The organism is Nonomuraea sp. NPDC003727 (assembly GCF_053586935.1).
Window position 1 is genome coordinate 334909 of the sequence record NZ_JBSFNE010000008.1, and the last position, 57671, is coordinate 392579.

The following is a 57671-nucleotide window of genomic DNA, read 5'->3' on the forward strand; positions in this document are numbered from 1 at the left end:
AGCCCCTCGGCGTTCGGCGTGCCGGTGACGATGCCCCGCACGGTGTCGGTGCGGGCCACGTCGAGGGTGTTGGCGTAGTAGAGGATCTGGTCGACGTTCGCCCGGTACAGCATGCGCTGCATCTCCGCGACGATCCCGGCCCTCTCGGCGGGGTCGGCGCTGGTGAGCTGCCGCTCGAACAGGGCGTCGTAGTCCTTGTCGCAGTAGTAGGCCTCGGTGTTGCCGCCGGTGCCGTCGTCCTTCGGCAGGACGGCGCAGGTCTGGATGCCCAGCAGGTAGGTGGGGTCGGGCCCGGTGGTCCAGCCGTCCATCAGGATGTCCCAGTCGCCCTTGGCCAGGTCGCTGTTGAGCGCGCTCATGCTGAGCGGCTGGATGGTCAGCTTGATGCCGATCGCCTGCAGCCAGCCGACGAGGTAGGTGGAGATGGCCGCGTCGGCGGAGTCGTCGGAGTGGGTGCCGAGCCTGAAGGCCAGCGGCTTGCCGCTCTTCGGGTCGACCCGGACGCCGTCGGCGCCCTTGGCGTAGCCGGCGGAGTCGAGCAGCTGGTTGGCCTTGGCGGGGTCGAAGCGCTGCTCCTCCTCGGCGGTGGGCTTCCAGCTCCACTGCGGCCAGGCGGGCGGCAGGTAGCCGTGTCCGAGCTGGCCGAGGCCGTTGATGACCTTGGTGACCAGCGTCGGCTTGTCGATGGCCAGCGCGATCGCGTCACGCACCACCTGCTCGCGCAGCGCGGGGTGGCCCGTCCCGATGGGCTTGCCGCTGCGGGTCTTGGCGCCGGGGTTCAGCTCGATGCCCGTCCAGCCGTTGCCCACCTCCTGGACGGCCAGCAGCGACGGGTCGCCCTTCAGCGCGGTGAACTGGGTCGGGTTGACGCCGTTGATGTAGTCGAGCTGGCCGCTGCGCAGCGCAGCCACGGCCGCGTCCGACTCCTTGAAGCTCTGCTGGACCATGTGGTCGAAGCCGGGCGCGCCGAGCACGAAGTCCTTGTTGGCGTCGAACTTGGCGTACTGCTCGGGCTTGTAGTCGGTGAGCGTCCACGGCCCGTAGCCGACGACGGGGAAGGCGTCGTTCTTGTAGTCCTTCAGCCCCTTCACCTGCGGCTCCCAGACGTGCTTGGGCACGATGGGGATCCCGCTGATCGGGATGCTGACGTACATGACGTTCGCCTGCGGCTTCTTGGTCTTGATCACCAGCGTGGTGGGATCGGGCGCGGTCACCTTCTCGAAGTTGCTGACCAGCGAGCCGTTGGCGGTGCCCGCCACCGTGTCGGTCCTGATCAGCTCGAGGGTCCAGGCGGCGTCCTCGGCGGTGATCGGCCGCCCGTCGCTCCACTTCAGCCCTTCCCGCAGCTTGAAGGTCCAGGTCAGCTGGTCGGGGCCCTGGGTCCACGAGGTCGCCAGGTAGGGTCCGGGCTTGCCGTTCTCGTCGAGGGAGTTGAGCGAGGGGTAGATCGTGCCGAAGATGTCGAGCGCGCCGTTGAAGAAGGCGAGGAAGGGGTTGAGCGTGTCGACGCCCGATCCCGACATCTTCACCCGCAGCGTCGTCTCCCGGGCGGGCGCGGTGGCGGCGGGCGCGGTGGCGGCGGAGGCGGTCGCGGCGGGGACGGCCGCGGTGGTCAGCAGCGCGCAGGCGAGCAGCGCTTTTCCAATCCACATCGGGGTGTGCTCCTCGGGGGGTGGGGATGTAGGAATGCTGGCGACCCGCGAGCATCACCCCAACGATCGTGAACGCTTGTGAGCCTCACCCCTCAACTTTTCGAGGCTGACCGCGGCCGGCAGCCCGCCGGCGGCGCCCCGGTGCCGGCCGGCCGGCAGCGGCGGCTTCACCGGTCGTACAGGTCGTGGTGGGTCACCCGAGGCTCCTGCTCCAGCAGGTAGTCGGCGTCGAAGTCGTAGTACTTGGCGACGGTGACGTCGTCGCCCGCGAACGCGGCGACCGACTCCTCGCTGTCCCAGAAGGTGAGCGTGATGAAGTGGGCGACGTCGCCCTCCTCACGACGCAACACGTAGGCGCCCCGGCAGCCCGGCGTCGACCGGTAGTCGGGGATCGCGACCTCCCGCATCAGTCTCAGGTAGTCGGCTGACTTCTCGATCGGGGTGGCGCCGTGCCAGATCCGGGCGATCATGGGTTCCTCCGTACGGGTGCGGTGTCCCTTCATAGATGCCCGCAGCCCGCCCGGACGCCCGTCCTAGTCGCAGCGGCCCGCCTCGACCGAGGCGACCTTCCACTCCGCCCCGGGGAACGGCGACATGAAGTGGGTGAGCAGGTCGATCGCGTACCCGGGCACCTGGCCGCCCGGGTCGAGCAGCGAGACCATCTGCGGCCCTTCCGCCCCGCGCAGCGTCAGCGTGTCGCCCCGCCGGACGGGCACGACGCCCGGCTTGGTGCCGACCGTCACGCACGCCAGCGGCACGCTGCCCGCCGTGATCGCCTGCCTGGAGCTGATGGGCCGCATCCGCTGGTCGTAGCGGCGCAGCCGCAGCGAGGTGGCCCGGCCCATCCGCACCCGCTCGGCGAACACGTCGGCGCCGACGCTCCGGGTGACCTTGACGTCCAGCCGGACGTCGGGCCGCAGGTCCACCCCGCCTGCCCGCAGGTCGAGCCGGTCGTAGCCGCCCTCGAACCCGGGCGAGACGAACCCGAAGGCCGCCGGCGCCGCCGCCCCGAAAGGCACCTTGCCGGGACGGATGCGCAGCCACGACATCGCGTGCACGGCGATCGTCACCTCGTCGATCCTGCTCGGACCGAGCCCGAACCGGCCGTCGAGCCGGTAGGCGAGGAAGCCGCCCGCGTACGGCACGTCCTTGCGGGCCGAGACCTTCCGCGCCGGCACTGGCTCCAGCTCCAGCCCCGTGCGGGCGCGCAGCAACCGGGTGGGCGAGGGCTTGGAGGCCAGGTCGATGGACAGGTCGGGGTTGATCCTGGCGGTGGTGTCGGCGGCCAGGTCGCCGACCTCCAGGACGGTGTCGAGCACGCGGCCCCGCGACGGCCGGTAGACCTTCTCGATCAGTCCCGCCTGGACGGCGAGCAGCCCGTCGAGGGTGCCGGCGTCGGCCTTGTAGGTGAGCGTGGGCAGCCGCAGGGCCGAGGCGTTGGTGTCGGCGTCGAGGCCGAAGACCGAGGGGACGTCCGTGAACCGCAGCGATCCCGTCGCCGCGCCCGACGTCACGGCCGCCTCCAGGCGCTCCACCGGGGCGGAGTTGCGCACCCGGATCCTGGTGCGGCCGCCGTACGCGCCGGTGACCGAGACCGCGGCGGGCACGGGGTCGACGAGCACCCGGCCGCGCAGCCTGCCCTGGTCGGCCTCGGCGCGGACCTCCAGGCTGCCGAGCGTGGCGGCGGGTTCGACGGCGTAGCCGGCCGTGACGGACTGCCCCTGCAGGGCGAACGGGCCGACGGTCATGCGGGTGACCGCGGACGGCAGCCCGGTGAGGGTGGCGCTGGCCCTGATCGGGACCGGGGCCAGCACGCGGCTGTCGAGGTAGAGGGCCAGTCTGCGGCCCGCCGGGTGGAAGCCGGAGAAGGTGAAGGTCTTCCTGGCCAGGTCGACGTCCACCGTGCCTGGCAGTCCCTCGAGGTCGACGTGGGCCCGCAGGCCGGGCCGCGCGGGGGTGCCGCCGTCGACGAGCGAGATCCCGCCCTTGACGTGCGGCGCGTCGGGGACGGCGGCGGCGTTGCCGAGCCACACCTGGCCGGTCAGGTTGACGGTGGAGGCGTCGTAGGTCAGCCGGCCGTTCGCGCTGGAGATCGCGATACGGCCGGGGGCGGGGCCGAGCGTGGCCGCGGCCCCGAAGCGGTCTCCCGTGGCGGTGCGCAGGTCGGCGTCCACGGCGAGGGGACGGCGGGCGGCCTGCACGTCGGCGGTGAACCCGGTGCCGGTCGCGTTCCCGGCGAGGTCGGCCCTGCGCAGGCCGTCGAGGCGGACGCTGGCGTCGAACCTGCCGGTGCCGGCGTCGTGGTGGGCGGCCAGGTGCGGGCCGATGGGCGCGGTGGCGTCGGCGTGGTTGGCGACGGCGATCGTCGCCGAGCCGATGGGGCCGGACAGTCCCCGGAAGCTCACCTGGGTGGCGGCGGGGGTGCCGGTAGCGGCCGGGGTGCTGGTGGCTGCCGGAGTGACGGAAGGCTGGGTGCCAGGTGAGGGCGCGGTTCCAGGTGAGGGCGCGGATGCAGGTGAGAGCGGGGTGCCGGGGAGGGCCCAGGTGGCCGCCCAGCGGGCGGGTACCCCCGTGACGGTGAAACCGGCGCGCAGCTCCCCCGCCCTCGCCGACGCCACGACCGAGGCGACAGGCGCGTCGGCGGTCCACTCCAGCCGCCTGCCCACCGTGTCGGCCACCGCGGTGAGGTGCCCGCGCACCCCCTTCACGCTCGCCCGCACCACCCCCTGCGGCGCGCCCGCGTGCAGGTCGATCCGGCCGAGCCTGCCGGGGGCGGCCACCTCCACGGTCGTCGTCGGGCCGAGCGCCCACGACGCCTTGACGCGCCCCCTGACTCCGCGCACGCTCGCGTCGACGCTCAGACCCGTCTTCCGGTTGGCGTAGGCGGCGCGTAGCCGTTCGATGGTCCCGCGCGCGGTGTAGCGGGCCGTGCGGGCGCCGGGATCCAGGTCCGCGGTCACCTTCGCGGGCGTGTTGGAGATCTCCAGCCTGGCCAGGTGCGTCCCGTCGATGTCGGCCGCCCCGGTGAACGGCCTGCCGCCCGACCCCAGCTCGAGCCGGACGCGCGGCGCGGCGCCGTACGTGGCATCGAAGCCCGCCACCCCGGCCAGCCTGCCCGAGACCCCCAGCCGGCCACCGTCCTTGATCATGGTGACATGGTCGCCGGGCAGGGCGGCGATCGCGCCCTGCCCGCGCTGGAGCAGCAGTGTCAGCTGACCCATGGGCGAGCTGGCGGTGTGGACGATCCGGTTGGCGGCGGCGTCGTGCTCGACGGTCATGGTCGCCGGGAGTCCGGTCAGGCGCGCGCTGACGACCGTCTGGTCCCTGGCGGCGTCGTAGAAGCTCAGGTCGGCGGCCTTGGCCCGGGGCGCGCCGGAGGTGACCGACAGCCCCTGGGGTGTGGCGGTGGCGCGGAACTCGCGCGGCAGCCGGGTGATCGACAGCCCGGCGGCCCTGGACAGCCTGCCGTCGCTGAACACGTAGTCGTGGAAGCTCGCCCTGGCGATGGGCGCGGTGCCGGCGAAGTGGACGGCACCGGGCCTGGTCAGCTCGGCGGTCAGCCGGGTGCCCATCCGGTCCACCGTCACCTGGGTGAACCGGCGCCGCTCCGCGACCACGAGGGCGTCGAGCTCGGCGGGCGCCGAGGCGGTGGCGGTCAGCGCGCTGCGGCCGCCGTCGAGCCTGGCGTGGGCGCTGAAGCGTTCGGTGGCAGGCGTCTGGCGCAGGCTGACCACGGCCTTGCCCTCCAGTCCCGCGATGGTGGCGGCGGAGGATCCGGGGGCGCTGCGCCGTACGGTCGCCCGCACGTCGACGCGCCCGGCCGCGAGCGCGGGCAGGTCGACGGTGAAGACGCCCCAGTCGCGGCCCGCCAGCGCGGTGCCCCTGCGGTAGCCGTCGAAGCCGACCTTCACCACCGTGCCGGAACCGACCGCGTACTCCGCCCACACCTGCGCCTTGACGGGGCCGCCGAGCTGGACGACGCCGAAGCCGATGCCGGCCCGCTCGCCCTCGGCCTGCTGCGGCACCAGCGTGGCGAGCAGGTCGGGCATGCCGTCGCCGGTGACGTCCGCCTGGACGGGCGTGGCCACCGGCCGCGCGGAGGAGCACGCGGCGGGCAGCGCGGCACTGGACGCGCACAGCTTGAACGTGGCCACCGGCACCCCCTCTCCCACCACGGGGAGGCGGATCTCGGGCGGCAGCGGGAGCCTGTGGCCCTTCGGGACCGGCAGCAGGGTCAGCCCGCCCGGCTCGGCGGCGGGCAGGACGAGCTCGGGTGAGGGGGCCGGCCCCGACATCCGCTTGCCGGCCTCGGCGATCACCTGGTCGACCAGCGTAGGGCCTGCGGGGATCGTCACGGCCGGCTCGCCCGGGCCCTGGGGCCGTTCGGCTCCGGCCCCTGCCGCCAGGGAGGGCCTGCGTGCAGTACCCGCCTGCGCCGCCGCCGGGACCCGCACCCGGGGTACCGGCTCGATCCGCGGCCTGCCGTCCTCGGCGGCGGCGCGCCATCCGGCCTCCGCCGCACCGGCCGGTGCTCGCCCGGTCACGGGTACGGCGTGCGCCGCCGTGGGCACGCCGGCGACCAGCGCGCAGACGAGCAGGACACAGGACAGCCGCGGCATGACTGGCTTTCCCCCGGATATGTGGCCGACTGATCACGAAAGGTAAGAGCCGACCATACCTGCCCACAATCCGTCAAGTCCGGATTTACTGACGGATCGGGTCAAGTCCGCGCCTGTCCACCGTGGCGCTCAGGGACCTTCGCACGCCGGGCGCAGAAGGTTCACCGCGCAGGGGTGTGCCGGGTGACGAGCCGTACCGCTCGCGTCACGGGGCGCCGGCGATGGCGCAGGCCCGGCACGGGGGACGGGCGCAGATGCACTGCATGATGGCGTCCAGCACGTCGTGATCGTGGTAGAGGCACCGATCGTTGCAGGTGTGGCGGGGCACGAAGCCCGCCTGGATCTCGTCGGGCCAGGGCTCCTCGCCCTCGCGGCAGCGGACGAACTGCTGGGGGTCGGCGGAGTGCAGCGCCTGCATGCGCTCCCTGGCCTGGCCCTCCAGCGTGCGCGCCTCGGCCACCATGACCTTGAGCTGGTCGGCGAGGTCGAAGTACCGGCCGTCGCCCGTTCGTACGTGCGCGGCTCGCAGCGCCATCACCGCGTTGCCCAGGAATCGGCTGGCGTCCTGGAGGTCCGTGGTGTGGTGCAACTGGATGCCCGTCACGCTACGGACCCACACGGCGTCATTGTTCATGAATCAACCCTTCGACGTGGCCGGCGCGTACTCGTGGCCGGGAGTTGGCTGGGGTTGCGGACTACACGCGAGAATAACCGGATTTTTGCGCATTCTTCGTACTTGGTCGGCCGGTTTGACTGTCGACAGAATGATCGCGACACACCGCGAAAGCGCCTCCGACCTGGCACGGAAGGCGCTTGACCCCGAATCACCCAGGAAACCCAAGATACCGATAAACAGACCAAAACTTTAATAAACCGGCAGGCCGGTCAATAGCCGGAAATGGCACGATCACGGCCGCCGCGCGCTCCGTGTTGCTCCTCCTCACCGATCAAGGATCGCGCGGCGGCCGTTCCTGTCCGCGAGGGCCGTCCGGCCCTCGGTGGCGGTCAGCTCGTCACCGCGCACTGCCCGCGTTCCTTCCTGACGGGCCCCTCCGGGTTCGGACGGACGTCGAAGTCGAAGATCGCCGTGGGCAGGTAGAGCGAGCAGCAAGCGTTGGGAATGTCGACGATGCCGCTGACACGCCCCTCGATCGGCGCCGAGCCGAGGAGCAGGTAGGCCTGCTCTCCGGAGTAGCCCCACCTCTTGAGGTACTCGACGGCGTTGAGGCATGCTCTGCGGTAGGCCACCGTCGCGTCGAGGTAGTAGTTGGTGTCGGTGTCGTGGTCGACGGAGATCCCGATGAACGACAGGAACTCCGAGTAGCGAGGCTCGACGTTGCCGGGCATGAAGAGCGGGTTGGTGGTGACACCGTACTTCTCCATGCCGCCCTTGATGAGGTCGACGTGGAAGTCGATGTAACCGCCCATCTCGATCGCCCCGCAGAAGGTGATCTCGCCGTCGCCCTGACTGAAGTGCAGGTCACCTCCGGAGAGCTTCGCGTCCTTCACGTGCACGGGGTAGAAGACCCTGGCCCCGCGGGTGAAGTTCTTGATGTCGTGGTTTCCGCCGTTCTCCCGTGCCGGAACGGTGCGGGCGCCCTCGCTGGCGACCCGCTGGGCCACGTCGCCGCCCGCCGTACCGGCGATGACGTTCTCGGCCAGCGGTGGCAGGCCGAGCGGCGGGACCCGATCCGGATCGGTGTCGATGAGTGCCTGCTCCCGGCGGTTCCAGGCGGCGAGCAGCTCGGCCGATGGCGCGGTGCCGAAGAGCCCGGGGTGGGTGATGCCGGTGTAGCGGACACCTGGCAGGTGACGGGATGTGGCGACCTGTCCGTGGAAATCCCAGATCGCCTTGTAGGCGTCAGGGAAGTAGTCGGTCAGGAATCCACCGCCGTTCGCCTTGGCGAAGATGCCGGTGTACCCCCATCCCTGTCCTGGCGCGTCCCCGACCTGCTGTGGCACGGCGCCGAGGTCGAGGATGTCGACGACCAGCAGGTCGCCCGGCTCGGCGCCGTCCACCCCGATGGGTCCGCTCAGCACGTGCGCGACGGTCAGGTCGACGTCGCGTACGTCGTTGGCGGAGTCGTTGTTGCCTATCTGGGCGTCGGTCCATTCCCTGCACTCGACTCGGAACTCGTCCCCTGGACGTACCATGTCGGCCACCGGGATGTCCGGGTGCCAGCGGTTGTGCCCGGGGATCTTCTGGTCGCGCATGGACATCGATTGGTCGACGCCGAAGACGACATTGGGCATGGTGCATGCCTTCCTTGCTGATGGTGTCGGTGGAGACTCGATGGCGGCGCGGGCATCACCTCCTTCCCGGTTGCGGATCTCCTCGTCTCACGTCCAGCGGGGCCGGCGCCTGCCTTCCGCGCCCAGCTGGTCGCTCGGCGTCGGCTCGGCGGGGGCGGGCTCCCGCTTGCGGGTCAGCGGCCACAGCGCGATGAAGACCACCAGGCCGAAAACGGCGAGGACGATCGCGATGACGTTGGTGTTCCGCCAGTAGCCGGTGAGGACCATGAACGCGGGGATCGCCGCCGTGACCCATCCCTCGATCGCCGTGACCCAGCCCGTGTACGTGGTGATCTGCTCGTTCTTCAGGCCCAGCAGCACGAAGAAGAGGAACCACAGGTACGACCAGTAGAGCCAGATGACGCCGAACGCCGGATCACCGAGGAGCTGGAAGTTCGCCCACGAGTACCCGAGCGCCATGATGGCCACGAACAGCGAGAAGTAGCCGACTCCAGTCGAGTCGAACCCGCCGAGCAGGTTGATCCCGACGTAGAGGTAGGTGAAACCGAAGAGATAGATCCCCGACGCGCCGAGGATCGTCAACGCGTCCCCACCGCTGGTGATGATCAGCACCGTGGGCGTTATCACCTGCAGCGTCCCGACGAAGAGGTTGAAGACGCCTGCCGCGCGCGGTTCCACCTTCTTCAGGAGCATCAGTCCGTTGATGAAGAGCACCGCGCCGACGTAGAGCAGTCCGACGGCTCCCATGAGCGACGCACCTCCTGGTGTTGTGGTGTGGCGGCATCACCCACGCCGGACGGCCCGGTGGGTGCCGCCGTGTTCGTACGCGCGCGTGAGCGGTTCACGCACGCGTGTCCGCGTTGATTCCGTTGTCAGGGCCGGGGCAGGCGCGACAGCGCGGGGTGCGGCGGCGACCTGCGCCGCCGCGCCGGTGGCACGCTCGTGACGACCTCGGGCGCCTCCTGGCTGCGTTCCTCGCTGGCGCGCGCGGCGGCCACGGCCGGGGCGACCCGGCTGAGGTACGGCGAGGAGAAGACCCGTTGGGCAGGGCGTTGACAGGTGGGGCAGTCGCACGTCGTCGTGGCGGTGCCTATCGGCAGCCGCACCTCGAATCGCCCGCAATCGGCGCAGCGGTACTCGTAGATTGCCATAGGCATCCTCCGCCAGAGATCAAGCTCGCACTTCTCCGGCCTTCGGCACCGCAGACCCGTCGCCGGTCCACGGCGATCTAGGCATACTTCAGGCAACCTCTTCCTCAACGCCATGTCAATCCGGCGGTAAGGGCGGCTCGGCGCGCTGTTTTGAGGGGGAAAGCGGAGAACTGTAACTCAACCGCCGCGCATGCCGGTGGGATGTAGCCAGGTTTTTAACGCGACGCCGACTGCTCTTCCGATGACGCGTGAGGATTTGCCGGACGTTTGACGGATCCGGCCCGGTCGTCGCGGCAGTCCGGCGCCCCGGAGACCGCGCGGTCGCCGGGCCCGGCCAACGAGAGGCCCTTGACAAAAAAATTTGTCGGTGAGAAGCTCCTCGCATGACGAAGACAGAGACCTTGCAGGTGCCCGGCGCGCAGCTCTACTACGAGGTGCAGGGCTCGGGCCCGATCCTGCTGATGATCCCCGGCGGCCCCACGGACGCGGGCATCTTCTCGGCCATCGCCGCCCCGCTCGCCGACCGCTACACGGTCGTCTCCTACGACCCGCGCGGCAACTCGCGCAGCGTTCCCGACGACCCCACCCTCGACCAGGACGTCGACGTCCACGGCGACGACGCGGCGGCGCTGCTCACCGCGCTCGGCGGCGCGCCCGCGTACGTGCTCGGCAGCAGCGGCGGCGCCCAGATCGCCCTCAACCTGGCCGCCAGGCACCCCTCGCTGGTCCACACTCTGGTCGCGCACGAGCCGCCGTGCGTCGCGCTGCTGCCCGACGCCGACACGGTCACCGCGGGAATGCTCGAGGTCGAGGCGGCCTACCACCGCGAGGGGGTGCCGGCGGGCATGAAGCGGTTCGAGGAGCTCATCGGCATGGGCGAGAACGCCCCCACCCCGCCGCAGGAGCCGCCGACGCCCGAGCAGATGGAGATGTTCGGCAGGATGGGCGGCAACCTCGCCTTCTTCCTGGCGCACGGGGTCAGGCCGCTGAGCCGCTTCCGGCCCGACGTGGAGACGCTGCGGGCCGGCCGGCCCAGGATCGTGGTCGGCATCGGCGAGACCACCGACGGGCAGCTGGCCCGCCGTGCGGCGATCGCGCTGGCCGAGGCCCTGGGCGTCGAGCCGGTGGTCTTCCCCGGCGACCACGCCGGGTTCACCACGGCGGCCGGGCCGTTCGCCGCCAGGCTGGACGAGGTGCTGCGCGGCTGAGATGGACCGAACGCACGATCGGAGGAGGCCAGGCCGGCGCCGTTCCCCGTGCCGCCTGGCCCCGCCGCTCGCAGCCCTCGTCCCCCGCGGGGGCGTCACAGCGGGAGCGAACCGCCGGGTTTGAGCGCCTTCATCGCGATCTGCGAGGTGAGCTTGTCGAGCCCGGGCAGCCGACCGAGTTTCTCCAGGCACAGGCGGCTGTAGGCGTCCATGTCGGCCACCGCGACCCGTAGCACGTAGTCGGGCCGCCCGAACATGCGCAGGCACTCGATGACGTCCTCCACCTCCATCACCGCGGACTCGAACGCCGTGACGGTCTCGGCGTCCTGGCCCTCCAGCTCGACGTAGGCCAGGACCTGGAAACCGCGCCCGACCGACGGCGGGTCCACCACCGCGCGGTAGCCGGAGATCACCCCGCTGTCCTCCAGGTTGCGCACCCGGCGCAGGCAGGGCGACGGCGTCAGCCGTACCCGGTCGGCCAACTCGATGTTGCTGAGCCGACCGTCCTCCTGCAGGAGGCGAAGAATTGCGCGATCCGTAGCATCCATGACCACAGATGCTAACCGGGGCGTAAACCACCGCAAGTATTGACATCACCTGCCGCGATCCTTGAAATAATCTCACGGCATGACGAGCGACGCCTTCATGAGTGGGACGCAGGCGCTGGTGCGGCTGATCGAGGACCAGCTGGCCGCGGACCGCAGGGCGGGCCTGGACACCGGCGCCATGGTCTCCGGCTACCCGGGATCGCCCCTGGGCGGCTTCGACCAGGAGCTGGCCAGGACCAAGCCGGAGGGCGTGGTCCACCGTCCCGGCCAGAACGAGGAGCTGGGCGCCACCGCGGTGTGGGGCAGCCAGCTGGTCCCCTCCCTGCCCGACCCGCGCAAGACGGGCGTCCTGGGCGTCTGGTACGGCAAGGCCCCCGGCGTCGACCGGGCGGCCGACGCCCTCCGGCACGGCAACTTCGTCGGCGCGCACCCCGAGGGCGGGCTGATCGCGCTCTGCGGCGACGACCCGACCTGCAAGTCCTCCACCCTGCCCAGCGCCACCGAGAGCACGCTGGCCGCCCTCGGCATGCCGGTGATCTTCCCCGGCACCGTCCAGGAGCTGCTCGACCTCGGCAGGCACGCGATCGCCGCGTCCCGGGCGAGCGGCCTGTGGGTGGCGATCAAGGCGGTGGCCAACGTGGTGGACGCCACCGCGACCGTCGACCTCGATCCCGACCGGGTCAAGCCCGTCATGCCGGAGGTGATGTGGCAGGGCAGGCCGTACCGGCACACGCCCGACGCCACGCTGCTCACGCCGTACTCGCTGGACATGGAGCGCACCCTGGTCGGGCCGCGCCTGGAGCTGGCTCGCGCCTACGCCCGCGCCAACGGCCTCAACCAGATCACCTGCGCCGCGCCGGGCGCCACGATCGGCGTCGTCGCCGCCGGCACCGCCTACTACGACGTGCGCGAGGCGTGCAGGAAGCTCGGCCTCACCGACGAGATCCGGCTGCTGAAGATCGGCATGCTGTGGCCGCTGGAACCGGAGATCGTGCGGGAGTTCGCCGAGGGCCTGTCGGAGATCATCGTCGTCGAGGAGAAGGCGCCGCTGCTGGAGGGCCTGGTCAAGGACGTGCTGTACGGCACGCCCGACGCGCCCGCCGTCACCGGCAAGGCGGTCGTCCCGCACCACGGCGGCGTCGACGCCGACCTGGTCGCCCGCGTGCTGGCCGACCGGCTGTCCATCGACCTGCCGCGCCCGCGCGAGCCGCTCAAGCTGCTCGGGCCCACCCGCACGCCGTTCTTCTGCTCCGGGTGCCCGCACAACCGCTCCACCGCCGTTCCCGAGGGCTCGGTCGTGGCGGCGGGCATCGGCTGCCACACCATGGTCGTGCTCAACCCCGAGGGCAAGGGCCGGCTCGCCGGGCTCACCCAGATGGGCGGTGAGGGCGCGCAGTGGATCGGGCAGGCCCCGTTCACCGGCACCCGGCACATCTTCCAGAACCTCGGCGACGGCACCTTCCACCACTCCGGCTCGCTGGCCGTCAGGGCGGCGGTCGGCGCCGGCGTCAACATCACCTACAAGATCCTCTACAACAGCGCGGTCGCCATGACCGGCGGACAGACGATCACACCGGCGCTGTCGGTGGCGTCGCTGACCCACTGGCTGGAGCTGGAGGGTGTGCGCAAGGTGATCGTCACGAGCGACGATCCGTCCCGCTACCAGGGCGTACGGCTGTCGCCGATCGCCTCGCTGCGCGACCGTGCCGAGCTCGAACAGGCGCAGCGTGAGCTGGCCGCCGTCGAGGGCGTCACCGTGCTGGTCCACGACCAGCAGTGCGCGGCGGAGAAGCGCCGGCTGCGCAAGAAGGGCGAGCTGCCCGACCCGGTGAAGCGGGTGGCGATCAACCAGCGGGTGTGCGAAGGGTGCGGCGACTGCGGGCAGAAGTCGGAGTGCCTGTCGGTGCTGCCGGTCGAGACGGAGTACGGCCGCAAGACCGAGATCCACCAGTCCTCCTGCAACAAGGACTACTCGTGCGTCGAGGGTGACTGCCCCTCGTTCCTGACGATCATTCCGGGCGCCAAGAAGCGCACGACCGTCCCCACTCCCCCCGACCTGCCCCTGCCGGACATCCACCCCAAGGACACCACGATCCGGCTGGTCGGCATCGGCGGCACCGGCGTGGTGTCGGTCGCCCGGCTGCTCGGCAAGGCCGCCCTGATGGACGGGCGCCAGTCGCGCGGCCTCGACCAGACCGGACTGGCGCAGAAGGGCGGCACCGTCGTCTCCGACCTCCGCCTGTTCGACGGCGAGGAGGACAGGTCGGGCCAGGCCACCGCCGCCTCCGTCGACGCCTACCTGGCGCTCGACGTGATCGGCGCGACCGACCCCAGGCACCTTCGCACCGCCTCCCCCACGCGCACGGTCGCGGTGGTCTCCACGCACCTGTCGCCCACCGGCGGCATGGTCGTCGACCCGTCCACGCACGTCACCGACCTCGGGCCGCAGCTGACCGCGCTGGAGGCGCGCACCCGCTCCGTCGTGGCACTCAACGCCGAACGCCTCGCGCAGACGCTGTTCGGCGACCACATGCAGGCCAACACGATCGTGCTGGGCGCGGCCTGGCAGCTCGGCCTCATCCCGCTGTCGCTGGCGTCGATGGAGAAGGCCCTCGGCAGGTCCGCGACGGCCTTCCACTGGGGCCGCGCGGTCATCGCCGCGCCGTCGGCGGTGGACGCGCTCTTCCCCGCCCCGGTCCCGGCCGCGCCGTCGGCGGAGGTGCTGCGGCGGATCGCCTTCGCCGGCGAGGGCAGCGAGCTGCACCGGCTGCTGGCCGTACGGGTGCCCGACCTGGTCGCCTACCAGAACCCCCGCTACGCGCAGCGCTACCTGGCGGCCGTGCGCCAGGTGCACGGCATGGCGCCCGCCGCGGTCACCGAGGCCTACGCCACGCACCTGTACAAGCTGATGGCCTACAAGGACGAGTACGAGGTCGCCCGCCTCCACCTCGACCCGGCCGAGCGGGCCAGGATCGCCGCAGAGTTCGGCCCCGGCACCCGCGTGGCCTACAACCTGCACCCGCCGGTGCTGCGCGCGCTCGGGCTCAAGCGCAAGCTCACCCTCGGCCCGTGGTTCGACCCCGCCTTCAAGGCCCTGTACGGCATGCGGAAGCTGCGCGGCACCAAGCTCGACCCGTTCGGCCTGGGCGAGGTGCGCAGCACCGAGCGGAGCCTCGCCGAGGAGTACACCGGCGACCTGCTGCGCGCCCTGTCGTCGGGCCTGCCGGAGGAGAAGGTGCTCCAGCTGGCCGAGCTGCCCGACGTGATCCGCGGCTACGAGCACGTCAAGCTGCGCGGGGTGGCCGACTACCGCGCCCGGGCGGCCGCATTGCTGGAATCCGCGAGCTGATCCGGTAGCCGCCCGGCTACTCTGTGTGGCCATGGTGGGCTTTCAGCATGCCGTACGGCACGCCGCCGAGGTCGCCGGGATCCTCGACGAGCCCGCACGGGCCCTGGCGGCCCAGGCCTGGGTCGGCGGCGGCGCGCCCGCGTTCGCCGCCGATCTCGCCAGGCAGCGCGCCGCCCTCGTGGCGGCGCTGGAGTCGGCCCTGCGCAGGATCGCGGCAGAAGGCGACGCCGTCCCCTCCCTCAGCCGGCCCGCCACCGCGGTGAGCGCCGTCCACGGCTCGTTCGCCGGAGTCGAGCCCGCCCAGCTCCGCCGCCTGCTCACCGGCCTGACCATCGCGGCCGACGAGCTGCCGCGCGCCGCGGCCGGCCTCGGCGCCCCCGAGGTCGCCGCCATCGGCGCGTGGGCGGCCGCCCAGGCCGGCGACCTGCGCCGCCGCCTCGCCCTCATCCTGCGCGACGGCGGCGAGCTCGCGCCCGCGCCCCTGGTCGCCTTCGGCCTGTACGGCGGGCACGCCCCCTCCACCGCCACCGGCCTGCTGAACGGTGCCGCCGCGGGCGACACCGCCGCCCTCGCCCGGCTGCTCGACCTGCAGCGGCAGGCGGCCGACCCGACGCTCGCGGCCCGGGTGAGCGCGTGGTGGCGCATGCTCGACAGCACGGCCCGCGACCAGGTGCTCAAGGCGCTGCCCGCCGCCGGGTTCCTCGACGGGCTGCCCGTGACCGTCCGCGACCGGGCCAACAGGGCGCTGCTGGCCACCGAGAAGGCCAGGCTCGCCGCGCTGCTCACCACCGTCCCGCCCGACCCGCACCTCGCGCTCACGTGGCCGGCCGTCCTCGACCAGGTGATGCGCGAACTCGACCACGTGAAGGTCATCGAGCAGGGCCTGGCCCAGGGCGGCAGGAACGGCCGGCCGCCGGCCTACCTGCTGTCCTTCGACGTCCGCTCCCTCGGGGAGGCCGCGATCTCCTTCGGCGACCCCGACACGGCGGACCGCGTGGTGACGTACGTGCCCGGCATGAACACCAGGCTCGCCTCCTTCCACGAGGACCTGAACCGGGCCGCGGTGCTGTGGGACCAGGCGCACTACTTCGCGCCCGGCCGGAAGATCGCCTCCATCGCCTGGCTGGGCTACCGGGCACCACAGATCGACTGGCAGCTGACCGTCCCCGGCCGGAGCGTGGCGACGGACGGCGCCGCCGACACGGGCGCTCGCGCGCTGGCGTCACTCGTGGACGGGCTGCGAGCCAGCCACGACCCTTCGGGAAAGGCGAAACTCACGATGCTGGGGCACAGCTACGGGTCACTGGTGACCGGCAAGGCGGCCCTCCTACGGCACGGGCGGTTCGCCGACGAACTGGTCTTCGTCGGCAGCCCCGGGGTGGGGGTACGGCGAGCGGAGGAACTGGGGGTCGGTCCTGGGAGGGTGTGGGCGGGAGAGGCGGCGGGAGACCCGGTGGCGGACCTGGCGCGCTTCGGAAACGACCCAGGAGACGACAGCTTCGGCGCCCGCCGGTTCTACGTCGAAGACGGCCCCTTCTACCTGACCTTCAAAGCCCACTCCGACTACTGGAATGACCATTCACAGTCGTTGAGAAATCTGGCCCACATCGTCAACGGCGAATACCACAGAGTCACCCAGAACGCCGGAGAGCAGCCTTGACTCGCATGATCCTGCTTCTCTTCCTGATCCTCACCGCGTGCGCGAAGGCAACGACGATGAACGAACAGCAGGCAGTGGACCGCGTCGAACAACTCATCCAAGACACCGTTTCGGTCATGCACCCGAAGCCCGATCTCGATCTCTATCGGCCCAGTCTCAACCGCCGTTACTGCGTGGGGGCCACAGACGGCGGATCCGAGGATCGCATCATCGTTACCCGCACGTATTACCTGAGGGGCATCCCGAAAGACCGCCTTGTGGCTGTCGCGGAGCGCGTCAGAGGCCACTGGCGCGATCAAGGGCATACCATCACCCAAGCGACCGGTCTGGATATCGGACAGCCTGACATTGCGGCCCAGAGCCGTCCCGACGACTTCATCCTTTCCCTGTCGTGGACCCAGGGCGACGTCCTCGGTATCGGCGTCACCTCGACGTGCATCTGGCCCGACGTGGAATGATCTCTGCATGACCCGAGGCACCGTCAAGTTCTGGAAGCCGGAGAAAGGCTGGGGCGCGATCTCCTCGCCCGACCTCCCGCCGGGCAAGGACGCCTTCGCCCACTTCAGCGACATCGTCGGCGCAGGCTACCGCGTGCTCCACGCCGGCGACCCCGTCGAGTTCGACCTGGTCGAACGCAGCCAGGACAGCTTCGACTTCTGCGCCACCAACGTCCGCAAGCTCTGACCTACCGCCCCACGTCCTTCCCGTAGCTCCTGCTGGCCGGCTCGTCGGCGTACTTCCCGTATGCCGGGATCCGCGTGTACCCGGAGCTCTCGTACAGCGCGATCGCCTCCGGCTGCCTGATGCCGGTGGTCAGGCGGATGCGCGCGTACCCGGCGTCCGCGGCCATGGACTCCAGCGCCTTGAGCAGGGCCCTGGCCGCTCCGAGCCCTCGGTGGGAGGGCCGCACGTACCTGCGCTTCACCTCGGCCGTCACCGCGTCGACCGGCTGGAGGGCTCCGCACGCCACCGCCGTCCCGTCGGCGACCGCGATCAGGAAGCGGGCCGCCGGGTCCACGCCTGACCGTCCTTCGGGTCCGTAGCGGGCGACGAGTTCGGCGAAGGCGGCTTCCAGGAGGGACCGGAGTTCACCGTCGCCGGGTGCGCGTTCCTCGATCAGCACCCACGCAGCCTATGACGGTCCGCGAAGGAGAGGTCATCGCGGAAGCCAAGGCGTACCTAGTGCACTGGTCGGACCAGTGGGTAGGGTGACGGTCATGGACTACGAGCGGTTGTTCCGGCTGGACGGGCGGCGGGCGGTTGTCATCGGCGCGGGGAGCGGCATCGGCAGGGAGTCCGCCCTGGCCCTGGCCGCGCACGGGGCCGAGGTGGTGTGCGCCGACCGCGACCTGCCCTCCGCCGAGGAGACCGCGGGCCTGTGCGGCGGCACGGCCGTCCCGCTCGACGTCCTGGACGGCCCGGCGGTGCGCGCCGCCGCCGCGCAGCTCGGCGCGGTGGACGTGCTGGTCTTCACCGCCGCCACGAACGTCCGCAAGCGGTTGCTCGACTACTCCGCCGAGGAGTTCGAGCGGGTGGTCGATCTCAACCTGCGGGCCTCGTTCGAGGTGGTCCGCGCGTTCGGCGCCGGCATGGTGGAGCGCCGCGGGGGCTCGATCGTCGGCTTCGCCTCCATCAGGGCGTCGGTGACCGAGCCGGGCCAGGGCGTCTACTCGGCGACGAAGGCGGGCCTGGTGCAGCTGCTGAGGACGGCCGCCGCCGAGTTCGGCCCGTACGGCGTGCGCGTCAACGCGGTGGCCCCCGGCGTGGTGGAGACGCCGCTCACCCGTCAGATCAAGGACAACCCGTCCTGGTACGACGCCTATGCCGCCAAGTCCGCGCTGGGCCGGTGGGCGCAGGCTCCCGAGATGGCGGGGGCGGTCGTCTACCTGGCCTCCGACGCGGCGAGCTTCGTCACGGGCTCGGTGCTCTACGTCGACGGCGGCTGGACCGCGGTCGACGGCCGGTTCGACCCGCCGAATTGACCGGCCCGAGGCCGCGGCCCCGTGCCCACCGGCCCCCACCTCCGCGAAACGCGCCAAACCCGGTGGAGCGGGCGTGGGCCGCGCCTGGCGGCCCACGCCTGCCCGGTTACCGGGTGGACCAGAGCGGCTTGTTGTCCTTGGTGTAGATCACGACGTTGCCCTCGTTCTGGACCGCGAGGTAGGCGCCGGGGTTGCCCGCAGTCTTGGTGGTCCACACCGCCTGGTTGGCGGCGTTGTAGATCACCAGGTTCCCTTCCTTCTGCATGACGGCGCGAGAGCCCGCCTGGTCCGCCGTCGGCGTGGTCCAGAGCGGCTTGTTCGCCCGGTTGTAGAGGACGAGGTTGCCCTCCTTCTGCATGATCAGCCGGTACTCGCCGTTGCGCGACTGGACACCCTGCCCGGCCTTGAGCGTGTGGCCGGAGGGCAGCGAGCCGAGGTAGCCCTGCCTCGACCACAGAGCCTGGTTGGCGGCGGAGTAGATGACGAGGTTGCCGTCATTCTGCACCGCGAGGTACGCGCCGGGATTGCCGGCCGTGTTGGTGCTCCACAGCGGCTTGTTCGTGTCGCTGTAGATCACCAGGTTGCCCTCGCGCTGCATCGTCGCGTACGCCGGGGCGCCCGCGGTGGGGCTCGACCACAGGGCCTCGTTGCCCGGGCCGTACAGGACGAGGTTGCCCTGGGTCTGCTGGATCAGCTTGTACTCGCCGTTGGCCGACTTCACGGTCTGGTTCGGCTTGAGCGTCTCCCCCGCGGTCAGCTTGTTGTCGGCCGGGTCGGCCCAGGCGGCAGGCGACAGCGAGACCCCCATGACCGCCGTCAGCAGGGCGCCCGCCCCCAGACCACCCAGTACCGCTCGCTTGAGTGAAGCCATCGACAACACCGTCTCCGTATCTTCTCGTTATGGCGTGGCCCCACACCCTAGGAAAAGGTGATCTTCGCGGGTGACGGTCGTTCGACCCGCAATGCGTTACGCGCCCGTCCGATCACAGATCGTCGATGCCGATGAGGCCGTCCTGCAGGGCGCGCGCGACGAGGGTCGCCTTGGTCCTGGCCTCCCTGCCCACGCTCGCGTACTTGATCCGCACGCGGTCCAGGTAGGAGCTGACCGTGCGCGGCGTGATGCCCAGCCGTTCGGCGACGAGTTCTTTCGACTCGCACTGGAACCATTCGATCAGCACCTCCTGCTCGCGCTGGGACAGCTGCGGCCGGTCGGGCCGGGTGTTCACGCCGAACGCCCCGGCCAGCGCCGGCGGCGTGTACGGCCGGCCGTGGGCGGCCGCGACCGTGGCCGCGACCAGGTGCTCCTTGCCCTCGGCCTTGGTCAGGAACGTGAACGCGCCGATGTCCAGGCAGGTGAGCGCGGTGTTCTCGTCCTCGCGCATGGTGTAGACGATGACCTGCCTGCCGTCGTCGACGAGTCGTCTCAGGTCGGCGTAGGCCGGCTGCGGCCCCGACAGTTGCAGGTCGAGCACGACGACCGCGGCGGAGTCGCCCGGCGGTGTCCAGGCGACCTGCGCGCAGGCCCCGGCCGCGACCACGTCGATGGGCGGGCTCGCCGCGGCGAACCAGGCCTCCGCCCCGGCCAGCGCCACCGGATGGTCGTCGACCAGCGTCACCGTGATTGCCAGACCGTCTCCACCCATGCTCGATCCTCCGTCACCATGTGATGAACCTTCACTCGCCCCGGCCGGCGGGCCAGGTGCGTGTGGTCCTGTGCGTCGCCGACCGCGCTGACCCGGACCTGGTCGGACGCGCGGACCAGGGTGACCCGGGCGTCGGAGGCGACCGCGGCCAGCATGGCCGACACCGGCTCGATCAGTTCACGCCTGACCTCCTTCGGCGGCGTGCTGGGCACGCCCCGGGCGGCGAACCGCACCGCCACCCCACGACGCTCGGCCACCTCGATCACCGCCTGCAGCTCGTGCATCAGCGGGTCGGGCACGTCGTCGCTCTCGGCGAACATCCGGCGCATCCTGGCCGCCTCGTGCGCGCTGCGGCGCCGGACGTCCGGATGGGCAGGGTCGAGCGAGCCGTACCCGAGCCCGGCCAGCAGCGGGACCAGCGTGGGAAGCAGCGCCGCGTACCGCCGCCGGTGATCGCGGTGCCGGTGCTCCGCCGTCTCCTCCTCCGTCCGGATCCGTTCCTCCTCCGCCGCGGCCTCCCGCGCCCGGACGGAGATCCGCTGGACGCCGTGGGCCAGCAGCCCGAGCGCCAACTGGAAGCCGTAGACCGACACCGCGGCCACGGCCATCGCCGCCCATGCCCTGAGGTCGGGCATCCCGGGTGCCACCATCTTGACCACGGTCATGACGAGGGTCGCGCCGAGGAAGGCGGCCAGCAAGCGCAGGCGCAGGTCGAACAACAGCAGCACGCCGTGCCAGCCGGCCAGCCCGAAGTACCAGTCGGCCGGTTCCAGGTGGCTGCCCGGCGGTGCCGACCCGGCCGCCGCGGCGACGGCCAGCAGCGCCAGGCACAGCCCGGCCACCCGGGCGCGGCGCGGGATGCGCCCGCCGCGGGCGAGGAAAGCCGCGGAGCCGACGGCCACCACAGCGAACAGCGCGAACGCCACGACCTGCGGCCACAGCGGAGCGTAGCGGGAGCTGTTCCGCAGGAGCTCGGGCAGGGAGAGGCTGAACTGCACGGTCACCGCGACCGCCAGCACGGAGATCCGCACGCCGCGCAGCAGCCGATCTCCGATCTGGGCGGCGAGCCGGTCGGCGTTCTCGTCAGTCATCGCCTTCCACCGGCCACATCCAGCGCAGCGTGGTCCCGTACCCGACCCGCGAGGCCACCGTCGCCCGGCCGCCGACGCCGGCCATCCGCCCCGCGATCGAACCGGACAGGCCACGCCGATGCGGTCCCACGTCGTCGGGTACGAAGCCGCGGCCGCGGTCGCGCACCTCGACGACCACCCTGCCCCGCTCGTCGAGCCCGGCTCGCAACGACGCCTCGGCGACGCCCGCGTGCCTGGCCACGTTGGTCAGGGCCTCCCTGACGCCATGGAAGATCGCGAGGGCGGGCGCCGCGGGCAGCGGCGGCATGGCGTCGATCGCCTCGTGGACCCGTACGCCGTCGTGGCGTGCCGCGGTGGCGAGAAGAGCGGCCAGCTCGACGTGGCCGGCGTCCGTGCCGGGGACGCCGGCGATCGCCTCCAGATCGTGGCGTGCCCGCTCGGCCACCCCCGCCCGGCCGTGCCCTTCGGCGACCATCAGCAGGGTCGTGCTCGCCGTGTCGTGCAGTGTCGCCACGTACTCGCGCTCGGCCGCCCGCCTGGCCGCCGCGACGGCGGCCCGCCTGCGGCGGGCGGCGATCCGCTCGCCGAGCCGGTCCGCCGCCCGCGCCTGTGACCGGACCAGCAGGTACGACAGCCGGGACAGGGCGATCTCGACCAGCACCCGCAGGCCCGGCAACACCGCCGGCGCCCATGCGCCGGACTGCGCGGCATAGCCGGCGACGTTGGCGCCCAGCCCGAGCAGGGCCAGCCCGATGCCGACGAGCGGCCTGTCCGGCCACTCGTACGACGAGGTCACAGCGGTGATGGAGATCAGCGCCAACGCCCACCCGCCCGCGTACCCCGGGCCGGCCACCACCTGACCTGCGCCGATCACGACGAGCGCCACCGCGTCCATCGCGACGAGGCCCCCGATCCTCCCCCTGGTGCGGCGCCCGAGGGTGACCAGGCGGACGGCGGACCAGCCGAGCACGACCGCCATCACCGCGAGCGCGGCCGGCCGGCGTTCGACCGGCACCTCGAGGACCCCGAACACCGCGCAGGCCGCGCTCACCGCCGAGCGCAGCCACACCGCGTACCGGACCGCCGTCCGGTTGAGCTCCCGCTCGGCCGGACCCGCCTTGCCGGTCGGTGACTGATCGACGCGCCCCGGCTTCCCGCCCAGGCGCGGCGCCTGCCGGACCCCGATGCGACGGCACCCCCACTTCTCACGACATGTCCGAGCTATCACCCATACCGGGGGCACCCTACCGACACCTCAGCCGCGCCGCGTCCGGAACAAGCAGGTGGCCGGTACCCGCCCCCGGCCGGACACGGCGAACGACGGACGCGCGCCCGCGGGTCCGGCCGGAGATCCGGCGGTGGAGCCCAGGCGGCTCAGGGGATGAGGGAGACCTCGGGGTAGCGGGCGTCGGGGGCGTCGAAGAGCCTGGTGGGCTTCTTGTTCAGGTGCAGGTCGAAGAAGGCCGCGACGTAGGCGCGCTGGGCCGACACGGACCGGCGGGGGTCGATCGTGCCGACGAAGTCGGCGACGGGCACCTTGGGCAGCTTCGCCGCGATCTGCGGCATCATCACCTGCAGGTCGGTGAACGAGCCGTGGGCCGCGCCCGCGAAGCGCAGCTCCCGCTTCCAGCCGGTGGTGGCCGCCCAGAAGGACTTCCAGCTCGGTTCGCTCGCCCGGGTGTGCGCCTCGGCCGCGAGCTGCAGGAACGGCTTGGCGACGCCGGTCTTGGCCACCCGTCCGACGTAGCCGCCGTCGAGGTTGACGCCCGCGACCACGCGCCGGTCGTCGTGGACGAGTTGCGCGGCCACCGACCCGCCGAGGGACTGGCCGAGCATTCCCACCCGGGACAGGTCGGGGGCGCCGCTCAGCCCGGCGGGCAGCTGCCCGCCCTCCTCGCCGAAGCCGCGGCCCTCTCCCAGCGCGGCGATCTGGTCCAGGACGTAGCGCATGTCCGCGATGCGGGCCTGCGAGTGCTGCGCGAGCAGCTTGGCGATGACGCGCGGAGTCAGCTTGCTGGGCAGGGGCAGAGCGCGCACGACCCGCCCGCCGGGGAACTCCACCTGGTCGGCCTCGTAGGTGTGGTCCACGGTGACGACCAGGTAGCCGCGCGCGGCCAGGTCCTGCACCAAGGAGGTGCCGAGGGTGCGCGGGCCCCCGTCGCCGGGGCCGAAGACCACGACAGGAAGCCTGCCGGCCCGGCGGTCCACCGGCGCGCCGACGCGGGCGTGGGTGGGGGTGGCGGCCCAGTCCACCTTGCCCGCCGCGATGCCCATGGGCGGCGCGGAATGACGGTCCCAGTCAGCCGCGGCCAAGGGCGCCATCTGGGGAGCGACGGGCAGGGACCCGCCGTCCTTCGCCGGGTACCACAGGCTGACCATCAGCTCCCGGTAGGGCTTCGACCTGACGAGGGGGTCGTGACGCGAGCGGTCCACCAGTCGCACGGCGATGGTGCCGACGGGATTCGGCTCGGTCGGCGCGGGCAGGGTCATCGTGATCCGCTGCGCGGCCTGCTCCTGCCGGGTCGGGACGGCCGAGGCGGCGTGGATGGTGGTGGGTGCGATGGCCGCGGCCATCGCCAGCGCGGCGACGCCTGCGGCCTTGGTGATGAAGGGCATGTGAGCCTCCTGACGAGATGAGTGCCACGAGGCTGGCAGCGGGGCGCGGCGCCGAGCTAGCGGCGTACGGCTGATCCACATCTACGACTTCTGGTTGAGGTGCCCGGATGTTCCTCCTTGAGGAGGATGGGGAGTGAATCCCCAGGACAACTAGGGTGAGCGGCATGAAACGCGCCGATCGTCCCGTGGCCTGCCTCGCAGCGCTCACTCGATGGTCGTCCGTGCCTGCCGACGCCCTGCTGGCGGCCGTGATCTTTCTTGCCACGCTCGGGCCCGGCCAGGTCCTGACACGCGGCCAGCCGTGGTCGCTGCTGCTTCAGGTGGCCCTGGTGACGCCCCTGGCGTGGCGACGACGCGCGCCGCTGGCGACGTTCGGCGCGATCACCGCCGCGGCCGCGATCCAATGGGCCGCCGACGTGCAGCTCCCCGCCGACGCCGCGCTGCTGGTCGCCCTCTACACGGTCGGCGCCTACTGTCCCTGGCGGCAGGCGCTGGCGGCCGGGCTCACGCTGGAGGCGGGGGTGCTGCTGGCCGCGGCACGGTGGGCGCCGCCCGGTCAGTTCCCGTTCACGGTGGCCGCGCTGACCGCGATGGCCGCCGCCGCCCTCACCACGGGCCTGTGGACGCGCGCCCGGCGGGCGTACGTCTCGTCGCTGGAGCATGACCGCGAGCAGCGGGCGCGGCTGGCCGTGGCCGACGAGCGCGCCCGGATGACGCGCGACATGCACGACATCGTCACCCACAACCTGTCGGTCATGGTGGCGCTGGCCGACAGCGCGGCGTACATCCGGCACCGCGCCCCGGACCGGGCGGCCGCCGCCATGGAGCAGATCGCCGATACCGGGCGGCAGGCCCTGGCCGACATGCGGCGCTCCCTCGGCTCCGGCGAGCAGGGCGAGTCCGGCGAGCTGCTCCATCCGGCTCCCGGGATCGCCCAGCTCGGTCCGCTCGCCGAGAGGATGCGCGCGGCCGGGCTGCCGACCCGCCTGGAGGTGACCGGTGACCCCGCGGCGGTCCCCGCCGCCGCCCAGCTCACCGTCTACCGGCTGGCCCAGGAGGCCCTGACCAACACGCTCAGGCACGCCCCCGGCGCGACGGCCGAGGTCCGGGTCCACCTGACGCCGCGGCGCGCCGACGTGGAGGTCACCGACGACGGCCGCGCCGGGCGGACGCCGGAAGGCGCGCCAGGGCGGGGCCTGGCCGGCATGCGCGAGCGCGTCGCCGCCTACGGCGGTACCCTCCATGCCGGTCCCCGGCGTGACGGGGGCTGGCGGGTCGCGGCGAGCCTCGACCTCGCCGCGGACCTGGCGGGGAAGGGCACGGCGTGACGATCCGGCTGTTGATCGCCGACGATGAGTCGTTGCTGCGCATGGCCTTCCGCATGGTGTTCGAGGCCGAGCCGGACATGGAGGTGGCGGGCGAGGCGGGTGACGGCGACGAAGCCGCCCGGATGACCCGGCTGCTACGCCCCGATGTCGTGCTGATGGACGTCCGCATGCCCGGCGTCGACGGGATCGAGGCCACCCGCCGGATCGTCAGGGACTCCCCGCGCTCACGCGTGCTCATCCTGACCACCTTCGACCTGGACGAGTACGCCTTCGCCGGGCTGAAGGCCGGCGCCTCGGGCTTCCTGCCGAAGAACACCCGGCCCGAGGAACTGCTGGCCGCGATCCGCAACGTGGCGGCGGGCGACGCGGCGGTCTCCCCGCGGATCACCCGGCGCCTGCTGGAGAAGTTCGCCCCCCAGCTCGCGCCGGGCGCCCCCGAGCGGGACGAGCGGCTGGGGCTGCTCACCTCCCGCGAGCACGAGGTGCTCATCCAGGTGGCGCGCGGGCTGTCCAACGCCGAGGTCGCCACGGCGATGCACCTGGCCGAGGCCACCGTGAAGACGCACCTCAGCCGGGTCCTGCTGAAGCTGGGGCTCAGGGACCGCGCACAGGTCGTGGTCTTCGCCTACGAGAGCGGCCTCGTCCGCCCCGCCAGACCCCACGACGCCTGACACGGCCCGACGAACGGGGCGTGCCGGGCGCCGATTGAGGCGGCCCCTGCCCGGCACCCTCGTCGGGCCGCGCCCCGCCGGGGTTGAATGTGGATCCAGGTGAGCATCAAAGAAGGCGCGCGTGCTTCCGTGCCGCGCCGACCGAATCCATGACCTGGAAGGCGACCTCCCCCCATGGCCTTACAACCTGGCTCCTCGTACGTGGTGTTCGCACGGCTCCTTCGCCCCATCCGCGGCAAGCTCGCCGCGGCCGCGGCCCTGCAGGTGATCGTCGCGGTCACCACGGTGGCCCCGCCGGTGGCGATCGCGGAGTTCGCCCGTCACCTGCTCGCCGGCGGTTCGCCGGCGGCGGCGTGGTGGGTGGCGGCGGTGGCGGCGACGGCCCTGCTGGTGAGGGCGGTGTGCACGGTCGGGGTCACGGTCCTGACCAACGTGGCCGACAACGACCTGCAGCGTGACCTGCGCACGAGGATGGCCGAGCACCTGGCCAGGATGCCGCTCGACTGGTTCGGCGGACAGGGTTCGGGCCGGGTGCGCAAGGCCGTCACCGACGACGTGGCCTCCCTGCACCGGCTGGTCGCGCAGAGCCTGATGGACGCGGTCGGCGCCCTGCTGGTGCCCACCCTGTCCCTGGCGTACATGCTGTGGGTGAGCCCGGCCCTGACGGGGATCGTCCTGCTCCCCGTCGTCGTCGGGTCGGTGTTCTACAAGAAGGTCAACGACATCGCGACCGCCGGCATGGCCGGCTACCACGACGCCCTCGCCCGGCTGGGCGCGGCCGCGGTGGAGTTCGTCCAGGGCATCGCCGTGGTCAAGGTGTTCGGCAGGACCGGCGGCGAGCACGGGCGCTGGCGGGCCGCGACCGGCGCGTTCAGCCGCTACCTCGACGACTGGTCGCGCTCGGTCGACCGGCCCATGGTGACCGGTACGGTCGTCTACTCCGCTCCCGTCGCGACGGCCACCGCGCTGGCGGGCGGCGGACTGCTGGTCTGGCTGGGCGCGCTCGCGCCCGCCGACGTCGTGCCGTACCTGCTGCTGGCGCCCGGCCTGACCGCGCCGCTGCTCGCGCTCGGATACACCCTGCAGGACATCCAGTTCGCCCGCACCGCCGTCGACGAGATCGGCGGCCTCCTGCGCACGCCCACCAGGACCGACCCTCCCGCAGGCCCCGCGCCCAGCGGCAGCGAGGTGGTCTTCGCCGGGGTCCGCTTCGGGTACGGCGAGCACGAGGTCCTGCACGGCATCGACCTCACCCTCTCCCCCGGCACGGTGACGGCGCTCGTCGGCCCCTCCGGGGCGGGCAAGTCCACGCTGGCCGCCCTGCTGGCCCGCCTGCACGAGGGCGCACGGGGCACCATCAGCGTCGGCGGCGTCGACCTTCGCGACCTGCCCGACGCCGAGCTGTACCGGCGGGTCGGCTTCGTTCTGCAGGACGTGCGGCTGCTGCGGGCCAGCGTGCGCGACAACATCGCCCTGGCCAGGCCCGACGCCTCCGACGAGGAGGTGCACGCCGCCGCCCGTGCGGCCCTGATCCATGACCGCGTCCTGGAACTGCCCCGCGGCTACGGCTCGGTGGTCGGCGAGGAGGCGATCTTCTCCGGCGGTGAGGCGCAGCGCGTCTCGATCGCCCGCGCCCTGGTCGCCGACACCCCGGTCCTCGTGCTCGACGAGGCCACCGCCTTCGCCGACCCCGAGTCCGAGGTCGCGGTGCAGGAGGCGCTGTCGCGGCTCATGCGCGGCAGGACCCTGCTGGTCATCGCCCACCGGCTGTACACCGTCCAGTTCGCCGACCAGATCGTCGTTCTGGACGGCGGCCGCGTCGCCGAGCGCGGCACCCACGACGACCTGCTGGCGGCGGACGGGCGCTATGCCCGCCTGTGGGCCGCGCAGCAGGCGGTGGCCGCGTGATCCGCCGCCTGATCGCCCTCGCCGACCATGCCCCCACCCATGCCCCCGCCCCCACCCATGCCCGCGACCTGCGCCTGGCCGTCGGGTTGATGACCGCCTCCGCCGCGCTCATGGGAGCCGTCCTCGGCCTGCTGCTGCCGATCCTGCGGGCGCTGTTCACCGGCGCGAACGCCACGGCACCGCTGCTGTGCCTGCTCGCGCTGACCGCGCTCTACGGCCTCGTCCACCGGGCCGCGATGATCAAGGCGCGCCGGGCCGGCTACGGCCTGTGCCGGCTCCTGCTGGACCGTCTCGGCGACCACGTCGTACGGCTGCCGCTCGGCTGGTTCGGCCAGGCCCGCGTCGGCCCCTTCGGCCGCCTGGCGGGAGCGGGCGTCATGAACATCCTGCAGACCCCGGCCCACCTGCTCGAGCCGCTGGCCGCAGCGACCGTGGCGCCCACGGTGACGATCGCCGTGCTGGCCGCGACCGACTGGCGGATGGCGCTGGCCGCGCTGGCCGTCGCCCCGATCGTCTGGCTGGCGGCCCGCTGGATGGGCGACAAGATCACCGTCGCCGACCACGACATCGACGCCGCCACCGCCGAGCTGGGCGCGAGAACCGTCGAGTTCGCCCAGGCCCAGCCCGTGCTTCGGGCGGCCGGCCGTACCGGCAAGGGTCTGGAACTGCTCGCCGCCGCGGTCGAGGAGCACCGCCGCGCCACCACGCGGCGCATCCGGACCGCGCTGCCCGCCCTGACCGCGCTCGGCCTGTCCATCCAGGGCGCGTTCGCGGTTCTGCTGCTGACCGCCGCGGCCATCGCGACCAGCCTCGACGCGGCAGCCCTGATCACCGCGATGGTGCTGGCCGCCAGGTACGTCGAGCCGATGCGGGACGCCGCCGCGATCAGCGCCGTCCTGCGGATGAGCGCGGGTTCCCTGGACCGGCTCGAACGCCTGCTCGCCACGCCGCCGCTTCCGGAACCCGCACGTTCGGCGGCGCTCGGCGAGCCTTCCGTCGAGCTGGACCACGTGTCCTTCTCCTACACCGGCGATGGCCCGCTCCTGCGGGACGTCAGCCTGACCGTCGCCCCCGGAACCGTCACCGCGCTCGTCGGCCCCTCCGGCGCCGGCAAGACCACGATCCTGCACCTGGTCGCCCGGTTCTTCGACGTCTCGTCGGGCAGCGTGCGCGTGGCGGGCGCCGACGTCAGAGAGCTGACGTTCACCGACCTGATGGACCACGTCTCGCTCGTCTCCCAGGACGTCTACCTGTTCGAGGGCACCCTGGAGGACAACATCAGGCTCAGCAGGCCCGAGGCGAGCCAGTCCGAGGTACGGCAGGCCGCCGGGCTGGCCCGCTGCGACGAGATCGCCGAGCGCCTGCCCGGCGGATGGGCAGGACAGGTCGGCGAGCGCGGGGCCTCGCTGTCGGGCGGCGAGCGCCAGCGCGTCTCGATCGCCAGGGCGTTGCTGAAGGACGCCCCCATCGTGCTGCTGGACGAGGCCACCTCGGCGCTCGACGCGGAGAACGAGGCCGCGGTCGCGGCCGCCGTGCGCGCGCTGGCGCGGCGCCGTACCGTGCTGATGGTCGCCCACCGCCTGAACACCGTACGGCACGCCGACCAGATCGTCGTGCTGGACGGCGGCCGGGTCGCCGAGCGCGGCACCCACGACGGCCTGCTGGCCGCGGGCGGTCTCTACGCCACCCTCTGGAAGACGCGAGAGGCCGCGACGGGCTGGCGCATCAAGGCCGCGCCCGATCGACAGGCCGCCGAGGAAGGCCAAGGCGACTGACGGGCCCTCGGCGCGGGCTTCGGCGCGGGCTTCGACGCGGGCTTCGGTGACGGCGAGCAGGAGGCAGACGCCGATGACCCGCCGATGACCGCGCTGATGACCGCGCTGATGACCGCGGCTCGACCGCCGGGCGCGGCGAGGCCTGGCGGTCGAGTCGCCGTCCTGGGGACGGGGCAGGACAGCTCTCCGTGGTGGGCGAGGACCGTCCGGCGGTGTCAGTCGCGGCCCCCCTCGACGATCGCGACGATCTCGTCGATCGCCCGTCTGGACTCGGGCAGGGAATACAGGGGCCAGACGTGCAGCATGCCGGGGTATTCGAACACGTCCACGGACACGCCCTCCTGGCGCGCCCTGTCCCTGAGCCGGTGGGCGTCGGCGTTGAGGATGTCGCGGGTGCCGGTGAAGACCGCGATGGGGGCCAGTCCGCGGAGCGAGCCGTACAGGGGGCTGACCACCGGATCCCGCGGGTCCAGGCCTCCGGCGTACAGGCGGCCGGCCTCGCGCACGCCCTCGCGGGCGAGGATCGGGTCGACCCGCTCCAGCGCCGGCATGACCGGGTCGCTGATGGAGATGTCGACGCACGGCGACACCAGCACCAGGTGCGCCGGTTGCGGCAGACCGGCCTGCCTGGCCTGCATGGCCAGGGACAGGGACAGGTTGCCGCCCGAGGAGTCGCCCATCACGGTCAGGCACTCAGGGGTGAACCACTCGACGAGCTCCCGGTAGAGGGGCAGGAGCATGGCCCACACGTCGCGGGCGGTGTGCTCGGGGGCCAGCGGGTACAGGGGGACGGTGATCGAGCAGCCCAGCCGTTCGGCCAGCGTGCCGATGAGGTCCCAGTGCAGCGAGGTGATCGACAGGGACCAGCCGCCGCCGTGCAGGTACAGCAGGTGACGCTTGGCGCGCCCGCTCTTCGGGCTCACCGTGTAGACGCGGTGACCGGCCACGTGCTGCTCCTCGACGCAGAGCCGGTCCTTGAAGCGCGGTACGGCGGGGCCTCGCCGGCGGTCGGCGGCGATGCTCCGGTGCACCTTCTCCGCGCTGCCGTACATGCGCCGTTTGACGCCCATCAGCCTGACCATGACGGTGGTCAGCCGCGCCTGCATGCTCGGTGTCATGGGGGACCTTTCCCTGGTGGAGGTGACGGCGCTGAGACGGCCGGGCGCGCGCCCGCTCACCGTCGCCGTCCGACGATCATGAACGCGCCCGCCGTCGCCGTCCAGACGATCAGCGGGTAGATCACCAGCCGCTCCATCGTGCCGAGCCCGAGCCCGAGGAACTGGTTGCACAGGAACAGGACCGCCATGACCAGCCCGAAGGCGCCCGCGAGGAGGCCGAGCACCGCGGGAACCCGCCACCCGGGGGCGCCGCGGGTGGCGAATCCGAGCACCAGCGCTCTCGCGTTCCCGAGGGCGAAGATCCCTAAGGCGCCCAGACCGTGCACGACGATGTTCTCGTTCTCCGGCGCCAGGCCGACCAGGATCCAGCTCACGGCGGCCGACGCGACCAGCGCGCGTCCGACGACCGTGCCGCGGCCCTGCGGCCAGGCGCGCCGGGTCAGCGCGAGACCGGCTCCCAGCAGCACCCCCAGCAGGATGAACGAGCCGTTCATCAGGGCGTGCCGCGGCGAGCAGACCGTCTGTGGATCTTCCGGTTCCCGCGAGGCGGGTTTCTACAGGCCGTGCTCGATCAGGTCGAAGGCCTCGTCGATCAGATCGTCGAGAGGCTTGCCGACGCCGTCCTGCCAGGAGGCCCGTACGGCCCACTCGATGATGGAGAACGTCGTGACGACCAGCACACTGGGGTAGACCTCATGCGGCAGGTCGGCCCCCGTCCGCTCGGCCACGGCCCGCATGAGGGTCACGAAGATCTGCTCCTGGTCGGCGGGCCTGCGCGCCCGGGTGAGCAGTTCGGGGTGACGGCGCCACAGCGCGACCTGCTCGCGGCTGGGCACGTAGGATTCGGCGATCTCCTTGGCCATGACCCGCATCGACCGGACCGCCGGCTCGTCCGCGGGACGCGCGGCCACCAGCGCCGCCAGCTCCTCCGCCGACCAGGAGGGGCCGACCGTCAGGGCCTCCTCCTTGGTGGAGAAGTAGTTGAAGAAGGTCCGGGTGGAGATGTCGGCCGCCTCGGCGATCGCCTCGACGGTCAGGCTCTCCAGCCCTCCCTCCAAAGCCAGGCCCACCGCCGCGTCTCCGATGAGCCGTCGCTTGCGTGCCCTGTTGCGCCTGCGACGCTCTTCCACCGCATCCATGATTTGCACAATACGCAAGAATTGCACTAAGTGCAATCCACTCGGCGGCGCAGCCCGTCCGCGCCGACCAGCCGTGGAACCTGACGGCCCTGGACGCCCGGGCCGAAGCGCGAGCCGCGGCCCGGAGCGCAGGGCTGGGACGCCGGTGGTCAGGTGGGGCCACGGCCGGACGGAGGCGTCACGTCGACGGGGTGAGGCGGACCTGGATCGGGATGCCGTGGACCGTCTCGAACTCGACGACGGTCCGGTCCCCGGTGATCCGTGCCCGGCACCGCCCCTCCGCGCGCCGCCACCGTCCCGCGAGCGTCACCCGCAGCAGGTGGGGGTGGCTCGGGCTGGTCAGCCACGGCCGCGACCAGGGGCTGTAGTGGCCGACGTACCGGCCCCGCTCGTACTGGTCGGGGTCGATGCCGTTGTAGAGGCGCAGGTCGGGATCGGCCACCGCGAGGACGAGGTCGGCACCGTCCTGGCGGGTCATGAGCAGCGACGGGGTGTCGACGGCGAGCACCCGGCCGGCCAGCCGTACCCGCTCGAAGACCGCGTAGCCGGTGACGCCGGTGGCGCGGTCGGCGACGACGTGCGCGGCGGCGTCGGCCCGGACCACCGTGTACGGCACGTCGGCCGCGAAGGCCGCCATCCGCTCGGCGGTGGTGTCGACGACCATGGCGTACTCGTAGGAGCCGTCGCGGGGCGCGGCGCCGTGCCTGATCCAGGCGGTGGAGAAGGCGCCGCCGGTCGGCGCCTCGGTGGCGTTGTGGCGGGAGGCCTGGGTGGCGCGGGTCAGGCCGACGCGCTGGCCGGAGGCGAGGTAGTAGCCGATGTTCTTGTCGTCGAGCAGCCAGCGCGGTGAGAGGTCGAGCCGCTCGTAGGGGAAGGGGACGTCGGTCCCGTCCATGACGACGCGGCCGGTCCTGGTGGTCTGGAAGAGGGTGGTCTCGGTCTCGTGGCCGCTGTCGGCGTTGGCGATGCCGGTGCCGAGGGCCACGATGCGGTCGTCGAACAGGAACACCGATTTCCTGGCCCGGTGGGTGCCTTCGTACTTGGGGTGTTCGTGGAGGTCCATGGCGAACATCCCGTGCTGCCCGTCGATGGCGCAGGATCCGCCGAACCGGGAGTCGGTGAGCAGCATCTCCTCGATCGCGCCGGTGAGGTCGCCCTTGAGCGCGTCGAGGGGTTTGTGGATGGTGGTGGTGCCGGGCCTGCGGTTCCAGTCGTAGCCGGGCTGGGCGTAGCCGCTGTCGAGGTTGGTGCCGCGGTGCACGACCTGGATCTGGCCGTAGGTGTTGTACCTGCCGTACCAGTTGGCGCCGACGTAGATCTCGGTGGACCACAGGTAGCGGTTGTGGCCGCGCACGGTGATCTGCCACTCGCCGCGGCGGTGGGCGCTGAGCGCGGCGTAGTTGAGCGCCCAGTTCCCGCTCGGCGCAGGCTCGGCGGTGACGCCCCTGGCGGCGAGCCTGCCGGCGATCTCCTGCTGCTGCGGCGTGGGCGAGGACGGCAGCAGCCGCAGGAAGGCGGCGCCGATCTCGTCGTCGATCTGGGCCAGCCATTGGAAGGGCACGATGGACAGGGCGGTGGTGCCGCCGGGGTTGCGGCCGCTGATGGAGATCGGCCACTGCGTCCGTCCGGCGTAGACGCGCTGCGCCAGCAGGGCCTTCTTCAGCCAGCCGGACGCCTCGGAGGAGAGCGCGAAGGCGCCGCCGTGCATGAGGTAGACCAGTGGGGCCAGGCCGGTGAACCCGTCGCGGACGTAGTCGGGGAAGAAGCCGACGTGGTGGAAGGCGGTGCCGTCGATCTTGACGCCGTCCTGGATGCCGTCGGTGGGCAGCAGGGCGGTGTCGAGCCAGTCGCGCAGGGCCTTGAGGTAGGCGACCTGTTCGGCCTCGGTGTCACGCAGGAGCACCGCGGCCAGCATGCCGCGGACGGTGGTGTTGAACAGGTCCATGATCGAGCCGTGGGCCATGCGGTGCTTCCAGCCGCGGAAGATCCTGCCGAGGCCGGTCAGCCAGTCGAGGTCGGCGCGGACCTGCTCGAACCGGCCGGCCTCGCGCAGCGCGTCGCGCATGAGGTAGACGGAGTCGTAGTAGCCGCGCACGTCGTAGCCGAGGTGGTGGATCGTGCCCTGGCAGCTGCCGCGCGTCCACCCCTGCTCGCGCAGGTGGTCGACGATCCTGAGGTAGAGGGCGGCCAGCGCGGGCCGGTCGGGCGGGCTGGCCTGGTGTCCCTGCGCGATGGTCTTCATGAGGTCGGTGCAGGCGCGCAGGGTGACGGGGTCGACGAACGCCTTCAGCTCGGCGGCGATCTCGGCGGGGTAGATCTGCGACTGGTAGGCGTGCACGGGACGGCCCGTGAGCGCGTCGGCCTGCGCGGTGAGGGCGGCCAGGTCGGGCTTGACCTGGGCGATCAGGTACTCGTCGTGGTAGCGGGTGACCAGCGCGCGCAGGTCGGCGCTCTCCTCCCGCGTCGGGGGGCGCACCTGCGGCTTCCGGGTTGACAGCAGCCGGTCGAACAGGTGGAGGGCCTGCCAGTGCTGGTTGTCGTACTCGTCGCCCTCGGGGGCGATGTCGGGCAGCTGGTGGTCGCGGCACGGCGCGTCGGGCCGCAGCGGCACGTTGAGCATGAGCTGGTCGAGATGCAGCCGTCCGGTACGGCCGGGCGCCACGATCCGCAGCGTGTCCATGTCGGATCTGGGCCTGCCGTGCATGTCGTAGGCGTAACGCACCCACGCCGTGCGCCAGCCCGAGTAGTTCAGGTGGAACTCGAACCACACGTCCGTCCGGTCGCCCCGGCCGAACTCGAACCGCACGACGTCGTCGACGGGGGTGTCGTTGTGGATCCACACGCAGAAGGCGTCGACCAGTCCCTGCCAGGCCTGGTCGTCGCCGAGCCGGTAGGGGTCGGGCGCCCACCTGAGCGGGGCGCGCACGGTGATGACGGCGCGTTCGGCGTGGTCCCAGCGCAGGGAGTGCTTCCCGCAGACGGCGACCTGGCCGGCTATGGACAGGCCGTCGCCGCTGACGTGCGGGGGGACGGCCGACTCCAGCAGGAACACCGGCGGGTCCATGGCCATCGCCCGCTGCTCGAGGTCCGCGGGCACGTCCGTGACGGCCGGCACGTCCGGACCGGCCGTCACAGCGTCGATGGGAAGCGCGGGGGCGAGCGCCGCGCCCTTGATGACGGTCCTGCGCGAGATATTCGCCACGATCACCATCAAACGGGAAAACTATCTTCACGTCCAGGACCGGCCGTGGGAGCGGTCACGGCCGGATGATGGCCATCCGGGTCACCGTGAACTCCTCGATGGCGAAGCGCGGCCCCTCGCGCCCGGCGCCCGAGTCCTTCACCCCTCCGTACGGCATGTTGTCGGCCCGGAAGCCCGGCACCTCGTTCACCACGACCCCGCCCGCCTCCAGCCGCTCGATCGCCGCGAACGCCGTCGCCAGCGACCCGGTGAAGACCGACAGGTGCAGGCCGTACCGGGACCTGTTGACGGTCTCGAAGGCCTCCTCGATGCCGTTCACGGTCCGCACGCACACCACGGGCCCGAAGATCTCCTCGTCCCACGCGGCCACCCCGTCGGGCACGTCGGCCAGCACGGCCGGCGCGATCGCCGTGCCCTCACGCGTCCCGCCCGTGACCAGTTCGGCCCCGGCCGCCACGGCCTCCTCCACCCACGACAGCACGCGCGCGGTGGACCGCTCGTCGATCAGCGCCGCCACCCTGGTCTCCGGCGAGCGCGGGTCGCCGACCACGACGTCCTTCATCCGCGCGGCCAGCAGGTCGAGGAACTCCGCCCGCACGCTCTCCTCGACGACGACCCGCTGGACCGAGATGCAGGCCTGCCCCGAGGCGTAGTAGCCGCCCCTGACCACCGCGTCGGCCGCGGCCGCCAAGTCGGCGTCGGCCGCCACGACGAGCGCCGCGTTCGATCCCAGCTCGAGGAGCACCTTGGTGGGCGCGGCGTTGCGCGCGATGGCGTGCCCGGCCGCGGCCGACCCGGTGAAGGAGACCGCGCCGATCCGCCGGTCCTCCACCAGCGCCCTGCCGACCTCGACGTCGCCGGTGACCAGCTGGACGGCGGCGGCCGGCAGCGCGCCGGTCGAGCGCAGCAGCTCAACCAGCCCGAGCGTCGCCAGCGGCGTCGAGGGGGCCGGCTTCACGATCACCGGGCAGCCCGCCGCCACCGCCGGTGCGATCTTGTGCGCGGCCAGCAGGAGGGGATAGTTGAAGCCGGTGATCCCGACCACCACCCCGATCGGCCGCCTGGTCCAGAACCCGACCAGCCCTTCGCCCGCGGGCAGCAGGTCCATCGGCACGGTCTCACCGTGCAGCCTGGCCACCTCCTCGGCCGCGGTGGCCAGCGTGACCAGCGTCCTGGCGACCTCGACCCGGCAGTCGACCAGCGGTTTGCCGGTCTCCAGCACCAGCAGCCGCTCGAACTCCGCCCTGCGCGCCGCCAGCGCGTCGTGCGCCCCGAGCAGCGCGGCGCGGCGGGCGTGCGAGGGCGTGCGCGCCATCGCGGGCGCCACGGCGAGCGCCTCGTCGACGGCTCTTCCGGCCAGCGCCACGGTGCCGACGGGCGCGTGCGCCACCGTCGTGCCGTCGTAGGGGAAGACGACCGGGGCGCTGTCGGCCACCGGCACCCACCCGTCTCCGATCGGAAGCCCCTCGGTCATGTCCGACCCCCTCATCCTCGCTTGCGCGCGCTCGGGAACACATCCAGGTACGCGGGCGCGCCCTCCCTGCCCGTCGCGTGCAGGACGGCGTGCGCGACCGCCCTGCTGAACACGTCGGCCCCGGCGGCCAGCACGTCGTGCAGCTCGGTGTCGGCGCCGGGCCGGCCGCGGGTGGACATCGCGAAGACGGTGTCGCCGTCGACCATCGTGTGCGCGGGCCTGATCGCCCTGGCCAGACCGTCGTGGGCCACTCCGGCCAGCTTGCCGCACTGGGCCTTGGACAGCGTGAGGTCGGTGGCCACGACGCCGATCGTGGTGTTGAACGACGGCGCCTTCACCGGCTGCCAGCGGGTGACCTCGTCGAGGTCGGGCTCGCCGATGTCGCCGAACTCGCCGGCCAGGCCGTACCTGGTGCCCGACAGCAGGCCGCTGCCGGGGTCGAGGACGGATCCGGCGGCGTTGACGACGGCGAGGGCGGCCACGGTGACGCCCGAGGGCAGGACGGCGCTCGCCGTCCCGACGCCGCCGGCCAGCCCGCCCGCCACCGCGCCGGTGCCCGCCCCGATGGACCCGTTGCGCGCCGGAGCGGCCGCGGCCGGGGCGAACGTGGCGGAGACGGACGAGGCGGACGGCGTGGCGGCGACGGCGGCGTCGTAGGCGGCGGCGCCCAGCTCGCCGTCCGGTGTGGCGCGGAAGCCGCCGCCGCGCCCCAGGTCGTAGATGACCGCCGAGGGCACGATGGGGACGACGCCGCCCGCCACCGGGAAGCCGATCCCCTCGTCGGCCAGGCGCTGCATGACACCGCAGGCGGCGCTCAGGCCGAAGGCGCTCCCGCCGGTCAGGACGATCGCGTGGACGCGCTCGACCAGGTTGCGCGGGTCGAGCAGCTCGGTCTCGCGGGTGCCGGGCGCCGCGCCTCGCACGTCGACGCCCGCCACGGCCCCCTCGGGCGGAGCCACGACGACGCTCACCCCGGTCAGGTACCCCTCGCCGACCCGCTGGGCGTGCCCGACCCTGAGCCCGGCGACGTCGGCCATCGAGTTCGTGGGCCCCGGCCGCATCGGGACGCTCCAGGCGTGGCCGGTGCGGCCGGTCACGCCGCGCCGCCGGACAGGAAGATCCGCGCCGCCTCGGCGAAGACGCGGGTGCAGCGGACGATCTCCTCGACCTCGACGTACTCGTCGGCCTGGTGCGCGATCCACTTGCCGCCGGGGCCGTAGACCACCGACGGGATGCCGCCCCAGTGCGTGAGCACGGTGCCGTCGGTGGAGCCCGGCACGCCGCCGTACACCGGCTCCTGCCCCGTGACCGCCGTGTGCGCGGCGGCGAGGGCGGTCACGACGGGATGGGTGACCGGCACGTCCACGGGAGGCCGGTCGACCAGGATCGTGACCTTCGCCTCGACGCCGTCGAAGACGGCCAGTTCCTCCACCCTGTCGGCCACCTCCTTGTGCGCGAGCCCAGGGACGGTCCGCACGTCGACGAAGACGGAGGCGGTGGCCGGGATGACGTTGACCTGCTCCTGCGAGCCCGCCTGGACGACCGTCGGGGTGACGTAGACCTCGCCGAGGTGCTCGTGCGCCGGATGGGCGGACTGGAGCGCGTCCTGGTAGGAGCGCAGGGCGACCAGCAGCGCGCCCACCGCCTGGATGGGATTGCGTCCGTGCTGCGGCATCGCGCCGTGGGCCATCTTGCCGGTGAAGTCGATCCGCAGCCGCAGCGCGCCCTTGGCGACGGCGCAGATCTCGCCCGCCTCCGGCTCGGCGACGATGGCCGCGTCCACGTCGGCGGACAGCTCGGAGCCGACGAAGCGGTGCGCGCCGATCATCAACCCTTCCTCGTCGGCCAGCGCGCACACCTTGATCCGTCCGGGGAACGGCCCGGCCAGCTGCACCGCCCGGGTGGCGTACAGCACCGCGGCGAGTCCCGACTTCATGTCGGCGCTGCCCCTCCCCCACAGCCTGCCGTCACGGATCTCCCCGCCGAACGGGTCCACCGTCCACTCCGACAGGTCGCCCTCGGTCACCACGTCGGTGTGGCCCTCGAACATCAGCGTCGGGCCCGCGCCGCCGCCGCCCTCGACGATGCCCACCACGTTCGGCCGCCCGGGCGCCGCCTCGTCGACGACGACGTCCCAGCCCCATTCCCGCATCCTGGCGGCCACCAGCTCGGCCGCCGGCAGCTCGTTGCGCCCTCTGGCCGGGTCGTTGGTGCTGGGGATGCGCACCAGCCGCTGGGTGAACTCCACGACTCCCCGGGCATCGATCTCGATCACAGCAGTCCCTCCAAGGTGGGTACGGCCTGCAGCAGCGTCCGCGTGTAGTCGTGCCGCGGGGCGGCCCAGACCTCGTCGACCAGGCCGCGCTCGACCACGGTGCCGCCGTGCATGACCGCGACGCTCTCGCAGACGTGCCGCACGACGGACAGGTCGTGCGACACGAAGATCAGGGTGAGCCCGTGCGTGTCGATGAGGTCGGCCAGCAGGTTGAGGATCTGGCCGCGGACGGACACGTCGAGGGCGCTGACGGGCTCGTCGGCCACCAGCACCTTGGGCCGGGGGGCCAGGGCGCGGGCGATGGCGATGCGCTGGCGCTGTCCGCCGGAGAACTGGTGGGGGTAGCGGTCGGCGGCCGAGGCGGGCAGGCCGACCTCCTCCAGGAGGGCGGCGACGCGTCCCTCGACGGGGCGGCCGAGGGCGACGAGCGGTTCGGCGATGATGTCGCGGACCTTCATCCTGGGGTCGAGCGAGCTCATCGGGTCCTGGAAGACGATCTGCAGGTCGTCGCGCAGGAAGCGCAGGTCACGCTCGCGGCGGCCGACGATCTGCCGGCCCTCGAAGGTGATCGAGCCGCTGGTCGGCCGGTCCAGCCCGCACAGCAGGCGCAGCAGCGTCGACTTGCCCGAGCCGGACTCGCCGACGATGCCGAACCGGTCGCCCCGCCGTACGTCGAGGGACACGCCGCGCAGGGCGTGCACCTCGGGCTTGAACAGCGAGGTGCGGTAGACCTTGGTGAGGTCGCGGGCCTCAATCACGGGGGTGCCAGCAGGCGTAGGCATGGCCGTTCCCTTCCAGCGTGGGCTCCTGCGCGCACGTCGGCAGGGCGTGCGCGCACCTGTTCCTGAAGACGCAGCCGTCGGGGAACTCGCCTGCGGCGGGCACGCTGCCGTTGATCGTGGGCAGGCGGGTGCCTCGGGGAGTGAGCCTGGAGGCGGCGATGAGGCCCTCGGTGTAGCGGTGGCGGGGGTCGGTGAACACCTCCCTGATGGGGCCGCTCTCGACGACGCGCCCGCCGTACATGACCAGGACCCGCGAGCAGACGGAGGCGACGACGGCCAGGTCGTGCGTGATGAACAGGACGGCGGGTGCGAGCTCGGCGATCAGCTCCAGCATCTGCTTCTGCACGGTGACGTCGAGCGCGGTGGTGGGTTCGTCGCAGATGAGCAGCGAGGGCTCGTTGGCCAGGGCGATGGCGAGCATGACGCGCTGGCGCTGGCCGCCGGACAGCTGGTGCGGGTAGGCGCGGGGGGCCTCGACGCCCACGCGGCGCAGCAGGTCGAGGGCGCGGGCCCGGGCCTCGGCGCGCGGCCTGCCGTGCAGGGTCATGACCTCGCGGACCTGCGCGCCGACGCGCATGGTGGGGTTGAGCGCGGTCATCGGCTCCTGGAAGACCATGGACACCACGCGGCCGCGCAGGTTCCTGACCCGCCTGTCGGGGACGCCGACCAGCGGGCGGTCCTCGAGGACTGCCGTCCCGGTGGCGGTGACGCCCTCGGGCAGCAGGCCCATCAGCGACAGCGCGGTCAGCGACTTGCCCGAGCCTGACTCGCCGATCAGGCCCACCCGCTCGCCGGGGGCGATGTCGAAGGACACCTGCCGCACCAGTTCCAGGTCGCCGGCACGGACGGTCAGGCCCTCAACGCTCAGCACCGATCCTCCTGAGCTTGGGGTCGAGGTGGTCGCGCAGCCCGTCGCCGAGCAGGTTGAAGCCGAGGACGGCCAGCGCGATGGCCAGGCCGGGCCACAGCGCCAGGCGCGGCGTGGAGAACAGCAGCTCCTGGGCCTCCTGCAGCATGCGGCCCCACGAGGGGGTCGGCGGCCTGGTGCCGAACCCGAGGAACGACAGCGCCGCCTCGGCCAGGATGGCGATGGCGAAGGACACCGACGCCTGCACGATGAGCATCGAGCCGATGTTCGGCAGCACGTGGCGGCCGGCGATGGCGAGGCGGCGCCGCCCGGCGGAGCGCGCGGCGAGGATGTAGTCGGTGACCATGACCTGCATGGTGGCGGCGCGGGCGACGCGGGCGAAGGCCGGCACGGTGGCGATGCCGATCGCGATCATGGCGGTGAGGGTGCCGGCTCCGTAGACGGCCCCGAGCATGACGGCCAGCAGCAGCGCGGGGAAGGCGAAGACGAGGTCGTTCACCCGCATGATGAGGTCGGACAGCCAGCCGCGAGGGGTCATGCCGGCGACCATGCCCAGCGGCGTGCCGACGAGCGCGGCGATGCCGACCGCGACGATGCCCACGTAGAGCGTGGTGCGCGCGCCGACCATGAGCTGGCTGAGGGTGTCGCGGCCGAACTTGTCGGTGCCGAGCAGGTAGTCGCCGCCCGGCGGGGCCAGCCGGTGCGCGGCGTCCACCAGCGTCGGGTCGTGCGGCGTCCACGCGAACGACACCAGCGCGGCCAGGACCGTGAGCCCGACCAGGACGGCCCCGGTGATCAGGTTTCCTCTCATCGCAACCTCGGATCGAGTACGGCGTAGGCGAGGTCGACCACGAAGTTGACCAGCAGGACGGCCACGACGAGCAGCATGACCACTCCCTGCACGAGCAGCAGGTCGCGCTGGGCGACGCCGTTCAGCAGCAGGTCGCCCAGGCCGGGGATGACGAAGACCCGCTCGACCACGACCGCTCCGATGAGCAGGGTGGCCAGCTGGAGCCCGAGCACGGTGACGACGGGGATGGCCGCGTTGCGCAGCCCGTGCCGCCACAGCGCGCCCATCCGCCCTCTGCCCTTGGCGCGGGCGGTGCGCAGGTAGTCCTCGCGCATCACGTCGAGGACGGCGCTGCGGACGTAGCGGGTGAGCAGGGCGCCCTGGACCAGCCCGAGCGACAGCCACGGCAGCAGCAGCGACCGGAACCACAGCGAGGGGTCCTCGGCGAAGGGGACGTAGCCGCCCGAGGGCAGCGCCTGGGCCTGCACCGCGAAGACGAACACCAGCAGGATGCCGGCCAGGAAGGCGGGGACGGCGACGCCGACCTGGCTGACGGCGCTGATGGCGGCGCCGAGGGGGTTGCGGTGGTGGACGGCGGCGAAGGTGCCGGCGGGGACAGCGACGAGCAGCGCGATCACCATGCCGCCGAGCACCAGCGCGAGCGTGACGCCGAGCCGGTCGGCGATCTGCGGCCCGATCGGCGAGCTGGTGACGTAGGAGGTGCCGAAGTCGCCGGTGGCCAGCCCGCCCACCCAGTCGGAGAACTGGGCGAGCGCGGGCCGGTCCGTGCCGAACTGCCTGCGCAACTCCGCGACGGCCTCCGGCGTGGCGTTGACGCCCAGGGCGACCTCCGCCGGGTCGCCGGGCAGCAGCGCCATGAAGGCGAAGACGACCACACCGGCGGCCGCGGTGCTCGCGAGGAGTACCGCGACCCGCCTGACCAGGAACCAGATCACTGCTTGGTGAGACCCGTGAAGTCGAAGGACTCGGCGATGGCGTTCTTCGGCAGGCCGGTGGTGATGTTCTTCTTGGCCACGATGAGGTTGGGGAACAGGAAGAGCCAGTCGGCCGCGGCGTCCTCGGACAGCAGCTTGGCGGCCTTCTTCAGGTCGTCCACCTGCTGCTGCTCCGACCCTTCGTCGGCCGAGGCGAGGAGCGCGCCGTACGCTGGGTTGTCGTAGTGGAAGTAGTAGGACTTGTCGGCGAAGATACCCAGGTCGCGGGGTTCGACGTGGTTGATGATGGACATGTCGTAGTCGCCCTGCTTGAACACCACGTCCAGCCAGCGGGCGGGGAACTCCAGCGGGTCGATCTCGGCGGTGATGCCGACCTGGGCCAGCTGCGACTTGACCACCTGCGCGGCGGCGACCGCGTACGGCAGGTTGGGGATGCGCATCTTCACCGTGTAGGTCCTGCCGCCGAGCAGCGCCTTGGCCTTGACCACGTCGTAGGGGTAGTCGCCGGTCCTGTCCTCGTACCAGGGGTCGGTGGGCGGCACCATGCTGCCGATCAGCTGGCCGCGTCCCGCCCACGCGGTGTCGAGCAGGGCCTTGTGGTCGATGGCGTGGCGGACGGCCTGCCGTACCTTCTTGTCGTTGAAGGGCGGGCGGGCGTTGTTCATCGACAGCACGACCTCGCCGTTGGTGGTGCCCTCGACGACCTGGAAGCGGTTGGGGTCGGCGAACTGGGCGAGCGACTCGGGCGCCTGGACGGCGGAGATGACGTCGATGCCGCCGGTGAGCAGCGCGTTGTTCATCGCCGTGGCGTCCTTGAAGTACTTCAGGGTGATCCGGGAGACCTGCGGCTTGGGACCCCAGTACGTGTCGTTGGCGACGAGCTGGATGGAGTCGCCGCGCCGCCACGAGCCGAGCTGGTAGGGGCCGGTGCCGACGGGCTTGTTGGCCAGGTCGGCGACGCCGGTGCGGCTGAACATCGCGCCGAGCCTGGTGGCCATGGCGTACATCCAGCCGTTGCTCGGCCGCTTGAGCGTGACCACGGCGGTGTGGTCGTCCTTCTTCTCCACCGTGTCGACGACGTCCATCTGGGTCTTGATCTTCAGCTTCCAGTCGGACTTGACCCTGTCGATGGAGAAGATCACGTCGTCGGCGGTGAAGGGGGCACCGTTGGTGAAGGTCACGCCCTTGCGGAGGGTGAAGGTGTAGGTCCTGCGGTCGGACGAGACGTCCCATTTCTCGGCCAGCAGCGGCTGGATCCTGCCGTCCTGGTCGAGCTTGACCAGGCCCTCGTAGACGTTGACCAGCAGCGCCTGCGGGATCGCCGCGCCCTCGGTGGCGGTGAAGTCGAGGTTGGCCGGTTCGGCGACGAAGCCGACGGCCAGAGTGGAGGGCTGCGAGCTCACCGGCCCGGCGCCACGGTCGCCCGCGCCGTCGCCGCCACCGCCGCCGCATGCCGTGCTGAGAAGGAGCCCGCCGAGGGCGACCCAGATGCCGATGCGCCTCATGCCTCAAGCCTCCTGGCTAGTGCACTGGTCTGACCAGTAGGCTACGCACACTGCCAGCCCAGGACTTTTCGGTCAAGAGGGGGCGTTGATGGGCGGACCTCAGTTCGAGCCCGTGCGAACCGTGCGCGCGTACGAGCGTGTCGTCGAGCAGGTCGAGCACGCCGTCGAGCGCGGTGAGCTGCGGCCGGGCGAGCGGCTGCCCAGCGAGCGGGAGCTGATGGTGCAGTTCTCGGTCAGCCGGTCGACCGTGCGCGAGGCGTTGCGCGTGCTGCAGGCGCGCGGCCTGGTCAGGTCGCGTCCCGGCGACCCGAACGGCGCCGAGGTCCTGCCGTTCACCCCGGCCGCGCTGCACAAGTCGATGACCACCCTGGCGAGGGTGGAGGAGCTGTCGCTCGCCGAACTGGTGCAGTTCCGGATGGTGCTGGAGGGCGCGGCCTACCTGCTGGCCGCCAGGCTGCGCACCCCCGCGCAGCTGGCGGAGATGGACGAGGCGGTCGCCCGCATGCGGGCCGCCGACGGCTACGAGTCGTTCAGCGCCGCCGACGTCGACTTCCACGACGCCGTGGCACGGGCCAGCGGCAACAAGCTGATCCAGATCTGCAGCGACGTGGTCCGCTCCATCGTGCTCGACCTCATCGCCGACAAGATCAGGGCGCCGGAGCAGCGGCTGCGCAGCATCGCCCACCACGAGGAGGCGCTGGCCGCCGTCCGCACGGGCGATGGCCCGCTGGCCGCGCGGCTGGCCCGGCAGGCGCTCAGCGACTTCTACTCCCCCTACCTGCCCGCGGGGGCGCTGGAGGAGCTGCTGGAGTAGACCGGCAGCCCGATCCGGAACAGCGCGCCCCCGCCCGGCGGCGAGGCGGCGCTGATCGTGCCGCCGTGCGCCTCCGTCAGCGCCGCGGCGATCGACAGGCCGAGCCCGGTGCCGCCGGAGTCGAGCCCCCGGGCGGGGTCCGGCGCGGTAGAAGCAAGCAGGTCGTCGGCCACGGGCCGGCGGGAGCAGCCGGTCGGGGTGCGCGGCGACCAGTACGTGCAGATCGAAACCGGCCTGAACGACCGCGACCAGGTGGTGCTGGGCGAGAGCGGCACGGGCGAGTTCCCCGACGGGAGCCGGCCCGAGGGCTGACAGCGAGCGTTCAGCCGGCTGCCAGGCTTCCCCAGGTAACCGCTTTGTCATATTTTGCGGGCATGCTGGCGCCGTGAGACTCGACCTGCGGGGGCGGATGGACCGGCTCGGCCTCATGGCGCCCTCGATCATCCAGTGCGCGCTGGCGGCCGCGGTGGCCTGGCTGGTGGCCAAGGACCTGCTCGGCCACGCGCGCCCGTTCTTCGCGCCGATCGCCGTGGTGCTCTGCATCGGCGTCGGGCTCGGCGCCCGGCTGCGCCGGGTGGCCGAACTGGTGGTCGGCGTCGGGCTCGGCGTCGGCGTGGGCGACCTGCTGATCTCCCGGATCGGGTCGGGGCCGTGGCAGATCGCGCTCGTCGTCGCGCTGGCCATGGTGGTGGCGGTGCTCCTGGACAGCGGTTCACTGATCGTGCTGCAGGCGGGCTCGTCGGCCGTGCTCGTCGCCACCCTGCTGCCGCCCTCCGGCACCGGCGGCCTGGACCGGATGGTGGACGCCCTGCTCGGCGGCGTCCTCGGCATCGCGGCGGTGGCGCTGATGCCGCCCAGCACCACCACCATCGTGCACCGGCACGCCGCCGCGGCCCTGGACGCGCTGGCCGCGGCGCTCGACGACACCGCCGAGGCGCTGGAGAAGTCGGACCCCGACCTGGCGGCGGCGGCGCTCGAGGAGGCGCGCGGCACCCAGAAGTCGGTCGAACTGTTCGCCGAGGCCCTGCAGACCAGCAGGGAGATCACCGTGATCTCCCCGCTGGGCCGCAGGCGGCGGCGGGAGCTGCTGCGGAGGTACGAGACCGCGGCCACGCCCGTCGACCACGCCCTGCGCAACGCCCGCGTCCTGGCCCGCCGCGCGCTGGTCGCCCTCGACCAGGGCCTGGCCGTCCCGGACTGGCTGCCCGGCGCGCTGCGCGCCCTGGCGGCCGCCGTCCGGCTGCTGTGCGACGAGCTTGCCTCGGGCCGCGACGCGCTGGAAGCGCGGCAGGCCCTTGTCCGGGTGGCGGCGGCGCCCACGGGAGACAGCGAAGGGTTCACGGCCGGGGTGCTGGTCGCGCAATTCCGGTCGATCGTCATCGACCTGCTCCAGGCGACCGGCACGACCCGCGAGGAGGCCGTCGCCGCCCTCCCGCCCCTCGCCGACTGACCCGCCCCACCGCGGCAGCCGAGCCCTTACACTCGTCGCGCATGCGACTGAAGGTGATCTTCACACTGTTCGCGCTCTACGCCGTCACGGCCGCGCCCGAGTTCCTGCCCGGCGAGGGGCGGGTGATCCTGCAGCCCGCGACGGCTGACGCGGTGGAGGTCTACTGTCAGCCCGTTTCCCCCGTGCTCCGCAGGTCTTACGAGGGCATCGGGCCGTTCCAGCGCCCCTTCCGGATCACGCCCCTGCCACGGCCGGCGGAGAACAGCCACGCCGCACTGACCGCGCTGATGGAGGAGGAGCCTGGGCCGATCAGCGAATCAGCGGTCGTGGCGATGGGGATCAGGCCGGAGCTCAACCGGGTCGTCCTGAGAGCGAACGCCTTCGACCAAGGCGATGCCGGAGCGGCACGTCCGAGCCGTCCGGCGAATATCTTCATACGGATTCGATCCCTGAAGAAACCTTTAAGGAGAATGACCCGAACCCTGGACAGACAGTTGGGGCCGGGTGAAAATCCGATCGTCAATCGAAGATCGTGGAGACGCCGGGCGGGTGGCCCGTCCCGCGCGTAACCCCTGCTCACCTTGGACGAGGACGTATGCGGGTACTGCGTGGGCTGCTCACGGCGACGTTGGTCTTGGCGATCTGTCCGGCGGTGCCCGCCCGGGCGGGCGACGGGCCGGAGCCGCCGAAGACCGTCCAGGAACGTCCGAACGGCGAGGAGTCCGCGGTCGCGGCGGCCCGCCGCACCGGCCGGCAGGTCGAGATCGAGTCGATGCGTACGGAGACCCGCCAGGTCTTCGCTCAGCCGGACGGCACGCTCACGATGGAGCAGCACGTACGCCCGGTACGCGTACGCGGGTCCGGCGGCTGGGTCCCCGTCGACACCACCCTCCGTCCCAACCCCGACGGCACGGTCAGCCCGGCCGCGGCGGCGGTGGGGCTGACCTTCTCCGGTGGCGGCGGCGCCCCGTTGGCCAGGCTGTCGCGCGGCGCCAAGTCCCTGGAACTCGGCTGGCAGGGCACGCTGCCCAGGCCCACGCTGAAGGGCGACACCGCCACCTACGCCGAGGTCATGCCGGGCGTGGACCTGCAGGTCACCGCGGACGTGGACGGCTTCTCCCACGTCCTGGTGGTCAAGTCGCGAGCCGCCGCGGCGCGCATGACGGAGCTGACGTTCCCGCTGTCCGCCTCCGGCCTGTCGGTGAAGGCGGACCAGGCGGGCAACCTCGAGGCCGTCGACCGGAACGAGGGCACGATCTTCGTCGCGCCCACCCCGAAGATGTGGGACTCCGAGGGGATCACCAGCCCGCAGGCGCTCAGGGAGGGCCGCTCCCCTGAGGCCCGCGAGGCCGCGATGGGCGTGCGGCTGTCGGGCCGGCAGCTGCGGCTCTTTCCCGACAGGAAGATGCTCACGGATCCGAAGACCCGCTTCCCCGTCTACCTGGACCCGTACTTCTCGGCCGCGCGCAACGCCTGGACGGCCGTCTGGAGCAACTGGCCCAACTCCAACTACCTCAACTCCAGCGACGTCGCCAGGGTCGGCCACGTCGAGTCGCAGACGAACCGCTCGTTCTTCCAGATGAACACCGGCTCGACCATCCACGGCAAGCAGATCATCAAGGCGACGCTGCGCACGTACGAGACCTGGTCCTACTCGTGCAGCGCCCGCAAGGTCGAGGCCTGGGCGACCAACCCCATCAGCGCGAGCACCACCTGGAACAAGCAGCCCACGTGGGTCAGGCTGCTGTCCACGGTGAACGTGGCCAAGGGCTGGGGTTCGGCCTGCATGCCCGGCGGCGTCGAGTTCGACGTCACCTCGCAGGTCGTGGACGCCGCCGCCAAGAAGTGGCCCAACGTCACCATCGGCCTGCGCGCCACCAGCGAGACCGACGTCTACGCCTGGAAGAAGTTCAAGAACAACCCGAGCCTGGTCATCGAGTACAACTCGCTGCCCGGCAACCCGGTGGCGGCCGACGTCTGGTCGGACCCGGGCGGCCCCTGCGTCTCCGGCGACGGACGGCCGATCGTCAGCACCGCCACACCGAAGCTGTGGGCCAAGCTGAAGGACACCGACAACTCGGTCCAGGGCCGCTTCGAGTGGTACAACGCCGCAGGGGTGAAGACGGGCGAGCACCTCACCCCCATGGGGTCGACGGGCACGGCCTTCTACGCGACGATCCCGTCGAGCCTGTACGCCGACGGCGCGCTGATCCGCTGGCGGGTCCGCGCCGAGGACGGCAAGGCCACCAGCGCGTGGAGTCCCTGGTGCGAGGCCACCGTGGACACCACGGCCCCCGGCAGGGAACCGGAGATCTCCTCGCCCCAGTACGCCGAGAACGGCTGGAGCGACGGCGTCGGCCTCGCCGGCACGTTCACGTTCGCCCCGAACGGCGTCCCCGACGTCGCCGCCTACGTCTGGGGTCTGGACTCCGCGCCCGCCACGGAGGCCGGGCCCGGCCAGGACGGCAACGCCACGATCGCGCTGACGCCGCGCCACGACGGCCCCAACGTGCTGTCGGTACGCAGCAAGGACCGCGCGGGCCAACTCGGCCCGATCCGCACCTACGTCTTCAACGTCAACGCGGGCCGGGGCCCCAGCGGCCACTGGGCGCTGGACGAGGGCCAGGGCACCCTGGCGGCCGACACCGGGAACGCCCACCCGGCGACGCTGTACGGGGCGAGCTGGACCTCCGGCAGGACCGGCACGGCGCTCAGGCTGGCCGGCGCCTACGCCCAGACCTCGGGCCCGGTGATCGACACCAGCCGCAACTTCACCGTCAGCGCCTGGGCCCGCCTGACCGGCACGGCCGCCTCCGCCACCGCCGTCACCCAGGAGGGCGGCAGGACGGGCGCGTTCGCCCTGCAGTACGCGAAGGCCGACGACCGCTGGGCGCTGACCGTGGCGGGCTCGGACACCGACGGCGCGCCGGTGGTGCGCGCCCTGTCGGCGGCCGCGCCGAGGCTGAACGAGTGGACCCACCTGGCCGGCGTCTACGACTCGGCGGCGGGCCAGGTGTCGCTCTACGTGAACGGCAGGCTGGAGGCCACGGTGGCCGTCACGCCGCCGTGGAACGCCGCGGGCCCCCTCACGATCGGCCGCGGGAAGGTCGGCGGGGCGGCTGCGGAGCACTGGCCCGGGGACGTCGACGAGGTGCGGGTCTACGGCCGCGCCCTGTTCGCCGACGAGCTCGCCGACCTGGTCAACAGCGCTGCCACGCTGGTCGGCCACTGGAAGCTGGATGAGGAGTCCGGCCTGTCGGCGGCCGACTCCTCCGGCCGGGCGACGGCCGCGACGCTGTCCGGAGCCGCCTCGTGGACGTCGGGTTGGCTGGACGGCGCGCTCGCGCTCGACGGCGTCGACGGGTACGCCCAGGCGAGCGCACCCGTGGTCAACACCGGGAACGGGTTCACCGTGGCCGCCTGGACCCAGCTCGACTACCTGCCCACCCGCGACAGCGCGGCCGTGGCCCAGCCGGGCGCCAGAGCGGCCGGCTTCCAGCTCGGCTTCGACAAGGAACGGCAACGGTGGACCCTCGGCATGGCCGCCGCCGACACCGACACCGCCGCCCTCGTCCGCACCCGCTCCGACGACATCCCCAACCCGCTGGAATGGACCCACATCGCCGGCGTGTACGACCCGCTGGCCGGTCAGCTCCGCATCTACGTCAACGGCCGCCTGTCCACCACCACCGTCACCGACCACGTGAGCGCATGGAACGCCACCGGCCCGCTGCAGCTGGGCCGGACCAGGACAGCGGGCGCCTTCACCGGCTTCTGGCCGGGGACGGTGGACGACGTCCGCGCCTATGACGGCGTGTTGAGCGCCGAGCACATCGCCCAGCTAGCCGCCCAGTAACTCCCGCACCGCACCCCCCGACTGGGAGACTTCATGGATCTGCCGGATGAGTTAGAGCTGCCCGAATCCCGCTGGAATCGTTTTCCGCCGTCCACGGAACCTGACCTTCCCGACCTGTCCTGGAACCGTTTCCAGGAGCCCAGGCGCGAGTCGCCCTGGCCACGCAGGCTCGCGACCATGCTCCCCGTCCTCCTGGTGGTGCCGCTGGTGTACGCCATGCCCGCCGCGGCCGCCCCTCGCCCGGCCCCGGCCGTGCAGAAGGAGACGGCGGTCAAGGGACAGCCGGTCCCTGTCCAGCCGCCCATGGCCGATCCCGTGCAGAAACAGGCGTGGAAGGCGCCGCCGCGCATCACCTGGCCCGAACCCCAGAAGGCCGAGCTGGGCGGCGCCACCACCGTGGCGGCCGGGTTCCCGGTGAAGCTGGCCCCCCGGCGAGGGGAGGCCAAGGCGGCCGCCGAGCCGGTGAGCGTGGAACTGCTCGACACCGACCGGCTCGGACTGGCGATGCGCGTCTCCCCCGGCCAGGGCGTCGCGACGGCAAAGGCGGGCGGGAAGACGCGCCTGCGGATCGACTACTCCGGATTCCGTTACGCCTACGGCGGCGACTACGGCGCCCGGCTGCGGATGGTCAGGCTGGACGAGTGCGCGCTCGACGCGGCCGCCACCGACTGCGCGCCGCCCGAGCCGGTGAAGAGCGAGAACGACGCCAAGGCCGGCACCCTGACCGCCGAGGTCGAGACCGGCGCCGTGTACGCGCTCACGGCCGCCGCCTCCGGCCAGTCCGGCGATCACTCGGCCACCTCCCTGTCGCCCTCCGCCGACTGGAGCGTCGGCACCCAGACCGGCGACTTCACCTGGGACTACGACCTGCGCACGCCGCCCGCGCTGGGTGGCGACGAGCCGGAGATCTCGCTGGCCTACTCCTCGCAGAGCGTGGACGGCCGCACCGCCTCCACCAACAACCAGGCGTCCTGGGCCGGTGACGGCTTCGAGCTCAACCCCGGCGGCTATGTCGAGCGCCGCTACAAGTCCTGCATGATCGACGGCAAGAAGACCGGCGACCTGTGCTGGGACCAGGACAACGCCATCCTGGCGCTCGGCAGCTCCGCCGTCGAGCTGGTCAAGGACGCCACGACCAGGCAGTGGCGGCCCAAGCGCGACGACGGCACCCGCATCGAGTACCTCACCGGGGCCGCCAACGGCGACGACAACGGTGAGTACTGGCGCGTCACCACCGCCGACGGCACCCAGTACACCTTCGGCCTCAACCGCCTGCCCGGCTGGGCGAGCGGCAAGCCGGAGACCAAGTCGGTGCAGACGGTGCCGGTGTTCGGCAACAACAGCGGCGAACCCTGCTACTCCAGCACCCCGGCCAACGCCTGGTGCCAGCAGGCCTACCGGTGGAACCTCGACCACGTCAGGGACACCCACGGGAACGCGACCACGTACTGGTACGAGCGCGAGACCAACCACTACGGCCGCAACTCCAAGCCTGAGCTGGGCACCCAGTACGTCCGCGGCGCCTACCTGACCCGCATCGACTACGGCTACCTGCAGAACGAGCTGTTCACCACGGCCCCCGCGGCCCGCGTGCTGTTCGAGGTTGCCGAGCGCTGCCTGCCCAGCGGCACCGTCACCTGCGCCGCCGACCAGCTCAAGAAGGAGACCGCCGGCCACTGGCCGGACGTCCCGTTCGACCAGATCTGTGACGCCGGCGTGAAGTGCGTCGACCGCCTCACGCCGACGTTCTTCACCCGCAAGCGGCTGACCAAGGTCACCACCCAGGTCCGCAACGGCTCCGGACAGTACTACGCGGTGGACTCCTGGGCGCTGACCCACCAGTTCCCCGCCACCGGTGACGGCCTCAGCCCGTCGCTGTGGCTGGCCTCGATCCAGCAGACCGGCCACGTGGGCGGCACGATCACGCTGCCCAGGACCACCTTCGTCGGCGTCCAGCTGCCCAACCGGGTAGACGCCACCGAGGGCCGCGCCCCGCTGGTCAAGTGGCGCGTCCAGGCGGTCGACAACGGGACCGGCGGCGAGCTGAGGATCAACTACGCCCCCGCCGAGTGCAGGCCCGGCGAACTGCCGGCGGCTGACAAGAACACCAAGCGGTGCTTCCCGCAGCGCTGGACGCCGCAGAACGAGACCGAGGTCACCGACTGGTTCCACAAGTACGTGGTGGCGCAGACGGTGGAGGTGGACCGGGTCGCCGCCTCGCCCAACGTGGTCACCAGCTACGAGTACCTGGACGGCGCCGCCTGGCACTTCGCCGAGAACATCCTCGTCAAGCCCGAGCACCGCACGTGGTCGGACTTCCGCGGGTTCGGCCGGGTACGGGTGCGCGAGGGCGACGGGCAGGACACCAAGCGCACGCTCACCGAGTTCCGGTACTTCCGCGGCATGGACGGCGACAAGCAGGCCGACGGATCCAGGCGCAGCGTCCAGGTCGAGGACTCCGAGGGCGCCAAGCTGGACGACCTCGACCAGTACTCCGGCTTCGAGCACGAGGAGATCCTCTACGACGGCGACGGCGGGGCCGTCCTGAAGGCGGCCGTCGAGCAGCCGTGGTCGGTGCGGACCGCGCAGTCCACGCAGGGCGGCGTCACCAAGGCCGCGCACGTGGTCGAGGCCAAGTCCATGGTCACCCGTACGGCGCTGCCCGGCGGGACCTGGCGGCGTACCGGCGAGGAGCGCGCGTACGACACCAAGGGCCTGCTCACCCAGGTGGAGGAGAAGGGCGACCTGGCCGCGCCCGACGACGACCAGTGCACCCGTTACACCTACGCCCGCGACGACGCCAGCTGGATGCTCGACTACCCGAGCCGCGTCCAGAAGGTCGCCGCGAGCTGCGGCACCGCCGTGTCCGCGCTGGCCGCCGGTGACGTGATCTCCGACGAGAAGGTCCAGTACGACGGCAAGGCGTACGGCCAGGCCCCGACCAAGGGCGATGTGACCACGGTCCAGCAGCTCGTCTCCGGGGACGGCGCGACGATCACCGACAGCACCCACACCTACGACGTCTACGGCCGCGAGACCAGCGAGACCGACGCGGTCGGCACCAGGTCCGTGACCGCCTACAGCCCGGCCACCGGCGTCCTTCCCGCCGAGATGACCGAGACCAACCAGCTCGGCCACGTCGACCGTACGTTCCTCGAACCGGCCTGGGGCGAGCCCGTGGCCGAGGTCGACGTGAACAACCGCCGCGTCGACCTGGAGTACGACGCGCTCGGCCGCCTGACCAAGGTCTGGCAGGCCGACCGCAGCAAGGCGGCAGGACAGTCGCCCAGCACCGAGTACTCCTACGTCATGCGCGCCGACGGCCCCAGCGTCGTCACCACCAGGACGCTGCGCGCCGACGGCGGCTACACCGCCAGCCACGAGCTGTACGACGGCCTGACCCGCGAGCGCCAGACCCAGGAACCCGCGCCCAGGGACGACCAGGCGCAGGACCCCGCGCTGCGCGACGGCCGCACGATCACCGACACCTTCTACAACTCCCTGGGCGAGCAGTCCAAGGCCAGCACCGGCTACTTCGCGACCGGGACGCCCTCCACCGACCTGCTGGCGGTGGCCGACGCCGACGTGCCCACGCAGGTCGTGTCCCTCTTCGACGGCGTGGGTGAGGTCAACGCCCAGATCTTCAAGGCGAAGGGCGTGGAGAAGTACCGGGTCTCGTCCAGGCAGGAGGGCGACAGGATCCACGTGACGCCGCCCCCGGGCGGCACGGCGACCACCCGCATCGGGGACGCCGAGGACCGCCTGATCGAGCTGCGCCAGTACAAGGGCGCGACCCCGACCGGCGAGTACGAGTCCACCAGGTACACCTACGACCACGCCGGACGGCTGTCGACGGTGACCGACTCGGCGGGCAACGTGTGGCGCCACCACTACGACCTGCGCGGCCGGGAGATCAAGACCGAGGACCCCGACAAGGGCGTCACGACGATGACGTACAACGACGCCGACGAGCTCGTCAGCACCACCGACGCCCGCGGCAGGACCCTGTGGTACGTCTACGACGAGCTGGGCCGGGAGAAGGAGCTGCGCGAGAACTCCGCGACCGGCCCGCTGCTGGCCGAATGGAAGTACGACGCGCTGGCCAAGGGCCACAAGAACGCCAGCATCCGGTACGTGGGCGGGCAGGCGTACAAGGCGGAGATCAACGCCGTCGACGCCGACTACCGCCCGCTGCGCGAGACCGTCACCATCCCCGAGCGGGAGGGCAAGCTGGCGGGCTCGTACGTCCTCAACACCCGCTACACGCTCGACGACCAGGTCCAGTCCGTCACCTTCCCGGCCGCCGGCGGCCTGGAGGCGGAGTCGGTCGTCTACAGCTACGACGAGCTGGGCCAGCCGACCAAGGTCACCGGCCTGTCGTCGTACGTCACCGCGGCCCGCTACTCCAAGCTGGGCGAGACCCTGCAGTACGAGCTGGGCACCGGAGGCAGGAAGACCTGGATCACCTACACCCACGACGAGTCCACCCGAAGGCTGACCGGCATGCGGCTGGACAGGGAGGGCGCCGCCGCGACCGACCTGGACCTCGGCTACACCTACGACGCGGTCGGCAACATCACCAAGATCGCCGACAAGGGGGCGAGCGGTCAGGACACGCAGTGCTTCGCCTATGACCATCTGCGCCGCCTGACCTCCGCCTGGACGGCCACCGACGACTGCGCCGCCGGCGGCCCGCAGCCGGACACGATCGGCGGCGTGGCGCCGTACGCGGTCAGCTACGCCTACGACTCCACCGGCAACCGGACCAAGGAGACCAGGCACGCCTGGGGCGGCGCGGGCGAGACGGTCCGCTCCTACACCTATCCGCCGGCGGGCGGCAATCAGCCGCACGCGCTGCAGACCGTCGGCACGGACCTCTTCGAGTACGACGCCGCGGGCAACACCACCAGGCGCAAGGTCGGCACCTCCGACCAGAGCCTGGTCTGGGACGCCGAAGGCAACCTGGAGTCGGTGACGGAGGCGGGCAGGACGACGTCCTTCGTCTACGACGCGGAGGGCGACCGGCTGATCCGCAGGACGCCGGCCGACGCCACGCTCTACGTCGACGACATGGAGCTGCGCTTCGACGTCGCCAAGGACGCGGTGGAGCAGACCCGCTACTACACCGTCAACGACCAGCCCGTCGCGGTACGCACCCACGACAACCAGGTCTACCTGCTGGCCAACGACCACCAGGGCACCGCGCAGGCCGCGGTGAACGCCGGGAGCGGTGAGCTGGCCGTACGGAGGACGACTCCGTTCGGCGAGAACCGGGGCGCGCCGCCGCCGTGGTGGCCGGGGCAGCGCGGATTCGTCGGCGGCACGCAGGACGCCACGACCGGGCTGGTCCACCTGGGCGCCCGCGAGTACGACCCCAGGAACGGCCGCTTCCTGTCGGTGGACCCGATCATCGACGACGTGGACCCGCAGCAGCTCAACGCCTACGCCTACGCCAACAACAGCCCCGTGAGCATGAGCGACCCCGACGGGCAGTGGGTCTGGGTCGTGGTCGCCGTCGGTGTCCGGCTCGGGGCCCGCTACCTCGCCAAGAGAGCGGCCCAGCGCGCTCTCAGGCAGGCGGCGATCCGCAGGGCCAGGGAGGCGGCCAGGAAGCGGGCCCTGGCCGAGGCCAGGAAACGAGCCGAGGAGGAGGCCAAGAAGCGGGCCAGGGAGGCGGCCAGGAAGCGGGCCCTCGCCGAGGCGAAGAAGCGGCGGCTGGCGGCGGCCAGGAAGAAGGCGGCCGAGGCGGCCAGGAAGGCGCGGGAGGCCGCGGCGAAGCGACGGGCCGCGATGGCGGCCCGGAGACAGGCCAGGAAGGCGGCCCGCGAGGCGGCGGCCAAGCGGCGGATGGCACTGGCCGCCCAGCGGCGCAACCAGCGGGCCGGCCGGATCCCCCGCGGGATCCAGCACGCGCGCTCGCGCCCGGCCAGCCGGCCCACCAGCCACCGGGCACAGCAGCGGCACTCGCCGCCCAAGGCGAACCGGCAGCCGGCACAGCCACGGCCGAGCCAGGTCTACCGGAACGACGGCTCCGTCCAGCCCACCCAGTCCTACACCGTCTACGGCAACGGCCGGATGTATCCGCAGGGCAGGCCACCGTCGAACCTGCCGCGCGGCGGCTCCGGCCAGGCTGAGAAGCAGATCTTCAAGCCGGAGAAGTACGAGATCGAGACGAACCGGAGGGGTGCCGCGACCGCCGAACTCGGCGCCCGAGGCCAGAAGATCGCCGACGACATCATCGATCTGTTCGACACCTGGTTCGGTGGAATGGGCGGCATGGGCTGACAGCACGTCCTTCCGCTGAGCACCGACCGGCGCGGGGCCCTCGTGGCCCCGCGCGGGCGGCGTCCCAGCCGGCCCTTCGGGCTCGGGTTCTCCCCGGCGGGCGTCCTCCGGGCCCGGGGGCGCCCATGGCGGACATGAGCAGAAGCCGGGCCGAGGAGCCGATCAGCCGACCGTCAGCCACTGATCGGGGCGCGCAGGACGGCCGGGCCGCCGGGCACGGTGCTCAGCCCCAGGGCGACGGCGTCGTCACCCTGGACGGCCGCCGAAAGCTCCATGGTCGCCCCCGCGCCTCTGGCGGTGAAGCTGCCCGCGGGGACCCGGCTGCCGTCCGCCCGTTCGAGCCAGACCAGGTAACGCTGGCCGTTGTCGAGGCCGCTGACCTGCAGGTTCACGGCCGTACCCCACTGGCGGGCGGCCAACTCGGCGGTGATCTGCATACCCCGCGCCCCGTAGGTCACCGTGTGTCCTCCGGCGCCGGACACGAGCACCGTCACCACGACGGCGGCCGAGGCCGCGGCGGTCATGAGCCCGCCGGACCACGCCAGCAAGCGCCTGCGCCTGCGCCGGTTCAGGTGCCGGACGCCGACGGCGGCCACCACGCTGTCACGCAGCCAGGGCGGTGGCGCGGGAAGAGCGGCGACCCGGTCGGGATTGGCGTGACCGAGGGCGCCGGCCACCTGGTCGAGGGATGTGAGTTCGGCCCTGCACGCGGGGCAGCCGTCGGTGTGGGCCAGCAGGGTCGCCAACTCGGCCTCGGGAAGGCGCCCCAGCGCGTGCATACCCAGCAGAGCGTGATAGTCGCGGCAGCTAGTCACCTTCCCACCCCATCTCCTCCAGCACCAGGCGCAGTGCCTTGAGCGCGTAGAACACCCTGCTGCGCACCGTACCCGAGGGTATGCGCAGCTCGGCGGCGACCTCGGCGGGCGCGCGGTCTCGCAGGTGCACCTCCACGAGAATGTGCCGTTGTTCGGGGGACAACCGCCGCAACGCCTCTTCGACCTGCATGCCGAGAAGCAACCTTTCCAGGCCGGTGTCTCCGGGCACATCGCTCTCCTGGCCGTCGGAGAGCTGCGGCCGCACGGAACGCGCACGCAAGAGGTCGATCACCACGTTCCTGCAGATCGCGAACAACCACGTCCTGGGAGACGACTGCCTGTGGTCGTACCGCCCCGCCGTACGCCACGCCCGCACGAAGGTCTCCTGCACCGCGTCCTCGGCCGACCCCGTGTCGCCCAGGGACCTCCTGGCGAAGGCGAACAACTCGCCTCCGTAGTCGTCATAGACCGCCCGCAAGGTGGTCTCGTCATCCAGCCGCACGTCTCCTCCTGCCCTGCCGTTCCGATGGACATACGGAACACATCGCTGCGGCGTTCATCCATTGTCGGGTGAACACCGACCGCCTCGCCTCCGTACACCCCCTCGTCATCAGCGACAGAGAAGGGAACAACCATGCGAGCAGTTGTCCGGACAGCGGTGCTCGGAGTCGCCGTGACCGCCGCCGCCACCCTCGCGGTGCCGGCCCTGGCCCAGCGGGACAGCGGGTCCGAGCGGCGCGCCCACGTGCATGTTCACTCGCCGAAGGCCGACACGGCGACCGGTGTGGAAGGTGCCGCCTGGATGGTGGAGCTCTCCGTCGGCTACCGCGACGGGCTGAAGGCGGCCGGATGGAGCGGACCGCAGGTCACCGGCCCCCAGGGTGGGAC

General features: G+C 72.2%; 44 protein-coding genes and 1 pseudogene (2 of these 45 only partly in view). 16 read left to right on the forward strand and 29 right to left on the reverse strand.

Annotation, left to right across the window (positions count from 1 at the left end; all coding sequences use genetic code 11):
- From ACWDLG_RS22400 to ACWDLG_RS22430, 7 genes are all read right to left on the reverse strand, one after another.
- On the reverse strand, positions 1 to 1652 hold the 5' portion of the coding sequence (locus tag ACWDLG_RS22400) for an ABC transporter substrate-binding protein (protein WP_449922663.1). The gene continues 184 nt to the left of window position 1, outside the view; only the first 1652 of its 1836 coding nucleotides appear in the window; it begins with the start codon at positions 1650 to 1652; its stop codon lies beyond the left edge, outside the window.
- Between the two features lie 167 nt (positions 1653 to 1819).
- A complete protein-coding gene (locus tag ACWDLG_RS22405; protein ID WP_354913363.1) occupies positions 1820 to 2122 on the reverse strand; it encodes an antibiotic biosynthesis monooxygenase family protein in 303 nt (100 codons plus the stop codon).
- Positions 2123 to 2185: 63 nt separating this feature from the next.
- On the reverse strand, positions 2186 to 6271 hold the full coding sequence (locus ACWDLG_RS22410; protein ID WP_449922666.1) for a hypothetical protein: 4086 nt from the start codon (positions 6269 to 6271) through the stop codon (positions 2186 to 2188).
- A gap of 205 nt (positions 6272 to 6476) precedes the next feature.
- On the reverse strand, positions 6477 to 6905 hold the full coding sequence (locus ACWDLG_RS22415; protein WP_354913367.1) for a hypothetical protein: 429 nt from the start codon (positions 6903 to 6905) through the stop codon (positions 6477 to 6479).
- A 371-nt stretch (positions 6906 to 7276) separates the two neighbouring features.
- A complete protein-coding gene (fmdA, locus tag ACWDLG_RS22420; protein WP_354913368.1) occupies positions 7277 to 8524 on the reverse strand; it encodes a formamidase in 1248 nt (415 codons plus the stop codon).
- An 87-nt stretch (positions 8525 to 8611) separates the two neighbouring features.
- On the reverse strand, positions 8612 to 9271 hold the full coding sequence (locus ACWDLG_RS22425; RefSeq protein ID WP_449922668.1) for an AmiS/UreI family transporter: 660 nt from the start codon (positions 9269 to 9271) through the stop codon (positions 8612 to 8614).
- 125 nt (positions 9272 to 9396) lie between these two features.
- Positions 9397 to 9675, reverse strand: a complete 279-nt coding sequence (locus tag ACWDLG_RS22430; protein ID WP_354913371.1) for an FmdB family zinc ribbon protein — start codon at positions 9673 to 9675, stop codon at positions 9397 to 9399.
- A 383-nt stretch (positions 9676 to 10058) separates the two neighbouring features.
- On the opposite strand from ACWDLG_RS22430, the gene ACWDLG_RS22435 reads away from it, so the two are divergent.
- Positions 10059 to 10883 (forward strand): alpha/beta fold hydrolase, encoded by an 825-nt coding sequence (locus tag ACWDLG_RS22435; protein WP_449922669.1) that lies wholly within the window; start codon positions 10059 to 10061, stop codon positions 10881 to 10883.
- Positions 10884 to 10978: 95 nt separating this feature from the next.
- Here the strand turns inward: ACWDLG_RS22435 and ACWDLG_RS22440 are convergent, their stop codons facing one another.
- Positions 10979 to 11431 (reverse strand): Lrp/AsnC family transcriptional regulator, encoded by a 453-nt coding sequence (locus tag ACWDLG_RS22440; RefSeq protein WP_354913374.1) that lies wholly within the window; start codon positions 11429 to 11431, stop codon positions 10979 to 10981.
- Positions 11432 to 11510: 79 nt separating this feature from the next.
- Here ACWDLG_RS22440 and ACWDLG_RS22445 point away from each other — a divergent pair, with 79 nt between their 5' ends.
- Genes ACWDLG_RS22445 through ACWDLG_RS22460 form a run of 4 tightly spaced genes read left to right on the forward strand, consistent with a single transcriptional unit; the run spans position 11511 to position 17124 of the window.
- A complete protein-coding gene (locus ACWDLG_RS22445; protein ID WP_449922671.1) occupies positions 11511 to 14780 on the forward strand; it encodes an indolepyruvate ferredoxin oxidoreductase family protein in 3270 nt (1089 codons plus the stop codon).
- A gap of 31 nt (positions 14781 to 14811) precedes the next feature.
- Positions 14812 to 16440, forward strand: coding sequence for an alpha/beta hydrolase (locus ACWDLG_RS22450; protein WP_449922673.1), 1629 nt, complete (start codon positions 14812 to 14814; stop codon positions 16438 to 16440).
- A gap of 5 nt (positions 16441 to 16445) precedes the next feature.
- Complete coding sequence (locus ACWDLG_RS22455) at positions 16446 to 16898, forward strand: hypothetical protein (protein ID WP_449922675.1); 453 nt, start codon at positions 16446 to 16448, stop codon at positions 16896 to 16898.
- Positions 16899 to 16905: 7 nt separating this feature from the next.
- Positions 16906 to 17124: a cold-shock protein gene (locus ACWDLG_RS22460; protein WP_449922677.1), complete on the forward strand. Its 219-nt coding sequence runs from the start codon at positions 16906 to 16908 to the stop codon at positions 17122 to 17124.
- A 1-nt stretch (position 17125) separates the two neighbouring features.
- Here the strand turns inward: ACWDLG_RS22460 and ACWDLG_RS22465 are convergent, their stop codons facing one another.
- On the reverse strand, positions 17126 to 17563 hold the full coding sequence (locus tag ACWDLG_RS22465; RefSeq protein ID WP_449922679.1) for a GNAT family N-acetyltransferase: 438 nt from the start codon (positions 17561 to 17563) through the stop codon (positions 17126 to 17128).
- Between the two features lie 94 nt (positions 17564 to 17657).
- On the opposite strand from ACWDLG_RS22465, the gene ACWDLG_RS22470 reads away from it, so the two are divergent.
- Positions 17658 to 18422 carry an SDR family NAD(P)-dependent oxidoreductase gene (locus ACWDLG_RS22470; protein ID WP_449922681.1) on the forward strand — a complete coding sequence of 255 codons (765 nt, stop codon included), beginning with the start codon at positions 17658 to 17660 and terminating at the stop codon, positions 18420 to 18422.
- A 106-nt stretch (positions 18423 to 18528) separates the two neighbouring features.
- Here ACWDLG_RS22470 and ACWDLG_RS22475 read toward each other — a convergent pair whose 3' ends face one another.
- The 5 genes from ACWDLG_RS22475 to ACWDLG_RS22495 all read right to left on the reverse strand — a co-directional run bounded on the left by ACWDLG_RS22475 (position 18529) and on the right by ACWDLG_RS22495 (position 23772).
- Complete coding sequence (locus tag ACWDLG_RS22475; RefSeq protein ID WP_449922683.1) at positions 18529 to 19293, reverse strand: hypothetical protein; 765 nt, start codon at positions 19291 to 19293, stop codon at positions 18529 to 18531.
- 112 nt (positions 19294 to 19405) lie between these two features.
- The gene (locus tag ACWDLG_RS22480; protein ID WP_449922685.1) at positions 19406 to 20065 is read right to left on the reverse strand and encodes a response regulator; all 660 of its coding nucleotides are present in this window, start codon (positions 20063 to 20065) and stop codon (positions 19406 to 19408) included.
- Positions 20035 to 21156, reverse strand: a complete 1122-nt coding sequence (locus tag ACWDLG_RS22485; RefSeq protein ID WP_449922686.1) for a hypothetical protein — start codon at positions 21154 to 21156, stop codon at positions 20035 to 20037. The genes ACWDLG_RS22480 and ACWDLG_RS22485 overlap by 31 nt, the downstream gene beginning before the upstream one ends.
- Complete coding sequence (locus ACWDLG_RS22490; RefSeq protein WP_449922688.1) at positions 21149 to 22384, reverse strand: sensor histidine kinase; 1236 nt, start codon at positions 22382 to 22384, stop codon at positions 21149 to 21151. The genes ACWDLG_RS22485 and ACWDLG_RS22490 overlap by 8 nt, the downstream gene beginning before the upstream one ends.
- A 146-nt stretch (positions 22385 to 22530) precedes the next feature.
- Positions 22531 to 23772: an alpha/beta hydrolase family protein gene (locus ACWDLG_RS22495; RefSeq protein WP_449922690.1), complete on the reverse strand. Its 1242-nt coding sequence runs from the start codon at positions 23770 to 23772 to the stop codon at positions 22531 to 22533.
- A 164-nt stretch (positions 23773 to 23936) separates the two neighbouring features.
- Between ACWDLG_RS22495 and ACWDLG_RS22500 the strand changes: the two genes are divergently transcribed.
- From ACWDLG_RS22500 to ACWDLG_RS22515, 4 genes are all read left to right on the forward strand, one after another.
- Positions 23937 to 25100 carry a sensor histidine kinase gene (locus tag ACWDLG_RS22500; protein ID WP_449922692.1) on the forward strand — a complete coding sequence of 388 codons (1164 nt, stop codon included), beginning with the start codon at positions 23937 to 23939 and terminating at the stop codon, positions 25098 to 25100.
- The gene (locus ACWDLG_RS22505; protein WP_354913397.1) at positions 25097 to 25771 is read left to right on the forward strand and encodes a response regulator transcription factor; all 675 of its coding nucleotides are present in this window, start codon (positions 25097 to 25099) and stop codon (positions 25769 to 25771) included. Before ACWDLG_RS22500 ends, ACWDLG_RS22505 begins: the two co-directional genes overlap by 4 nt.
- A gap of 174 nt (positions 25772 to 25945) precedes the next feature.
- Entirely contained in the window at positions 25946 to 27679 is a 1734-nt protein-coding gene (locus ACWDLG_RS22510; protein WP_449922695.1) for an ABC transporter ATP-binding protein, read from the forward strand.
- Entirely contained in the window at positions 27676 to 29454 is a 1779-nt protein-coding gene (locus ACWDLG_RS22515; RefSeq protein ID WP_449922697.1) for an ABC transporter ATP-binding protein, read from the forward strand. Before ACWDLG_RS22510 ends, ACWDLG_RS22515 begins: the two co-directional genes overlap by 4 nt.
- Positions 29455 to 29669: 215 nt before the next feature.
- Here the strand turns inward: ACWDLG_RS22515 and ACWDLG_RS22520 are convergent, their stop codons facing one another.
- The 12 genes and pseudogenes from ACWDLG_RS22520 to ACWDLG_RS22575 all read right to left on the reverse strand — a co-directional run bounded on the left by ACWDLG_RS22520 (position 29670) and on the right by ACWDLG_RS22575 (position 43563).
- Positions 29670 to 30572 carry an alpha/beta hydrolase gene (locus ACWDLG_RS22520; protein ID WP_449922699.1) on the reverse strand — a complete coding sequence of 301 codons (903 nt, stop codon included), beginning with the start codon at positions 30570 to 30572 and terminating at the stop codon, positions 29670 to 29672.
- Positions 30573 to 30628: 56 nt separating this feature from the next.
- Positions 30629 to 31072 (reverse strand): annotated as a pseudogene (locus ACWDLG_RS22525) (DUF998 domain-containing protein); the annotation flags it as partial.
- A gap of 54 nt (positions 31073 to 31126) precedes the next feature.
- Positions 31127 to 31711 carry a helix-turn-helix domain-containing protein gene (locus ACWDLG_RS22530; RefSeq protein WP_449922701.1) on the reverse strand — a complete coding sequence of 195 codons (585 nt, stop codon included), beginning with the start codon at positions 31709 to 31711 and terminating at the stop codon, positions 31127 to 31129.
- Between the two features lie 178 nt (positions 31712 to 31889).
- The gene (locus ACWDLG_RS22535) at positions 31890 to 34913 is read right to left on the reverse strand and encodes a chondroitinase family polysaccharide lyase (RefSeq protein ID WP_449922703.1); all 3024 of its coding nucleotides are present in this window, start codon (positions 34911 to 34913) and stop codon (positions 31890 to 31892) included.
- Between the two features lie 55 nt (positions 34914 to 34968).
- Entirely contained in the window at positions 34969 to 36387 is a 1419-nt protein-coding gene (locus tag ACWDLG_RS22540; RefSeq protein WP_449922704.1) for an aldehyde dehydrogenase family protein, read from the reverse strand.
- A gap of 11 nt (positions 36388 to 36398) precedes the next feature.
- Positions 36399 to 37484, reverse strand: coding sequence for a P1 family peptidase (locus ACWDLG_RS22545; RefSeq protein ID WP_449922706.1), 1086 nt, complete (start codon positions 37482 to 37484; stop codon positions 36399 to 36401).
- Positions 37481 to 38662, reverse strand: a complete 1182-nt coding sequence (locus ACWDLG_RS22550; protein WP_449922708.1) for a M20 family metallopeptidase — start codon at positions 38660 to 38662, stop codon at positions 37481 to 37483. Before ACWDLG_RS22550 ends, ACWDLG_RS22545 begins: the two co-directional genes overlap by 4 nt.
- Positions 38659 to 39444, reverse strand: a complete 786-nt coding sequence (locus tag ACWDLG_RS22555) for an ABC transporter ATP-binding protein (RefSeq protein WP_449922710.1) — start codon at positions 39442 to 39444, stop codon at positions 38659 to 38661. The genes ACWDLG_RS22550 and ACWDLG_RS22555 overlap by 4 nt, the downstream gene beginning before the upstream one ends.
- Complete coding sequence (locus ACWDLG_RS22560; RefSeq protein WP_449922712.1) at positions 39413 to 40315, reverse strand: ABC transporter ATP-binding protein; 903 nt, start codon at positions 40313 to 40315, stop codon at positions 39413 to 39415. Before ACWDLG_RS22560 ends, ACWDLG_RS22555 begins: the two co-directional genes overlap by 32 nt.
- The gene (locus ACWDLG_RS22565) at positions 40302 to 41123 is read right to left on the reverse strand and encodes an ABC transporter permease (RefSeq protein WP_354913417.1); all 822 of its coding nucleotides are present in this window, start codon (positions 41121 to 41123) and stop codon (positions 40302 to 40304) included. Before ACWDLG_RS22565 ends, ACWDLG_RS22560 begins: the two co-directional genes overlap by 14 nt.
- Positions 41120 to 42058: an ABC transporter permease gene (locus ACWDLG_RS22570; protein WP_449922714.1), complete on the reverse strand. Its 939-nt coding sequence runs from the start codon at positions 42056 to 42058 to the stop codon at positions 41120 to 41122. Before ACWDLG_RS22570 ends, ACWDLG_RS22565 begins: the two co-directional genes overlap by 4 nt.
- Positions 42055 to 43563: an ABC transporter substrate-binding protein gene (locus ACWDLG_RS22575; protein ID WP_449922716.1), complete on the reverse strand. Its 1509-nt coding sequence runs from the start codon at positions 43561 to 43563 to the stop codon at positions 42055 to 42057. Before ACWDLG_RS22575 ends, ACWDLG_RS22570 begins: the two co-directional genes overlap by 4 nt.
- Positions 43564 to 43675: 112 nt before the next feature.
- On the opposite strand from ACWDLG_RS22575, the gene ACWDLG_RS22580 reads away from it, so the two are divergent.
- Positions 43676 to 44377 (forward strand): FadR/GntR family transcriptional regulator, encoded by a 702-nt coding sequence (locus tag ACWDLG_RS22580; RefSeq protein ID WP_449922718.1) that lies wholly within the window; start codon positions 43676 to 43678, stop codon positions 44375 to 44377.
- On the opposite strand, the gene ACWDLG_RS22585 is transcribed toward ACWDLG_RS22580, so the two are convergent.
- Entirely contained in the window at positions 44338 to 44550 is a 213-nt protein-coding gene (locus ACWDLG_RS22585; protein ID WP_449922720.1) for an ATP-binding protein, read from the reverse strand. The genes ACWDLG_RS22580 and ACWDLG_RS22585 overlap by 40 nt on opposite strands.
- Before the next feature lie 212 nt (positions 44551 to 44762).
- On the opposite strand from ACWDLG_RS22585, the gene ACWDLG_RS22590 reads away from it, so the two are divergent.
- From ACWDLG_RS22590 to ACWDLG_RS22605, 4 genes are all read left to right on the forward strand, one after another.
- Positions 44763 to 45827 carry an FUSC family protein gene (locus tag ACWDLG_RS22590; protein WP_449922722.1) on the forward strand — a complete coding sequence of 355 codons (1065 nt, stop codon included), beginning with the start codon at positions 44763 to 44765 and terminating at the stop codon, positions 45825 to 45827.
- Positions 45828 to 45868: 41 nt separating this feature from the next.
- Entirely contained in the window at positions 45869 to 46396 is a 528-nt protein-coding gene (locus tag ACWDLG_RS22595; protein ID WP_449922724.1) for a hypothetical protein, read from the forward strand.
- 26 nt (positions 46397 to 46422) lie between these two features.
- Positions 46423 to 49683 carry a LamG-like jellyroll fold domain-containing protein gene (locus tag ACWDLG_RS22600; protein ID WP_449922725.1) on the forward strand — a complete coding sequence of 1087 codons (3261 nt, stop codon included), beginning with the start codon at positions 46423 to 46425 and terminating at the stop codon, positions 49681 to 49683.
- Positions 49684 to 49860: 177 nt separating this feature from the next.
- Entirely contained in the window at positions 49861 to 55968 is a 6108-nt protein-coding gene (locus ACWDLG_RS22605; protein ID WP_449922727.1) for an RHS repeat domain-containing protein, read from the forward strand.
- A 173-nt stretch (positions 55969 to 56141) separates the two neighbouring features.
- Here the strand turns inward: ACWDLG_RS22605 and ACWDLG_RS22610 are convergent, their stop codons facing one another.
- Together ACWDLG_RS22610 and ACWDLG_RS22615 are read right to left on the reverse strand one after the other, a co-directional pair.
- Positions 56142 to 56783, reverse strand: a complete 642-nt coding sequence (locus ACWDLG_RS22610) for a zf-HC2 domain-containing protein (protein WP_449922729.1) — start codon at positions 56781 to 56783, stop codon at positions 56142 to 56144.
- A complete protein-coding gene (locus ACWDLG_RS22615) occupies positions 56776 to 57285 on the reverse strand; it encodes a sigma-70 family RNA polymerase sigma factor (RefSeq protein ID WP_449922730.1) in 510 nt (169 codons plus the stop codon). Before ACWDLG_RS22615 ends, ACWDLG_RS22610 begins: the two co-directional genes overlap by 8 nt.
- A 132-nt stretch (positions 57286 to 57417) precedes the next feature.
- On the opposite strand from ACWDLG_RS22615, the gene ACWDLG_RS22620 reads away from it, so the two are divergent.
- On the forward strand, positions 57418 to 57671 hold the beginning of the coding sequence (locus ACWDLG_RS22620; protein WP_449922732.1) for a hypothetical protein. 385 nt of this gene lie beyond the right edge of the window; only the first 254 of its 639 coding nucleotides appear in the window; it begins with the start codon at positions 57418 to 57420; its stop codon lies beyond the right edge, outside the window.

What these genes read in the sequence shown, in the direction of transcription:
- ACWDLG_RS22480 (WP_449922685.1), bottom strand. Translation starts at nt 20,065, where the DNA reads ATGGGTGGAGACGGTCTGGCAATCACGGTGACGCTGGTCGACGACCAT.
- ACWDLG_RS22510 (WP_449922695.1), top strand. Translation starts at nt 25,946, where the DNA reads ATGGCCTTACAACCTGGCTCCTCGTACGTGGTGTTCGCACGGCTCCTT.
- ACWDLG_RS22425 (WP_449922668.1), bottom strand. Translation starts at nt 9,271, where the DNA reads ATGGGAGCCGTCGGACTGCTCTACGTCGGCGCGGTGCTCTTCATCAAC.
- ACWDLG_RS22460 (WP_449922677.1), top strand. Translation starts at nt 16,906, where the DNA reads ATGACCCGAGGCACCGTCAAGTTCTGGAAGCCGGAGAAAGGCTGGGGC.
- ACWDLG_RS22485 (WP_449922686.1), bottom strand. Translation starts at nt 21,156, where the DNA reads ATGACTGACGAGAACGCCGACCGGCTCGCCGCCCAGATCGGAGATCGG.
- fmdA (WP_354913368.1), bottom strand. Translation starts at nt 8,524, where the DNA reads ATGCCCAATGTCGTCTTCGGCGTCGACCAATCGATGTCCATGCGCGAC.
- ACWDLG_RS22470 (WP_449922681.1), top strand. Translation starts at nt 17,658, where the DNA reads ATGGACTACGAGCGGTTGTTCCGGCTGGACGGGCGGCGGGCGGTTGTC.
- ACWDLG_RS22440 (WP_354913374.1), bottom strand. Translation starts at nt 11,431, where the DNA reads ATGGATGCTACGGATCGCGCAATTCTTCGCCTCCTGCAGGAGGACGGT.
- ACWDLG_RS22575 (WP_449922716.1), bottom strand. Translation starts at nt 43,563, where the DNA reads ATGAGGCGCATCGGCATCTGGGTCGCCCTCGGCGGGCTCCTTCTCAGC.
- ACWDLG_RS22455 (WP_449922675.1), top strand. Translation starts at nt 16,446, where the DNA reads ATGATCCTGCTTCTCTTCCTGATCCTCACCGCGTGCGCGAAGGCAACG.
- ACWDLG_RS22445 (WP_449922671.1), top strand. Translation starts at nt 11,511, where the DNA reads ATGACGAGCGACGCCTTCATGAGTGGGACGCAGGCGCTGGTGCGGCTG.
- ACWDLG_RS22435 (WP_449922669.1), top strand. Translation starts at nt 10,059, where the DNA reads ATGACGAAGACAGAGACCTTGCAGGTGCCCGGCGCGCAGCTCTACTAC.
- ACWDLG_RS22600 (WP_449922725.1), top strand. Translation starts at nt 46,423, where the DNA reads ATGCGGGTACTGCGTGGGCTGCTCACGGCGACGTTGGTCTTGGCGATC.
- ACWDLG_RS22500 (WP_449922692.1), top strand. Translation starts at nt 23,937, where the DNA reads ATGAAACGCGCCGATCGTCCCGTGGCCTGCCTCGCAGCGCTCACTCGA.
- ACWDLG_RS22565 (WP_354913417.1), bottom strand. Translation starts at nt 41,123, where the DNA reads ATGAGAGGAAACCTGATCACCGGGGCCGTCCTGGTCGGGCTCACGGTC.
- ACWDLG_RS22410 (WP_449922666.1), bottom strand. Translation starts at nt 6,271, where the DNA reads ATGCCGCGGCTGTCCTGTGTCCTGCTCGTCTGCGCGCTGGTCGCCGGC.
- ACWDLG_RS22555 (WP_449922710.1), bottom strand. Translation starts at nt 39,444, where the DNA reads ATGCCTACGCCTGCTGGCACCCCCGTGATTGAGGCCCGCGACCTCACC.
- ACWDLG_RS22540 (WP_449922704.1), bottom strand. Translation starts at nt 36,387, where the DNA reads ATGACCGAGGGGCTTCCGATCGGAGACGGGTGGGTGCCGGTGGCCGAC.
- ACWDLG_RS22415 (WP_354913367.1), bottom strand. Translation starts at nt 6,905, where the DNA reads ATGAACAATGACGCCGTGTGGGTCCGTAGCGTGACGGGCATCCAGTTG.
- ACWDLG_RS22405 (WP_354913363.1), bottom strand. Translation starts at nt 2,122, where the DNA reads ATGATCGCCCGGATCTGGCACGGCGCCACCCCGATCGAGAAGTCAGCC.
- ACWDLG_RS22520 (WP_449922699.1), bottom strand. Translation starts at nt 30,572, where the DNA reads ATGACACCGAGCATGCAGGCGCGGCTGACCACCGTCATGGTCAGGCTG.
- ACWDLG_RS22430 (WP_354913371.1), bottom strand. Translation starts at nt 9,675, where the DNA reads ATGGCAATCTACGAGTACCGCTGCGCCGATTGCGGGCGATTCGAGGTG.
- ACWDLG_RS22605 (WP_449922727.1), top strand. Translation starts at nt 49,861, where the DNA reads ATGCTCCCCGTCCTCCTGGTGGTGCCGCTGGTGTACGCCATGCCCGCC.
- ACWDLG_RS22475 (WP_449922683.1), bottom strand. Translation starts at nt 19,293, where the DNA reads ATGGCTTCACTCAAGCGAGCGGTACTGGGTGGTCTGGGGGCGGGCGCC.
- ACWDLG_RS22495 (WP_449922690.1), bottom strand. Translation starts at nt 23,772, where the DNA reads ATGCCCTTCATCACCAAGGCCGCAGGCGTCGCCGCGCTGGCGATGGCC.
- ACWDLG_RS22530 (WP_449922701.1), bottom strand. Translation starts at nt 31,711, where the DNA reads ATGGATGCGGTGGAAGAGCGTCGCAGGCGCAACAGGGCACGCAAGCGA.
- ACWDLG_RS22450 (WP_449922673.1), top strand. Translation starts at nt 14,812, where the DNA reads ATGGTGGGCTTTCAGCATGCCGTACGGCACGCCGCCGAGGTCGCCGGG.
- ACWDLG_RS22595 (WP_449922724.1), top strand. Translation starts at nt 45,869, where the DNA reads ATGCGACTGAAGGTGATCTTCACACTGTTCGCGCTCTACGCCGTCACG.